The organism is Streptomyces sp. Q2 (assembly GCF_056820935.1).
Map to the genome: position 1 here is coordinate 178235 of NZ_JBXEJE010000005.1, position 57671 is coordinate 235905.

Consider the following 57671-nt stretch of genomic DNA (forward strand, 5'->3'; position numbering starts at 1 on the left):
AACCGCTTTCCGCACCGGCTCAGACGGAGACCGCGACGGCGTTGTACGTCGTCTCGGGCGTCGGCGTCGTCGTGAAGCGCGCGTTGACCAGATAGAGACGGTCGCCGAAGCGGGCGGCCGTGGTGGGCACGTCGAAGCGCGGGTCGGTGACCGTCTTGCGCAGGGTGGCGGTGGTGGCCCTGGCGTCGAGGTCCCAGACGCTGATCAGGTTCAGGCGGTTCTGTACGACGTACAGCGTGTGGCCGATCCGCCACAGGCCGTCGCCGTTGACGACGTCCGCCTGCCCGACCAGCGTGATCCTGGTGGCGGCGCCGGTCCTGACGTTCACGTTGTACAGCTCGCCCGGCGAGCTCTTGACCACGATCAGGCCACGGCCGTCGGGGGTCTCGACGATGCCGTTGGCGTTGTTGACGCCCGGCACCTGCGTCCAGTCGCCGGTGAGCGGCAGGGCACGGATGCCGCCCTCCCTGCCGCCGCGCGGAACGCCGTGGAGGACCGCGTCGCGCGAGTCGGTGAACCAGGCACGGTCGCCGAGCAGGGTGACGTCGTTGATGAAGTGGCCGGCGGCCTCGGTGAGCCGGTGCGTGGCGAGGAGTTCGCCGGTGCGCGTGTCGTGGACCCGGGCGACGCCCGTGTTCCCGGCGACGTACAGCAGCCCGTCACGGTCGGCCTTGAGGCCGACGGAGACCAGGCCGGTGGCGCCCGCGAAGAGGACCTTGCCCTCACCGGTGCGCAGGTCGGTGCGGTAGATCGCGCCGTTGGCGCGGGAACCCAGGTACGCGTACGGCTTGCTTCCGATGGCGATTCCCTCGGGGAGCCAGCCGTTCGGTAGGGGGAACTCCGTCGGCCAGGCCGCGTTCGGGCCGGCGCTCGCCGTACCGGCGCCGGCCGTCACGGCCAGGGCGGCCAGGGCGGCGCCGCCGAGTACGGCGCGCCGGGTCGGGCGGGGGTGGGTCGGGGTCATCGTGGGCGCCTCCAGGGCGTGGTTTCGTCGACAACTGCGGCAACAACTACGTTGACGATCCCGCGAGTTGGCAACGCTCCCGCGCGCGTGGGAGTTCCCTGGGGCCCCGACCGCCGCGGGCGTCACACCGTGCGGCCCGCCACCAGCCACCGCGACGGAAGGGCGATCCGGGTGCCGTCGGGCCGGTACTCGGTGGTGGTGAGCGGCAGTTCACCGCTCGCCAGGACGCTCAGCCCGGCCACGTTCAGATAGAGGGGGATCGCGTCGTCGGCGACCTCGCCGGGCGCGATGCCGTGCCGGAAGACGGGCGCCAGCTTGGGCGGCGGGCCCTCGGGGCGCTGCGCCAGGTCCATGAGGACGGGCTTGGCGGACTCGGAGAGCTCGACGAGGAAGGCCCGGCCGCGCTGCCCGAGGAGCGCGGCGACCCCGTCCACGAGCGCCTGCCGGTCGTCGGGGTCGGCCTGGTGGAGGACGCCCCGCATATAGACGTTGGCGTCGCCGAGTTCCGCGTGCAGGGTCTCCGCCTCGCCCTTGCCGGCCGCGTCCAGTACCCGGTACGTCGCCTGCCCCGCCGGGTCGCCGCGCCGGGCGTGGTCGAGGGCGGCGACGGACAGGTCGGCGCCGAGGACGTGCGGGAAACGGTCGGCGAGGAACCGCGTCTGGGTGCCGTTGCCGCAGCCGAGGTCCACCAGGGGCAGACCGGGGTCGGTCAGATGGGGTTCGAAGAGGGCGAGATGGGCGCCGGCCGTGAGGATCGGCTCCGCGTCCCAGAACACGGCCCCCGGTTCACCGGAAGCCTCACGCCAGAAGCCCTCCCAGGACTCTTGGTACCGACTCGACACGCTCATGACCGACTCCCCGGGGTGCGAAGGCCGCCCGCCCCCAAGTGACGGGTCAGTACGGTGTATCGCGCCCAGGTCACGCCCACAAGCGCGCGGCGCATTCCTTCACGGGTCGTTCGTGACGGGTACTCCGTCGCGCGCCCCTTCTCCCGACGACGGATCAGCGGCCCGAGGACGGATCAGCGGCGCGGCAGCGTCAGCTCGAACCAGACGGTCTTGCCGGACGTGGTCCGGCTGGTCCCCCACTCGCGCGCGAGGGTGCTCACCACCCGCAGACCGCGCCCCACCTCGTCGCCGGGCCCCGCGCTCAGCAGGGTCGGCAGCTCGTGGTCGTCGTCGTCGACTTCGCACAGCAGGGTGTCGCCGCGTACCAGCCGCAGGTCGACGGGACGGCTGTGGGAGTGCCGTACCGCGTTGGTGACCAGTTCGCTGACCATGAGCTCGGTGGGACCGGCGAGCTTCGTGAGCCCCCAGTCGTGGAGCTGTTCGCGGATTACCGCGCGGGCCCGGCCCACCTCGACCGGGTCGAGGGGGAACCGCCACTCGGCGACGTCGTCGGGCTCGATGCCGTTGAGGCGGGCCATCAGCAGGGCCACGTCGTCCTTGCGGCCGCCGCGGGTGTTGAGGGAACGGATGATCGTGTCGCAGGCGTCGTCCATGGAGGCGGCCGGGTGCGCGGCGGACTCGCACAGGGTGGCGAGGCCGACGCCGATGTCCTCGCCGCGCACCTCCACCAGGCCGTCGGTGCACATCACGAGCCGGTCGCCGGGCCGCACGCGCACGCGTACCGCTTCGAACGGCACGCCGCCGACGCCGATCGGCGCCCCCGTCGGCAGGTCGAGCAGCTCGCTGGCGCCGTCCCGGGCCCGGACCACGACGGGCGGGATGTGACCGGCGTTGGCGATGTGCAGTTCGCTCGCGATCGGGTCGTAGACCGCGTACAGGCAGGTCGCGAGGTAGGTGTCGCCGAGGCGCTGGGCGAGGTCGTCGAGGTTGCGCAGGAGTTGGGCGGGCGGCAGGTCGAGGGCGGCCATGGTCTGTACGGCCGTCCGCAACTGGCCCATCATGGCGGCCGAGTTGAGGCCGTGGCCCATGACGTCGCCGACGACCAGGGCGGTGCGGGCACCGGGCAGCTTCACGGAGTCGAACCAGTCGCCGCCGACGCGCCCGAGGAGGGTGCCGGGCAGATAGCGGGTGGCGATGTCGCAGCCGGCCATGCGTGGCGGGATGTGCGGCAGCATGCTGTCCTGGAGGGTCTCGGCGACGCTCTCCTGGAAGGTGTACATACGCGCGTTGTCCAGTACGAGTCCCGCGCGGGCGGCGAGTTCGGCGCCGGTGACCCGGTCCATGTCGTTGAACTCGACGCGCTCGGGGTGCCGCAGCAGGATCATGAAGCCGAGGACCACGTTGCGTGCCTTGAGGGGCACGACCAGCATGGAGCGGCCCGTGATGAGGGGCCGGATGTCCCGCTTTTCGAACTGGGAGGCGATGGCGTGGCCCATCGGCTCGCTGATGCGCGGCACGAGGACGGGTTCGCCGGTGGTCATGCACTGGAAGAACGGGGTGTGCGCGGGGAACGGCATGGCCTCGCCGACCGGCACCACGTCGTCCCAGCGGCCGGGCTCGTCGGTGTGCTCCAGGGCGACCCGGTGCCACATGGTGGTGGTGTCCGGCACGCCCTCGGAGAACTCCTCACCGGCGACGACCTGTTCGCGCAGGTAGGTGCCGGCGACGTCGGTGAAGCGGGGCACGACGGCCTTGCTGACCTCGATGATGGTCTTCGCCAGGTCCAGGGAGGTGCCGATCCGGCCGCTGACCTCGTTCAGGAACTCCAGACGCTCGCGCACGGCGGTGTACTCGAGGTCTTCGGCCTCGTCGGTGGCGTCCTGCGGGACTTGACGCCCCTCGGCCAGGGCCCGGGCCGCGCGTTCGCGGCGGGCCTTGCGCTCGGCGCGCCGGGGCACGCCCCAGTCGGGGGTGACGGGCACCCGGTCGTTCTGGCTGAACTCCAGGACGGGATAGCCCAGTTCGAGGATCTGACCGACGATGCGCGCGCCCTCGTCGACGCCCATGCTGGGCAGGATCTCGGGGAGCCGGCGGGCCAGTTCGTCGGCGCCCGGGAAGTCGGTGTGCAGCGCGAAGCCGGGCGCGATCCGCTCGAACGCCAGGTCCTGGGTGTCCTCGTCGGCCTGGTCCGGCCGCAGACCGCCCGCGTCGGCGGCGAGGACCAGCAGGCGCTCCGGCCCGGGGCCGATCAGCGGGTAGGCCCACCACAGGACGTCGACCCGGTCGAGGTCCGCCGCGGTGAGGCGGGCGCGGCCGGCGGCCGGGTAGGACAGCCTGCCGTCGAGGGAGGTCTCCAGGCCGGGTCCGAGGCCGTCGTAGGCCGCGTACGCCCCGTAGGGCGCGACCTCGTCCTCCTCGGGCAGCGCTCCGGAGACGGGCAGCAGGTCGACCGCGGACCGGCCGATCGCCTCGTCCTTGGTGGCGCCGAACAGGCGGCGCGCGCCCGTGCTCCAGTGGGAGACCAGGCCGTCGCGGTCCACCACAACCACGGCCAGCGGGATGCGGCCGGACGGCGCGTGCTCCGCCGCGCCGCTCCCAGCTCCGGGGCTGGGGGGTGCGCCCCTCTCGGTGCCACGGTTCATGGCCCAGGCCCTCTCTCCCCGCGGCTCCGCGAGATCTGTGCCGCCTCGACCACCGTACGGCGCCGGTCGCTCACGATGTGCGGCAATGCCGGAATCGGGTCGCCCGATCACACCGGCGCACGCCCCCGCGCCCCACTCTGAGCTGGGACTACGGTCCGACAGAGCCAGGTTACTGACAGGTTGTCAGTCCTCGTGCCCCAGCCGCAGATCCCGTTCCGTGCTGCCCCCTGGGGACACGTGGAGCGCGGTGGCGACCGGCGGGTAACCAGTGGCGATGACGGTGTACTCGCCACAGGGCACGTCGACGAACCCGAAGGTGCCGTCGGGGCCGGTGGTGAGGGTGTCCACGACGTTGCCGGCCGCGTCCAGCAGGGTCACGCGCGCGTCCTCCACGGGCCTCCCCCACCCTCCGGGCGGGGGGACCCCCATCTCGCTTCGCCCGCCGCCGGCCCGCACGGTGCCCCGCAGCACGGCCCCGCCGGCGAGTTCGACGTCCTGGCGGGTCTCCCTGGCGGCCCGGACGGTGACGGGGAGCGCGGCCGGACGGAACGCGGGCGCGCCGACCGCGAGGGTGTACTCGCCGGCCACCAGCTCGGTGATGGCATAACCGCCCCCGCGTCCGCTGCGCGTGGTCGCCACGACCTCGCCCTGCGCGTCGGTCAGGGTGACGGCGGCGTCCCGGACGGGGCTGCCGTCCGCGGTGACCACGCTTCCCGTGAGGCGTCCCGCGCCGCCGAGGACGACGTCCAGCTCGACGGGGCGGTCCCCGACGGTCACGGAGACCGCCTGCGGCTGGTGGCCGCCCGCCGCGGCGATCAGGACGTAAGCCCCCGGGCCCGGCGTCGACAGCGCGTACCGCCCGTCCTCGCCGCTCGCGCCCCGACCGGTCTGCAGTCCGGCGACGTCGATCAGGGTGAGTGCCGCGCCGGACACGACCGTCCCGTCCGGGTGCCGCACGGTGCCGTACACAGGGGTTTGTGCGGTGTACGGCGAGATGGGGGTCCCCCCGCCCGGAGGGTGGGGGAACGCCTGCGGGACCGGGGCGTCCACCTGCGCGGTCCGGGGCTCCGCGGCCGGCGCGTCGTGGGCCACCAGGGGTTTCTCCTTGAGGAAGAAGGCGAGGAGCAGGCCGAGCACGAGCACCGGCACGAGGTAGAGGAAGATCCGCGGCATGGCGTCGGCGTAGGCCCGGATGTAGTCGTCGCGCAGTGCCGGGGGCAGCGCGTGGACGAGCTGCGGGGTGATGGACTCGGGGTCGGGGAGCGAGGCGGTCGCGCGCGGGGGGAGGCGTTCTTCCAGTGAGTCGGCGAGCCGGTCGGCGAAGAGGGTGCCGAAGATCGCGGCGCCGACGCTGCCGCCGATCTGCCGGAAGTAGTTGGTGGCGCTGGTGGCGGTGCCGAGGTCGGCGGGGCGCACGGAGTTCTGCACGGCGAGGATCAGCACCGGCATCACCATGCCGATACCGGCGCCGAGCACGGCCATCCAGATGCTGTAGTGCAGGCGGGGCGTGTCGGCGTCGAGGTGGGAGAGCAGCCACATGCCGGCCACCGAGAGCGCCCCGCACGACGATCGGGTGAATCTTGTAGCGCCCGGTGCGGCTGATGAGCTGCCCGGAGACGATCGAGGCGCCGACGATGCCGCCCGTCATCGGCAGCATCAACAGGCCCGACTCGGTGGCGGAGGCCCCGTCGACCATCTGCAGGAAGGTCGGCAGGTAGCTGGCCGCGCCGAACAGGGCGACGCCGATCACGAGGCCCACCAGGCCGGTGACGTTGAAGACGGAGTCCTTGAACAGCCGGAGCGGGATGAGGGGTTCGGCCGCGAAGTGCTCGGCGAGGAGGAAGAGCAGGCTCGCGGCCGCCGCGCCGGCGCCGAGTCCGAGGATGACCCGCGAGTCCCACGCGTACTCGGTGCCGCCCCAACTGGTCAGCAGCACCAGGCAGGTGGAGGCGGTGGCGAGCAGCAGCGCGCCGAGGATGTCGAGCCGGGGCTTGGCCGTCGGCTTGGGGAGTTTCAGTACGACGGTGACGACGGCGAGGGTGAGCAGGCCGAAGGGGACGTTGACGTAGAAGCACCAGCGCCAGGAGTGGTGGTCGGTGAAGTAGCCGCCCAGCAGGGGCCCGGCGACGGAGGCGAGACCGAACGCGGCGCCGATGAGGCCCAGGAACCGGCCGCGGTTTCGGGCCGGCACGATGTCCGCGATGATCGCCTGCACGCCGATCATAAGGCCGCCGGCGCCGACGCCCTGGACCGCCCGGAAGGCGATCAGCCGGTCCATGGTCTGCGCGCGGCCGGCGAGCGCGGATCCGACGACGAAGACGACGATCGCGAACTGGAAGACGCCCTTGCGGCCGAGGAGGTCACCGAGCTTGCCGTAGACCGGGAGGCCGATGGTGGCGGTGAGGAGGTAGGCGGTGATCGCCCAGGACATCCTGTCCAGGCCGTGCAGTTCGCCGACGATCTTCGGCAGCGCGGTGGCGACGATCATCTGCTCCAGCGCCGCCAGCAGCAGCGCGAGCATCAGGGCGACGAAGACCAGCCGGACCCGGCGTGGGCTCAGTCCGGTGCCGTTGGCCGAGACCTGAGGCGGGCCCTGCGAGGAGGGTGACGGGGCCGGTTCGTCCTGTACCAGAGTGACGCCGCCCACGTATCGCTCCCCTCGTCGCGCTGCCGCACAATTCCCGCGTAAAGCGACAACTGCGAGCAAGCGCGACGAGTTACGGCGTATCGCCGGGGCGCACGGAGATCCACTCGAACCGGTGAGGGGGCCAACGGCCGGTCACCGGTGTCCCGTTGGGGCTACTTCTCGACCTCGGCGGCGAGCTTGTCGAGCAGGGCGTCGTAGATCCGGCCGAGCCCCTTGGGCGCGAAGGTCTTCTCGAAGAAGCCGCCGACACCGCCGGCGCCCTGCCAGACGGTGGTGACGACGACCCGGGACTTGCCCTCGCCGGCCGGGGTGACCCGCCAGGTGGTGACCATCGAGGAGTTGCGGTCCTTCTCGACGAGCTCGCCGTCGGTGGGCTCGCTGACCTCCAGGAGGCAGTCGCGCACGCGCTTGCTGGTGGCCTGGAGCTTCCAGTGGACGAGGGTGCCCTCGCCGTCGCCGCCCTCGCGCACCTCGTACTCGCTGAAGTGCTCGGGCATCACCTTCGCGCGCGTGCCGCTGTAGTCGGCGAGGGCGTCGAACACCTTCTCCGCGTCCGCCGCGACGATCCGCTCCGTAGTGGCCTCGACCTGCGCCATTGACTTCCTCCAGGACCTGGGTTCTCGGGGTGGAGGCAAGCCAACCACCCCGGGTCCCGGGCGCCCAAATCGGGGGTCGCACGATCAAGGGAACACATGTTCTATTCTTGGGGTCAGTGCTACCGAGGAGGCCTCATGCGCTGGGAGAACCTCACAGAGTCCGGCGATCACGGCCGGGCCGACGCCGCCCTGTTCGACGCGGACGCCGTGACCAGCCGTACGTTCGACACGCCCGAGTTCGCCGGGATCACCTTCCACGAGATCCGGGCCCGGTCGATCATCAACCGCGTGCCGGGCGCCTCCCGCATGCCGTTCGAATGGACGGTCAACCCCTACCGTGGCTGCTCGCACGCGTGCGTGTACTGCTTCGCCCGCAAGACGCACAGCTACCTGGACCTGGACACGGGCGTCGACTTCGACTCCCAGATCGTGGTCAAGACCAACGCGCCGGAGCTGCTGCGCCGCCAGCTGGGCTCGCGCCGCTGGCAGGGCGAGCACATCGCGATGGGCACCAACGTCGACTGCTACCAGCGCGCCGAGGGCCGCTACCGCCTGATGCCGGGCATCATCACCGCCCTGAGCGACCACGCCAACCCCTTCTCGATCCTGACGAAGGGCACGCTGATCCTGCGCGACCTCGACCTGCTGAAGCGGGCGGCCGAGGTGACGGACGTCGGCATCTCGGTCTCGGTCGGCTTCACCGAGCCCGAGCTGTGGCGCACCGTCGAGCCGGGCACGCCCGCGCCGGAGCGGCGCCTGGACGTCGTACGGACCCTGGGCGAGCACGGCATCGGATGCGGTGTCCTGATGGCGCCGGTCATCCCGTTCCTGAGCGATCATCCGGCCCAACTGCGGGACACCGTACGGGCGATCGCGGAGTCCGGGGCCACCTCGGTCACCCCGCTGGTGCTGCATCTGCGCCCCGGCGCACGGGAGTGGTTCATGGCCTGGCTGGCCCGCCACCACCCGCATCTGACGGGCCGTTACGAGCGGCTGTACGCGGACGGCGCCTACGCCCCGAAGTGGTATCAGCGCCGGATCACCCGTCAGGTCCACGAGCTGGCCCAGGAGTACGGGATCGGCCCCACGCGCGCGGGGATGCCGCGGCGCGTCCCTGAGCCGGAGCCCGAGCGGCCCGATCTGTCCGAACCGACTCAACTCACGCTCATCTGAGAGCATTCGAGCGCATATCGCGATCCAATTGGGTCAAGTATTGCCAGAACCCGTTCTTCCGGCCGGGCTTTCCGGGACGATGCGGCGGGGACCGTGACCTTCGCGGTCCGAAACCCTCCGTCCTGGGAGGACTCCATGAGAAAACGCGCAGCCGCGCTGTGCGGTGCCGCTGTCGTCGTGGCCGGGAGCTTCACGGCCGTCCCCGCCGGCGCGAGCACTCCACCGACCGCACCGACCGCGCAGACCGCTCAAGCCGCGAAACCCGCCTGGAAGAAGTGCGGCACCACCGACTATCCGACGCTTCAGTGCGCGTCGCTCAAGGTGCCGCTCGACCACGCGAAGCCGCACGGCAGGCAGATCACCCTCGCGCTGTCCCGCGTGCCGCACACCGCGAAGAAGTACCAGGGTCCCCTGCTGGTCAACCCCGGCGGCCCCGGCGGCAGCGGTCTGACGCTCGCCGGGTTCGTCGCCTCCACGCTGCCCAAGGCGGTCGCGGCCCAGTACGACGTCATCGGCTTCGACCCGCGCGGGGTGGGCGCGAGCAAGCCCGCCCTCGACTGCAGGCCGGGTCACTTCGACCCGGTGCGCCCGGACTCCGTGCCGAGCACACCCGCCATCGAGAAGGCCAACCTCACCCGCGCCAAGTCCTTCGCCGCCGCCTGCGGCAAGAAGTACGCGAGCGTGCTGCCGTACATCAACACGGTCAGCGCCGTGCGGGACATGGACGCGATCCGCAAGGCGCTGGGCGCCAAGAAGATCAACTACTTCGGTTACTCGTACGGCACCTATCTCGGCGCGGTCTACGGCAAGCTCTATCCGGAGCGGGTGCGGCGCCTGGTCCTGGACTCGATCGTCGACCCCACCGGCGTGTGGTACGACGCCAACCTCGCCCAGGACCACGCCTTCGACGGCCGCCACCGGGCGCTGATGACCTGGATCGCGAAGTACGACGCCACGTACAAGCTCGGCACCGATCCGGAGAGGATCGAGGCCAAGTGGTACGCGATGCGGGCGGCCCTCGCCGAGAAGCCGGCCGGCGGGACGGTGGGCGCCTCCGAACTGGAGGACACCTTCGTCCCGGGCGGTTACTACAACGGCTACTGGCCCTACCTCGCCGAGGCGTTCGCGGCGTACGTGAACGACAAGAACGCCGACCCGCTGGTCGAGGCGTACGAGAACTTCGCCGCGGTGGACGCCTCGGGTGACAACGGCTACAGCATCTACACCTCGGTGCAGTGCCGTGACGCGTCCTGGCCGCGCGACTGGAACCAGTGGCGCAAGGACAACTGGGCAGTGTACGAGAAGGCGCCGTTCATGGCATGGAACAACGCCTGGTACAACGCGCCCTGCGCGTTCTGGCCGACGGACTCGCTGCAGCCGAAGAACGTCGCCACCGGCAAGCTCCCGCCGGCGCTGCTCTTCCAGGCGACGGACGACGCGGCCACCCCGTACCAGGGCGGCGTGACGGTCCACCAGCTGCTCGCCCACTCCAGTCTGGTGGTCGAGGAAGGCGGCGGGAACCACGGCATCTCGCTGAGCGGCAACGCCTGCCTGGACAAGTACCTGGCGGCGTACCTGACCGACGGCACGGTGCCACGCGGTCACGGCGAGGCCGACGCGGTGTGCAAGGCACTGCCCGATCCGGAGCCGCTCAGCTCGAAGGCGGCGTCCACGTCGTCCCGCGGCTCGACCCTGCACGGTCTGCTCGGCTTCCGCGGCTGAGTACGGCCTGACGGCCCGTCGGGGGCGTTGTCAGACCCATGGTCCACCATGGACGCATGAGTGAGCTGACGAGGATTCCCGCCCCCGACGGTGTCGCCCCCGCCGCCGCGTACACCCACGTCGTGACGGGCACCGGCCGTTTCGTCGCCGTCTCCGGCCAGCTCGCCCTGGACGAGGACGGCCGGCTCGTCGGTGCGGGCGACCCCGCGGCGCAGGCCCGTCAGGTCTTCGAGAACCTCCGCCGCTGCCTGGCCGCCGCGGGCGCGGCCTTCGACGACGTCGTCAAACTCACCTTCTTCGTCACGGACATGGCCCACCTGCCCGCGATCCGTGCGGCCCGCGCCGCCCACATACCCGACGACCGCCTGCCGGCCGCCTCCGCCGTGCAGGTCGCGGCGCTGGTCGGGCCCGAGTTCCTGATGGAGATCGAGGCGTTCGCGGTGGTCGGCGAGTGACTCACGTGCGGGTGCGGGAGATGAGGCTCGCCGACTGCGACCGCGTCTCCGAGATCCGTGTGCGCGGCTGGCAGAGCGCCTACCGGGGCCTCATGCCGCGGTCCTTCCTCGACGCCCTCAGCGTGACGAAGGACGCCGAGCGACGGCGCTCCCTCTTCTCCGCGCGCGCGAGCGACGGTGTGGTGAACCTGGTCGCCGAGCGGGACGGCGAGATCGTCGGCTGGGCGGCGCACGGCCCGTACCGCGACGGCGACACCCGCACCGCGGACGCGGAGCTGTACGCGATCTACGTCGACTCCGCGCACCTGGGGTGCGGGGTCGGAAGGGCGCTGCTGGAGGAGTCGGCGGGCCAGTGCCGCGCCCGGGCGCGCCTGTTCCTGTGGGTACTGGAGGGGAACACGCGCGCCCGTCGTTTCTACGAACGGGCGGGTTTTCGCCCGGACGGCGCCGAGGAGCCGTTCGAGGTCGACGGAGTGCTGGTCCCGGAGGTCCGGTACGTACGGGAGTCGGCGCCGCCCGACTGACGGAGCATCGGCGCCTGACGGAGCATCGCCGTCTGACGGGTCGCCTCCGCCTGACGGGTCACCGCCGTTGTCTCGGGATCCGCGCCAGGGCCCGCACCGCCGCTTCGGCGAGCACCGGGTGCGCGAGTGCCTCGTTCAGGACGGGCCTGGCCCGGGTGTCGCCGAGCGTGCCGAGCCCCTCCACACAGGCCAGGGCCACGCGCCGGTAGGGATCGTGCGGGCGCAGCCGCCGCCCCAGGGTGGTGATCAGCGCCGGTACGGCCTCGGGGGCGCGCAACTGCACCAGGAGCCGGACGGGATGCAGGGCGTAGGCGACACGGAGTTCGTTGGTGGCGAGCGCGGCGGCCGCACGGGCGGTGCGCGGGTCGCCGAGGCGGGCCAGGGCGTGGGCGGCGGAGGCGCAGCGCTGCGGGTCGCGGTGGTTGAGCAGCAGGACGAGCGATTCGAAGGCACGCCGGTCGCCCGCGAGTCCGAGCCGGAACGCGGCCAGCTCCCTGGCCCACAGCGGATGTCCCGCCTCGGTGAGTACCGCCGCCAGGTCGTCGGTGTCCTCAGTCCTGATGAGACGCTCGTAGAGGGGCGGGTCCCCCGACTCCTGCCGTAAGCGTTCCGTGAGTGATCGCAACTCTTCGTCCATGAAACCGAGATTAGGCGGGCTGCCGGGGAGCCAGGACCCACATCACCATTTCAGGGGCTGGCGCGCTCGTTACTCACGGGTTAAGCTCAGACGAGCGAGTTACCCACTCGTGGATCTGCTCGTGGTGGCCTGGTGACGCAGCTGCTACGAGAGCAGTCGGTTCGGTACCTCGTGTACCCGAGTACGACCCGGCCCCGGGACAGGGCCGGTCGGTTCCGCCGTTTTCCGGGCGTGTGCACGCCCCTCATGACGGCACCGGGCGTGTGCGCCTGCAGCCCGGCAACACCCGCACTCCTTTTCGCACCCCGGTGCGCCCGTGGCTCGGCCCCGTTCGGGCCGTGCCCGGCGCACCCGGGCGCCCTTCCAGTCGTCACCCTCATTCCTGGAGTCCGCGATGGCCGCTCCCCTGTCCGACACCCCTCTGTCCCAGTTCAAGACCGTCGCCGTCGTCGGCCTCGGCACGATGGGCACCGGCATCACCGAGGTGCTCGCCAAGGCCGGCCGCGAGGTCGTCGGCATCGACATCAGCGAGGCCGCCGCCGCCCAGTCGATGGCCGTTCTGGAGGCCGCGACCGCCCGTGCCGTCGAACGTGGCCGGCTCACCGGGCAGGAACGCACCGACCTGCTCTCCCGCGTCCGCACCTCCACCGATCTGCGGGCCGCGGCCGACGCCGACCTGGTCATCGAGGTGGCTCCGGAGTCGTATGAGATCAAGCACCAGATCTTCCGTGAACTCGACGGGATCGTGCGGCCGGAGACGATCCTGGCGACCGGCACGAACGCCCTGTCCGTCACCCGGCTCGCCGCCGACTCGGCCCGCCCGGAGCGGGTGCTGGGTCTGCACTTCTTCAACCCGGCGCCGGCCATGCGGCTGGTCGAGGTCGTCTCCTCGGTGCTGACCGCGCCCCAGGCGGTCGCCGCGGTCACGGACCTCGCGATCGAGCTGGGCAAGGAGCCCGTCGCGGTCGGTGACCGGCCCGGATTCGTCGCCGACGGACTGCTGTTCGGCTACCTCAACCAGGCCGCCGCGATGTACGAGGCGAAGTACGCCTCCCGGGAGGACATCGACGCCGCGATGCGGCTCGGCTGCGGGCTGCCCATGGGCCCGCTGGCCCTGCTCGACCTGATCGGCGTCGACACCGCTCGTACGGTCCTGGAGGCCATGTACACCGAGTCCCGGGACCGGCTGCACGCCCCCGCGCCGATCCTCAAGCAGCTCAGCGAGGCGGGCCTGACCGGCCGCAAGTCGGGCCGCGGCTTCTACACGTACGAGGCACCGGGCAGCGCCACGGTCGTGCCGGACGCCCTGACACCCCACTCCGGTGGTCTCGACGTCCCCGGCCGCGCGGTGCGGTCCGTCGGCGTCGCGGGCTCGGGCACCATGGCGTCCGGGATCGCCGAGGTCTTCGCCAAGGCGGGGTACGAGGTCGTCCTCGCCGCCCGCAGCGAGGAGAAGGCGCAGACCGCCAAGTCCCGTATAGGCAAGTCGCTTTCACGCTCCGTCGACAAGGGGCGGATGACCGCCGAGGCCGCCGCGCAGACCCTGGAGCGGATCACCCCGGCGGGTTCCTACGATGCCTTCGCCGACGTCGACCTGGCCCTGGAGGCCGTCGCCGAGGACCTGGAGGTCAAGCAGCAGCTGTTCGCGACGCTGGACAAGGTCTGCAAGCCGGGCGCGGTCCTGGCCACCACGACCTCGTCCCTGCCCGTCGTCGCCTGCGCCCGCGCCACCTCGCGCCCGCAGGACGTGATCGGCATGCACTTCTTCAACCCGGCGCCGGCGATGAAGCTGGTCGAGGTCGTCCGTACGGTGCTGACGACCGACGACGTGCACTCGACGGTCCGCGAGGTCTGCGTCAAGATCAAGAAGCATGCGGTCGACTGCGGGGACCGGGCCGGATTCATCGTGAACGCCCTGCTCTTCCCGTACCTCAACAACGCGATCAAGATGGTGCAGGAGCACTATGCGTCGCTTGACGACATCGACGCGGCGATGAAGCTCGGCGGCGGTTACCCGATGGGCCCGTTCGAGCTCCTGGACGTCGTCGGGCTCGACGTCTCGCTGGCCATCGAGAAGGTCCTGCACCGCGAGTTCCGCGACCCGGGCCTGGCCCCGGCACCGCTCCTGGAGCACCTGGTGGCCGCGGGCTGCCTCGGCCGCAAGACCGGCCGCGGCTTCCGCGAATATGCCCGCCGCTGAGCGTCCCGGCGACTGGTTGGCACAGGATGCGGACTGGGGCGGGCTGCTCGAACCGGGCGGGTTCACGCCGCCCGCCCCGCACGGCTCGCCCCCGCCCGTCACTCCCCCGCCCGCACCAGTTGGGGGAAAGCGGGGACCTGCGCGACGAGCTGCGCACATGCAGTACGTTCGGGGCATGCCCCAGCCCGCCAAGTCCTCACGTACACCAGCCACGCCCGACGCGCCGGAAAGTGCCGCAGGCAGTCGCGCCGCGGCCCAGCGGCTCAAGATGCGCCGGGAACTGGCGGCCGCCGCGATGGAGCTGTTCGCGACCAAGGGGTACGAGGCGACCACGGTCGACGAGATCGCGGCCGCGGCCGGGGTCGCGCGTCGCACCTTCTTCCGGCACTTCCGCTCCAAGGAAGAGGCGATCTTCCCCGACCACGACGACACGCTGATCCGGGCGGAGGCGGTCCTCAACGCCGCCCCCGCGCACGAGCATCCGCTCGACACCGTGTGCCGGGGCATCAAGGAAGTCATGCGGATGTACGCGGCCCGGCCGGAGATCTCGGTCGCCCGCTACAAGCTCACGCGCGAGGTACCCACCCTGCGCGAGGCGGAGATCGCGTCGGTGGCCCGCTACGAGCGGCTCTTCACCCGCTACCTGCTCGGCCACTTCGACGAGCACGCGCACGACGACGACGCCAACGACGACCCGCTGCTGGCCGAGGTCGCCGCGTCCGCCGTGGTCACCGCCCACAACCACGTCCTGCGGCGCTGGTTGCGGGCCGGCGCCCAGGGGGACGTCGAGGCCCAGCTGGACCACGCCTTCGCGATCGTGCGCAAGACGTTCGGGTCGGGCATCGGGGCCGGGCGCACCACGACCCCGAGGCCGCCCGCGGCGACGGTCTCCACCCACGGCGAGGTACTGGTGACGGTGGCCCGTACGGACGCCCCGCTCGACCAGGTCATGCGGACCATCGAAGAGGCACTCAAGGACCGCTGAGCCCTTCTCCCCACTGTGACGACGGCCACCCCTCGGGGTGGCCGTTTTGGCATGTCAGGGCAGCTTTTCAGGCACCTTTCGCCCCCCGTTCGATCGATCATCGCTCATGTGTTACGTAAAGATTTCACCTGAGAGCAAGTTCTGGCACTCAGTGCCTTGCGAGGTGACACGCGGTGTCATACGTTGAAGGTGTCCGGGCGGCCGGCGTGCAGAGACCTTTCGTACGTCGGCTGTCCCAGCAAACCATCGGTCTGCCCGCCCGGACGCCTGCGTCACAGGCAACCTCCCGCGCCACAAAGCGCTGCCGAACAGCACAACCGCCGAACCGACGGCACTTCCCACCCACCCTCAGCAGCACCGACGTAACCCTCAGCGTCTCCCTCAAGACGCCATTCGCCGGAGGCAAACCGTGACCATGAAGGACATCCTGGACGCGATCCAGTCGCCGGACTCGACGCCGGACGACTTCGCCGCTCTGCCGCTCCCCGAGTCCTACCGCGCGATCACCGTCCACAAGGACGAGACGGAGATGTTCGCGGGCATGCAGACCCGCGAGAAGGACCCCCGCAAGTCCCTGCACCTGGACGACGTGCCCCTGCCCGAGCTGGGCCCGGGCGAGGCCCTGGTGGCCGTCATGGCCTCCTCGGTGAACTACAACTCCGTGTGGACCTCGATCTTCGAGCCGCTGTCGACCTTCGGCTTCCTGGAGCGCTACGGCAAGGTCTCGGAGCTCACCAAGCGCCACGACCTGCCGTACCACATCATCGGCTCCGACCTCGCGGGCGTCGTCCTGCGCACCGGCCCCGGCGTCAACGCCTGGAAGCCCGGTGACGAGGTCGTCGCGCACTGTCTGTCGGTCGAGCTGGAGTCGTCCGACGGCCACAACGACACGATGCTCGACCCCGAGCAGCGCATCTGGGGCTTCGAGACCAACTTCGGCGGCCTCGCCGAGATCGCGCTGGTCAAGTCCAACCAGCTGATGCCCAAGCCGGACCACCTCAGCTGGGAGGAGGCCGCCGCGCCCGGTCTGGTCAACTCCACCGCCTACCGGCAGCTGGTCTCCCGCAACGGCGCCGGCATGAAGCAGGGCGACAACGTGCTCATCTGGGGCGCGAGCGGCGGACTGGGCTCGTACGCCACACAGTTCGCGCTGGCCGGCGGCGCCAACCCCATCTGTGTCGTCAGCAGCGAGCAGAAGGCGGACATCTGCCGGGCCATGGGCGCCGAGGCGATCATCGACCGCACCGCCGAGGACTACAAGTTCTGGAAGGACGAGCACCACCAGGACCCCAAGGAGTGGAAGCGCTTCGGCAAGCGCATCCGTGAACTCACCGGCGGCGAGGACGTCGACATCGTCTTCGAGCACCCCGGCCGCGAGACCTTCGGCGCCTCCGTCTACGTCACGCGCAAGGGCGGCACGATCGTCACCTGCGCGTCGACCTCGGGCTACAACCACGAGTACGACAACCGCTACCTGTGGATGTCCCTGAAGCGGATCATCGGCTCGCACTTCGCCAACTACCGCGAGGCCTGGGAGGCCAACCGGCTCATCGCGAAGGGCAAGATCCACCCGACCCTGTCCAAGGTGTACTCCATGGAGGACACCGGGCAGGCCGCCTACGACGTGCACCGCAACCTCCACCAGGGCAAGGTCGGCGTGCTGTGCCTGGCGCCCGAGGAGGGCCTCGGCGTGCGGAACGCGGACAAGCGCGCCCAGCACGTCGACGCCATCAACCGCTTCCGGAACATCTGAGGTCACAGATGACTGAGCGTCAGAAGGACCGGCCGTGGTTGATGCGGACCTACGCCGGCCACTCCACGGCCGAGGCGTCCAACGAGCTGTACCGGCGCAACCTCGCCAAGGGTCAGACGGGTCTGTCGGTGGCGTTCGACCTGCCGACGCAGACCGGCTACGACTCCGACCACGTCCTCGCCCGCGGCGAGGTGGGCCGGGTCGGCGTGCCGATCGCGCACCTCGGTGACATGCGCAGGCTGTTCCAGGACATCCCCCTGGAGCAGATGAACACCTCGATGACCATCAACGCCACCGCCATGTGGCTGCTGGCGCTCTATCAGGTCGTCGCGGAGGAGCAGGGTGCGGACATCACCAAGCTCCAGGGGACGACCCAGAACGACATCGTCAAGGAGTACCTGTCGCGGGGCACGCACGTGTTCCCGCCGGTGCCCTCGCTCCGCCTGACGACGGACATGATCGCGTACACGGTCTCCCACATGCCGAAGTGGAACCCGATCAACATCTGCAGCTACCACCTGCAGGAGGCGGGCGCCACGCCGGTCCAGGAGATCGCGTACGCGATGTCCACGGCGATCGCGGTGCTGGACGCCGTGCGGGACTCCGGCCAGGTGCCGCAGGAACGCATGGGTGACGTCGTCGGCCGGATCTCCTTCTTCGTGAACGCGGGCGTCCGCTTCGTCGAGGAGATGTGCAAGATGCGGGCGTTCGGCCGCATCTGGGACCAGGTCACCCGCGAGCGGTACGGCATCGAGGACCCCAAGCACCGCCGCTTCCGCTACGGCGTCCAGGTCAACTCCCTCGGTCTGACGGAGGCGCAGCCGGAGAACAACGTCCAGCGGATCGTCCTCGAGATGCTGGCCGTGACCCTCTCCAAGGACGCACGCGCGCGTGCCGTCCAGCTGCCCGCCTGGAACGAGGCGCTCGGCCTGCCCCGCCCCTGGGACCAGCAGTGGTCGCTGCGCATGCAGCAGGTGCTCGCGTACGAGAGCGACCTGCTGGAGTACGCCGACATCTTCGAGGGCTCGAAGGTGATCGAGGCCAAGGTGGGCGAGCTGGTCGAGGAGTCGCTCGCGGAGATGGAGCGGATCCAGGAGATGGGCGGCGCGATGGCCGCCGTCGAGTCGGGCTACCTCAAGTCGCAGCTGGTGGCCTCCCACGCCGAGCGGCGGGCCCGTATCGAGTCCGGTCAAGAGAAGATCATCGGTGTCAACATCTTCGAGACGACCGAGCCGAACCCCCTGACCGCCGACCTCGACACGGCCATCCAGACGGTCGACCCGGCCGTCGAGGCCCGGGTCATCGCCTCGCTGCAGAACTGGCGCGACACCCGCTACCAGCCGCCCTTCAACCACCCGCGCCCCTGCAAGGCGCTGGAGAAGCTGAAGGAGGCCGCCAAGGGCACCGCCAACCTCATGGAGGCCACCTTGGAGTGCGCCCGCGCCGGCGTCACGACCGGCGAGTGGGCCGGGGCCCTGCGCGAGGTGTTCGGCGAGTTCCGGGCGCCGACGGGCGTGTCGTCCGCGCCGGTCGCCGTGGCCGCCGCGGAGGGCAGCGCGCTGGCCGACGTGCGCCGCAAGGTGAACCTGACGGCGGCGGACCTCGGCGTCGGCAAGCTCCGCTTCCTGGTCGGCAAGCCCGGCCTGGACGGGCACTCCAACGGCGCGGAGCAGATCGCCGTGCGGGCCCGCGACGCCGGGTTCGAGGTGGTCTACCAGGGCATCCGGCTCACCCCGGAGCAGATCGTGGACGCGGCCCTCGCGGAGGACGTGCACGCGGTCGGTCTCTCGATCCTCTCCGGCTCGCACGCCCAGCTGGTGCCGGACGTGCTGGATCGGCTCCGTGTGGCCGGTGCCACAGACATTCCGGTGATCGCTGGTGGCATCATCCCGAACAACGACGCCGCACAGCTCAGGGCCGCCGGAGTGGCCGCGGTCTTCACCCCGAAGGACTTCGACATCACCGGAATCATCGGCCGCATCGTCGACGAGATCCGGAAAGCGAACAAGCTCGACCCCCTGGAGGTCCCCGCATGACCACGCCCGTCAACCGTCTGCGTCCGCGACGCTCCTGTCTCGCGGTCCCCGGGAGCAACCCCCGCTTCCTGGAGAAGGCGCAGGGCCTCCCCGCCGACCAGGTCTTCCTGGACCTGGAGGACGCGTGCGCGCCGCTCGCGAAGCCCGAGGCACGGCACACCATCGTCAAGTTCCTCAACGAGGGCGACTGGACGGGCAAGACGCGCGTCGTGCGCGTCAACGACTGGACGACCGAGTGGACGTACCGGGACGTCGTCACGGTCGTCGAGGGCGCCGGCCCCAACCTCGACTGCATCATGCTGCCGAAGGTCCAGGACGCCCAGCAGGTCGTCGCGCTGGACCTGCTGCTGACGCAGATCGAGAAGACCATGGGCTTCGAGGTCGGCAAGATCGGCATCGAGGCGCAGATCGAGAACGCCCAGGGCCTCAACAACGTCAACGAGATCGCGCAGGCCTCCCCGCGCGTCGAGACGATCATCTTCGGCCCGGCCGACTTCATGGCGTCGATCAACATGAAGTCGCTGGTCGTGGGCGAGCAGCCGCCCGGCTACCCGGCGGACGCCTACCACTACATCCTGATGAAGATCCTGATGGCGGCCCGCGCCAACAACCTCCAGGCGATCGACGGCCCCTACCTGCAGATCCGCAACGTCGAGGGCTACCGCGAGGTCGCCCAGCGCGCCGCGGCCCTCGGTTTCGACGGCAAGTGGGTGCTGCACCCGGGCCAGGTCGAGGCGTCCAACGAGATCTTCTCGCCGTCCCAGGAGGACTACGACCACGCCGAGCTGATCCTGGACGCGTACGAGTACTACACGTCCGAGGCGGGCGGCAAGAAGGGCTCGGCGATGCTCGGCGACGAGATGATCGACGAGGCCAGCCGCAAGATGGCGCTGGTCGTCTCCGGCAAGGGCCGCGCCGCCGGCATGCAGCGCACCAGCACGTTCGAGATCCCGGAGGCGTGACGGCCATGCAGTTCGGACGTACGTACGAGGAGTTCGAGGTCGGGGCGGTCTACAAGCACTGGCCCGGGAAGACGGTCACGGAGTACGACGACCACCTCTTCTGTCTCCTCACCATGAACCACCACCCGCTCCACATGGACACCAATTATGCGGAGAAGACGACCGACTTCGGCAAGAACGTCGTCGTCGGGAACTACATCTACTCGCTGCTGCTCGGCATGTCCGTCCCGGACGTCTCCGGCAAGGCGATCGCCAACCTGGAGATCGAGTCGCTCAAGCACGTGGCGCCGACCTTCCACGGCGACACGGTCTACGGCCAGACGACCGTGCTCGACAAGTGGCCGTCCAAGTCGAAGGACGACCGCGGCATCGTCTACGTCGAGACCAAGGGCTACAAGCAGGACGGCACGCTGGTCTGCGTGTTCCGCCGCAAGGTGATGGTGCCGACCGAGACGTACATCAAGGAGCGCGGCGGCGAGCAGCCTGGCCGCCCCGAGCTCAGGGAGCAGGAGAAGTAGCCATGGCGCGACTCGCCCAGACCGCCGGTCTGACCGACATCCAGCAGGAGATCCTGTCCACGGTCCGCGACTTCGTGGACAAGGAGATCATCCCGGTCGCGACCGAGCTGGAGCACCGCGACGAGTACCCGCAAGCGATCGTCGACGGTCTCAAGGAGTTGGGCCTGTTCGGCCTGATGATCCCCGAGGAGTACGGCGGCCTCGGCGAGTCCCTCCTCACGTACGCCCTGTGCGTGGAGGAGATCGCTCGCGGCTGGATGTCGGTGTCCGGCATCATCAACACCCACTTCATCGTGGCGTACATGCTCAAGCAGCACGGCACCCAGGAGCAGAAGGACCACTTCCTGCCGAGGATGGCCGCCGGCGACGTTCGCGGCGCGTTCTCGATGTCCGAGCCGGGTCTCGGCTCCGACGTGTCGGCCATCACCTCGAAGGCGGTCAAGGACGGCGACGAGTACGTCCTCAACGGCCAGAAGATGTGGCTGACGAACGGTGGGACGTCAAGCCTGGTGGCCGTACTCGTCCGAAGTGACGAAGGACACTCCCCGGCGGAGGCAGCCGCCAAACCCCACAAGTCGATGACCACCTTCCTGATCGAGAAGGAGCCCGGCTTCGGAGAGGTCCGCCCCGGCCTCACCATCCCCGGGAAGATCGACAAGATGGGCTACAAGGGCGTCGACACCACCGAGATGATCATGGATGGCCTGCGGCTTTCCGCCGATCGGGTGCTCGGCGGCGTCACCGGCCGAGGTTTTTACCAAATGATGGACGGCGTGGAAGTCGGCCGCGTCAACGTGGCGGCGCGTGGTTGCGGCGTCGCCCAGCGTGCGTTCGAGCTCGGCGTGTCGTACGCCCAGCAGCGCCACACCTTCGGCAAGCCGATCGCCCAGCACCAGGCCATCCAGTTCAAGCTGGCGGAGATGGCTACCAAGGTCGAGGCCGCCCATGCGATGATGGTGAACGCGGCTCGCAAAAAGGACTCCGGAGAACGAAACGACCTTGAGGCTGGGATGGCGAAGTACCTCGCCTCCGAGTACTGCAAGGAGGTCGTGGAGGACGCCTTCCGGATCCACGGCGGCTACGGCTTCTCCAAGGAGTACGAGATCGAGCGCCTCTACCGTGAGGCTCCGATGCTGCTGATCGGTGAAGGTACCGCCGAGATCCAGAAAATGATCATCGGTCGCAGGCTGCTCGAAGAGTATCGACTCCAGGGTTAGATGTCCGGGTTCGGGGTGTTTTCCTCGAGAAGAAGATCACACCCCGTCAACACCCTTCAGCGGCCGACTCGGCTTCCTGGCTTGCCCAGTTGTGGCCCGCGACCGGTACGATCCCGGTAAGCCGCCGTCCCCCTCCCGCAGCGCGGCATCATCCGCTACGAAGGTCATCCATGCCCCACAGCCAAACCTCTGCACATCGCGACAGCCTGGCAGGCGTACGCCTCGCGCGCGGAGCATCGCCGTGGCTCCTGCCGACCGTCGCCACCGCAGCCCTCAGCCTGGTACGCGCGCGCAAGTCCGGCGCCGCCAAGGCCGTCGCCGTGCCCGCCACCGCGCTCGCGGCGGGCATGCTGTGGTTCTTCCGCGACCCCGAGCGCGAGATCGCCCAGGGCCGGGTCATCTCGCCCGCCGACGGTGTGGTGCAGAGCATCATGCCGTGGAAGGACGGTCGCACCCGCGTCGCGATCTTCATGAGCCCGCTCAACGTCCACGTCAACCGCGCGCCGCTGTCCGGCACGGTGGCGTCGGTCGAGCACATCCCGGGTGGGTTCGTTCCGGCGTTCAACAAGGAGAGCGAGAACAACGAGCGCGTAGTCTGGCATTTCGACACCGAACTCGGCGACATCGAAATGATCCAGATCGCCGGTGCGGTCGCTCGCCGCATCGTCCCCTACGTGCCCCAGGGCACCAAGGTCGAGCAGGGTGACCGGATCGGTCTGATCCGCTTCGGCTCGCGCGTCGACATCTACCTGCCCGAGGGCGTGGAGGTCGCGGTCGAGGTCGGACAGAAGACCGTGGCTGGGGTGACTCGCATTGACCGTGATTGATCCGGAAACCCAGACGGGCTGGGTGCCCGAGGCAGACGAGGTGGACGAAGAGGAGGAGATGCCCCTTTCTCTCCGTCTCTCAATAGCGGACACCCTCACCCTCGGCAACGCCACGTGCGGGTTCATGGCGGTGTACTTCACCACCACCGGCATCCTGATCCCGCACCTCACCGGCAGCCAGGAGACGGGCATGGCCCGTCACAGCGCGGCCACCGCGGTCATCCTGATGCTGTGCGCGGCGGTCTTCGACCTGTTCGACGGCCTGGTGGCGCGCAAGCTGCGTTCCTCCCCCATGGGCGCCGAGCTGGACAACCTGTCGGACCTCATCAGCTTCGGCCTGGCACCGGCGTACTTCGTCCTGGTGTACGGCATGGTCGCGAACGACGCGCACCAGCGGGTGGCGGCGGTCGGCGCGATCGTGGTGCTGCTGGCGGTGGTGCTGCGGCTGGCGAGATTCTCCTGCGTGACGGTGAAGGACGGCACCTTCCAGGGCATGCCGTCCCCGTTCGGCGCGCTGACGGTGGTCTCGATCGTGCTCCTCGAGCTGCCCTTCGAGGCGACGCTCCTCGCGATCATCGGCACGGCCTGGCTGATGGTGAGCCGGGTCGAGTACCCGAAGCCGCGGGGCCGCCTCGCGCTGGCGGTGCTCGTCTGGATCGTCCTGTCGATGGGTCTCCTGGCCGCCTGGGCGTTCGACGCCCCCGGTGGTCAGCTGCTCCTCCAGATGGGCTGCGCGCTCCAACTGGTCATGGGCGCGGTGATCCCGCTGTTCGCCACGGCCCGCCGGGTGAACAACTTCCGGGGCAACCGGCGTGAGGCACGCGCGGCACAGCTGCCGTAGCGGTCGTACGACAGACAAGCGGAAGGGCCCCGAGCCGACCGGCTCGGGGCCCTTCCGCGTTCATGGCGCTTGTCTTCGCTCAGGTCAGGAAGTCCCGGGCGATCCCCTCCGCCACCCGCTCCAGGATCGGGCCGGCCTCGGCGATGCACTTGGCCACGTCCGGCTCGGCCTCCGTCAGCGGATAGGCACGGCGGATGCCGGCCAGGCCCAGTGCCTGCGGGGGAAGGGCGAGCCGTCCGCAGACCGCGACGACCTCCTTGCCGGCCGCGCGGGCCGCTGCCGCCACGCCCGCCGGAGCCTTGCCGTGGAGTGTCTGCTCGTCGAGGGAGCCCTCGCCGGTGATGACCAGCGTGGCCTTCTCCAGCGCGGGCGCGAAGCCCAGCACGTCGAGCATGACCTCTATGCCGGCGCGGAAGCGGGCGCCGACGAGCAGGGCGCCGTATCCGATGCCGCCCGCCGCGCCCGCCCCTGGCGAGGCGGCGTACTCGGCGGCCTTCGCCCCGACCGTCTCCTCCAGCACCTTGGCGTAGTGGGCCAGGGCCGCGTCCAGGGCCTCCACGTCGTCCGGCGAGGCGCCCTTCTGCGGGCCGTACACCGCCGGTGCGCCCTTCGGGCCGGTCAGCGGGTTGTCGACGTCGCTGGCCAGGACGAACTCGACGGACGCGAGCCGCGGATCCAGTTCCGACAGGTCGGCCGAGGCCAGGTCGGCGAGACCGCCGCCGCCCGGGGCGATCGGCTCCCCCTCCGCGTCCAGGAACCGGGCGCCCAGCGCGGACAGCATTCCGGCGCCCCCGTCCGTGGTGGCGCTGCCGCCGACCCCGAACACGATCGTCCGCGCGCCCGCGTCCAGCGCGGCCCGCAGCAGCTCTCCGGAGCCGTACGTGGACGCCGAGAGCGGTGCGAAGACGCCCGCGGGCAGCCGCTGCAGCCCGCTCGCCTCCGCCATCTCCACGACCGCCGTGCCGTCGCGCAGCGCGAACGCGGCCGTCACCTCGTGGCCGAGGGGGCCCGCGACCCGTACCTCGCGGCGCTCGAATCCGGCCGCGACCGCCGCGTCCACCGTCCCGTCACCGCCGTCGGCCACGGGCAGCGACTCCACCTCTAGACCCGGTACGACCCGGCGCAGCCCAGCCGTCACCCGCTCGGCGACCTGTACGGCCGTCAGCGAGCCCTTGAACTTGTCCGCGGCGATGAGCACCCTGTGGGTGTCGTTCCGCGCAGCGTCCGCCACCTTGTAATCCCCTTGCTCTCCGGGCCCCACACACGTCAAGGCCAGTCGCGCCGCTGCGACCTTAACCGCAGGACGCCTTGGTCGTCATGCCCGAACCGGCCCGTGGGACAACCTGTGCGACCACTCGGAGGACGCATGTGGTACGCCGTTGGGACGTCTGTGGGGCGGCCGAACCCCGCGCGGTCGTCGCCGGAATTGGGTAAACCGGAGCTATGACCCCTGTGGGCACTGAGCACGAGCTCGCCGACCGCATCCTCGGGGGCTGGCTGGGCCGGATCGCGGGCAACATGCTCGGCAAGCCGGTCGAGCAGGGCGACCTGTGGACGCGGGACCGGATCGACCGCTATCTGCGGCAGGCCGGCGCGCTGCCGCTCACCGACTACCTGCCCGAGCCCGTCAGCGAGAGCGACGGCTTCGAGCTGCGCCCCGAGTGGCGCCAGTGCGTGCGCGGCCGGATCCACGGCAGCTGCCGCGACGACGACGTCGACTACGCCATCCTCGGTCTCGACCTCCTGGAGACCCACGGCTTCGCCTTCAGCACGGAACAGGTGGGTGACCTGTGGCTGCTGCGGCTGCCCTATCTGCAGACGTTCACGGCGGAGCGGGCCGCGTACCGCAACCTCGCCAACGGGCTGAAGCCGCCGCTGACGGCGACGTACGACAATCCGTACCAGGAGTGGATCGGGGCCCTCATCCGTGCCGACATCTACGGCTGGACCCGCCCCGGCGCCCCCCGTCGCGCCGCCCTGCTCGCCCGCCGGGACGCGGCGCTGTCCCACTCCGGCAACGGGGTGTACGGCGCGATGTGGGCGGCGGCGCTGGTCTCGGCGGCGTTCACGGCCGGCACGGTGCGCGGGGCCGTGGACGAGGCGCTGGCCGTCATCCCGGCGAGCAGCCGCCTCGCCCGTACCGTGCGGCGGGTCGTCTCGCTCCACGACACGCGGATGACCTGGGAGGACACGCTCGCCACGGTGGCCGAGGAGACCGTCGGGCTCGGCTGGATCCACACCGTCCCGAACGCTGCGGTCCTCACCGCCGGGCTCCTGTACGGCGACGGCGACTTCACCCGCACCATCACGCTCACCGTCCGCGGCGGCCTGGACACCGACTCCAACGGCGCCACCGCGGGCTCGGTGGCCGGCGTGCTGACCGGCGCGGACGCCATCCCGGCCCGGTGGAAGGACCCGCTGGAGGACACGGTGCGCAGCGCGGTGTTCGGCTTCGACGGGGTACGGATCACCGAGCTGGCGGAGCGGACGCTGCGGCTGGCGGAGATGGCGGAGCCCTGACGGGCCGTGCAGTCCCGGCGACCTCGCCCTCCGGGGCGCCTGGCCGGGCCGTGAGCCGGGGCGGGGTTGCGTCGGCTGGTTACCCTTCCTTGATGACCACCAGTGAAGACTTCGCCACGTACATCGCGGGTCTCCCCCGTGTTCTCGCCGGCGCCGCCGCCCTCTTCCGCGACGCCGAGGGACGGGTGCTTCTCGTGGAGCCCAACTACCGTGAGGGCTGGGCGCTTCCGGGCGGCACGATCGAGTCCGACGAGGGCGAGACACCGCGGCAGGGCGCGCGCCGGGAGACGTTCGAGGAGATCGGCCTGGACCGTGAGCTCGGCCGGCTGCTCGCCGTGGACTGGGTGCACAGCACCGCCCGCCCGCCGCTCGTGGCGTATCTGTACGACGGCGGGGTCCTCGGCGAGGACGACTTCAAGGCGATCCGCCTCCAGGAGGAGGAGCTGCTGTCCTGGCGGATGGTCCCGCGCGAGGAACTCGCCGAGCATCTGCCCGGCTCCCTGGGCCACCGTGTCCTGACCGCGCTGGACGTCCTCAGGGACGGGTCGGGGACGGCGGAGCTGGAGAACGGGCACCGGGTGGGCTGACGCCGGCCTGGGCGGGCCCACGCGCGGCGGCGGTGCGGCGGTCCCTTCGCGCAGCTTCCCCACAGGTGTACCGGGCCGGACAGCGGCTCGGCCGACGTGACGGCACGGTCCGATATCCGTTCGCCGCACCCGGATCCTCCGGCCTACCCTCGGGGACATGACCAAGCCCCTCGTGGCCGTCCTCAGCGGCGCCGGCATCTCGACCGACTCCGGCATCCCGGACTACCGCGGGCCGAACGGGCTGTGGCGGAAGGATCCCGAGGCCGAGAAGCTCGTGACGTACGAGTTCTACATGGGCGATCCGGAGATCCGGCGCCGGTCCTGGCAGATGCGGCGCGAGAACCGGACGCTTCAGGCCGAGCCGAACGCCGCGCACCGGGCGGTGGCCGAGCTGGAGCGGTCCGGGGTGCCGGTGCGGGTGATCACGCAGAACGTGGACGGCCTGCACCAGCTCGCCGGGATGCCGGCCCGCAAGGTGCTGGAGCTGCACGGCAGCGCGCGGAGCGTGGTGTGCACGAAGTGCCACGCCCGGGCGCCGATGGAGGACGCGCTGGCGCGGGTCGAGGCCGGGGAGAAGGACCCGGCGTGTCCGGAGTGCGGCGGGATCCTGAAGTCGGCGACGGTGATGTTCGGCGAACGCCTCGACCCCGTGGTGCTGGGTGAGGCGGTCGCCATCACCAAGGCGTGTCAGGTCTTCGTCGCGGTCGGGTCCAGTTTGCAGGTGCAGCCCGCGGCGGGCCTCGCGGGTGTCGCCGCCGACCACGGGGCACGGCTGATCATCGTGAATGCGGAGCCGACACCGTACGACGAGCGGGCCGACGAGGTGATCCGGGAGCCGATCGGCACGGCGCTTCCCGCCCTGCTGCGGCGGCTGGAGGGCGAAGCGTGAGTAACGCGACGGGGAGATCACGGGCGTCCGGCGCGGGCTGCCGAAACGGCTGCGCGAGACCGCCGCGTAGATCAGACTCGACGTCATGACCTCCGCGATACGCCATGTGACGATCGACTGTGCCGACGCCTACCGCCTCGCCGGCTTCTGGGCCGAGGTTCTGGGGCAGCCCCTGCACGAGGACGACGGGCCGGGCGACCCGGAGGCGTTGATCGAGGGTGCCGGGTTGCTGTTCGTCACCGTCGCGGAGCCCAAGACGGTCAAGAACCGGGTGCATCTCGACCTCCGGCCGCAGGACCGTACCCGCGACGCGGAGGTCGAGCGCCTCCTCGCCGTCGGGGCCACGCTCGTCGACGACCGCCGCAACCCGGACGGCACGGGCTGGGTGGTCCTCGCCGACCCGGAGGGCAACGAGTTCTGCGTGGAGCGCAGTACGGCTGAGCGGGCCGGCTGACGCGCGAGTTCTAGAACAGCGCCGGTCCGCTCTCGAAGTCCAGGAGGCGCTGCTTGCGGTCCAGGCCGCCGCCGTACCCGGTGAGGCCGCCGTTCGCGCCGACGACGCGGTGGCACGGCACGATGATGCCGACCGGGTTCCTGCCGTTGGCGAGACCGACCGCGCGGGAGGCGGTGGGGTTGCCGAGGGTGTCGGCGAGTTCGCCGTACGAGCGGGTCTCGCCGTACGGGATCTTGCGGAGCTGTTCCCAGACACTGCGCTGGAACGGGGTCCCGTGCAGGCGCAGTTCGAGGGTGAAGTCCTTCAGCTCACCGGCGAAGTACGCCTTCAGCTGCTCGGCGGCCGCACCGAAGGCCGGCAGGTCGTCACGGTCGCCGAAGCTCTCCTGCGGTGGACGGTGGCGCTGGCCGGTCATGTAGAGGCCGCAGAGGACGCCGTCGTCGGCGACCAGGGTGAGGGGGCCGTACGGGCTGTCGATCACGGTGTGCTGCTTCATCCAGAGATCCCTACGTCCTATACCGGAAGGAAATTGATCGGGTGGCTGTCCGTCGCCCACAGGTACTGGACCGCGTACGCCCGCCAGGGCCGCCAGGCCGCCGCGCGGGCCGTGAGCGCCGCCGGCGTCGAGGGCAGGCCCAACTCGTGGGCGGCACGCCGGATTCCGAGGTCGGTGGGGAGGAAGGCGTCCGGGTCGCCGAGGGCGCGCATCGCGATGACGTCGACCGTCCAGGGGCCGAAGCCGGGCAGGGCCAGCAGTCGGGCGCGGGTTTGCGACCAGTCGGTCTCCACCCCCAAGTTCAGTGTTCCGTCGGCGAGTCGGGCCACCAGCGTGGTGAAGGTGGTGCGGCGCGTGCGGGGCATCGCCAGCGCCGCGGGGTCCACCGCGGCGAGCGCCTCGGGTGCCGGGAAGAGGTGGGTGAGGCCGCCCTCGGGGTCGTCCACCGGGTCGCCGTGGGCGGTCACCAGGCGGGCCGCGTGCGTGCGGGCCGCCGCGGTGGAGACCTGTTGGCCCAGTACCGCGCGCACGGCGAACTCCGCCTCGTCGACCGTGCGCGGCACGCGCCGGCCGGGGGCCTTGTCGACCAGCGGGGCGAGGAGCGGATCCGTGCGCAGCTGGTCGTCCACGGCGACCGGGTCGGCGTCCAGGTCGAGGAGGCGGCGGCAGCGGCTGATGGCGACGGTCAGGTCGCGCAGGTCCCCGAGGGTGAGGCGGCAGGCGATGTGGTCCGGCCGCGGGGTGAGGGCCACGATGCCGTGGCCGTACGGCAGCCGGAGCGTGCGCCGGTAGGCGCCGTCCCGCCACTCCTCGACGCCCGGGACGGCGGTCGCGGCGAGGTGGCCGAAGAGGTTGTCCGGGTTGAGGGGCGTGCGGAAGGGGAGGCGGAGGGTGAGGGCCCCCGGTGTACCTCCGGCGTGCGCCCCGGCACCCTGGGTGGTCGTCTTGGCGTCGGTCTTCGGCAGCCGGGCGCGCAGTTCGCTGGGCGACAGGGCGAAGACCTCGCGCACGGTGTCGTTGAAGGTGCGGATGGAGGCGAAACCGGCGGCGAAGGCGATCTCCGCCATCGGGAGCGGCGTGGTCTCGATGAGGATCCTGGCCGTCTGGGCGCGCTGGGCGCGGGCGAGGGCGAGGGGGCCCGCGCCCAGTTCGGCGAACAGCTGGCGTTCGACCTGCCGGGTGCTGTAGCCCAACCGGGTGGCGAGCCCGGGCACGCCCTCGCGGTCCACGACACCGTCGGCGACCAGGCGCATGGCACGGGCCACGAGGTCGGCGCGCTGGTTCCACTCCGGGGAGCCCGGGCTGGTGTCGGGCCGGCAGCGCTTGCAGGCCCGGAAGCCCGCCTGCTGGCAGGCCGCCGCACTCGGGTGGAAGGTCATGTTCTCGGGCTTGGGCGGCACCACCGGGCAGCTCGGCCGGCAGTAGATCCGGGTCGTGAGGACGGCCGTGAAGAACCAGCCGTCGAAGCGGGCGTCCTTGGACTGCACGGCGCGTACGCAGCGCTCGGTGTCGGTGTGCATCCCCATCTGCATGGGTCCAGCATCGTCCAGTGACGGGACCAGAGCTGGCGAGAATCCGACATCGACCTCAGCCGCCCTGCGCCGGGCCGGATCACGCGCGGCCGAGGACACATGAAGAACCATTCATCCCATCATGTGCGATGAGTAGGATACGGCCATGGGTCATGGAGCCGTCACCGCCGCGCAGGACGCCGCCGAGCGCGTACGCCTGGACGCGGGCAATGTCGCCAAGGTGGCCACCACGCTCCAGGCCCTGTCGACACCCTCCCGGCTGCTGATCCTGGCGCGGCTGCGCGAAGGTCCGCTGCCGGCCACGGAGTTGGCGGCGGCGGTGGGCATGGAGCAGTCGGCGTGCTCGCACCAGCTGCGGCTGCTGCGCAACCTCGGTCTGGTGGTGGGCGAACGCCGCGGCCGGTCGGTGGTGTACGCGCTGCACGACCACCATGTCGCCGAGCTGCTCGACCAGGCCGTCTTCCACGTGGAGCATCTGCGCCTTGGCCTCAGTGACGCCTCCGAGTGACCCGCCGGCGCACCGGTTGTGGCCGCAGTACGCGGCCGGCTTCACCACCGCCTTCGGGGCGCACGGCATCGCCGCGAACCTCGGCGGCGGCTCCGAGTACGCGGTCACCTCGCTGCTCGTCCTCGGCGGGCTCGCGCCGCGGGTTGCCGCAGCCCTGACGCTGACGTAGGGGTACGGGGCACTGGCGGTGCTGCTGGCGTGCGGCCCGTTCTTGTGCTTGCGCTTGCGCTTGCGCTTGCTGCGGGCGTACGGCGCGGAGGTCCGGCCAGGGTGCGGTGAGGGGACCGGCGTGCCGGTGACCGCCCTGGGGGCTCCGCCCCCAGACCCCCGGCCTATGCCCACCCACCACCCGACTCGGCCAGCCGAAAAGCGAAGCACCAAAGACTGGCCGCGCCCACCGACCCACGCCACCCACCACCCACCACCCATCACCCCACCCGGTCAGCCGAAAAGTGAAGCACCACGGACTGGCCGCGCCCGCGTACGGCGGGAAGGGGACGTGTCGGGGGGTGTCCGCCCGCAGCGGATGGCGCGTCAACCCCGGTGAGTCGGTGAGACACCGATTCCGCGCCAGACCGAGGACGGACACCCCCCGGCGCGGCCCCGACCCACCACCAGACCGAGGGTGCTACCCACAGGCCCCCGGCCCGGTCAGCCAGAGACCTCCGTTCCCGTCGGCCGCCGCGAGGCAGCCATCGCCTTGTCGACGTCGGTCAGTGGACGCAGCCGGTACGTGTACGCGTAGTCGCGGTTGGCGAACAGTTTGTACTCGTCGTGCGTGTGCGCGCCCCAGCTGTTGTCGCCGCCCACGCCCATCTGCCGGTGGTTCAGGCGGAGTACGACCTCCTCGCGCGGCGTGAGCTGATAGTCGTGGCGGGCCCCGACCGACAGGTCCTCCGGGGTGAGGTGCGAGGCGTTGACCTCCAGGAGCGGTTCGCCGCTGACGAGCAGCCCGACCCCGTCACGGCCGGTCAGTGCTGCCCAGCGGACGTCGGTCTTGTTGCCGTTCTCCTGCGGGCGCAGGTAGGACGTCCACTGCCCGGCGACGGTGCCGGAGTACAGGCCCACGTCGGTGCCGTTGTTGCGGTCCCACATGTTCTCCTCGGGGCCGCGGCCGTAGTAGTGCAGGCGGTCCAGGCGCTTCGGCAGGAACAGCAGGGTGCCGACCTCGGGGATGTAGGGCAGGCTCGCCGCACCCGGGTGCAGGGTGTTGTCGACCTTGATCTCGCCGTTGCCGAAGACCGTGTACGTGGTGGTGTACGTCGACTCGACGGCCGTCGGCAGTGTGCCGCTGACCTTGATCTCGACGGCCCGGTCGCGCAGCGCCCGCACGCGGACGTCGGTGACCGTGCGCCGGGCGCCGGCGTCGCGCCAGGTCTGGTTGCGGGTGTGCTGGCCGTTGCCGCGGTCGTTGTCGGTGGGCGCCCGCCAGAAGTTGGGCACAGGTCCAGAGGTGATCAGACGGACACCGCGGGCCTCGTACGACGTGATGGTGCCGCTGGTCTTGTCGACGGTGACGGAGAATCCGCTGCCCCGGACGGTGACGGCCTTCTCGCCGTCCACGTGGCGCAGTGCCGGCACGCTCCCCAGCGCCACGGGCGTCACGGCCGGGCTGCCGGCGTCGACCGCGAGTTGCTGCTTGGCCACCTCGAAGCCGGCCTTCGCCCACTTCGTGGGCTCCTTGGTGGTGAACGAGAGGTGGAGGAAGTACTCCGTGCCGGGCGCCGGGTCCGCCGGGACCTTCACGGGAACCGTGATGTCCTTGCCGGTCAGCGGCGGGACGTCCAGCTGGTCGCGGCTCAGCCTGCCGCGTTGTACGACCTCGCCGTCGGCGACGAGGGACCAACGGCCGTCGAACTCGCGGACGTTGGTGAACAGGTACTCGTTGGTGAGGGTCACCCGGCCCGAGGTGACGGTGTCGCCGGAGGCGGGCGCGGCGTTGATCGCCTGGTAGACCTGCTTGACCTCGACGGCCTTGCCGGTGCTGCCGCGGTCGGCGGTGATGATGCCGTCCCCGGCGAAGGCGCCGTCGTTGGGGTTGTCGCCCCAGTCGCCTCCGTAGGCGTAGAACGTCTTGTCGCGGGGCCGCTTCTCGGTGAGGCCGACGGTGGCGGCGTCGAACCAGAACCGCACGCCGTCGTCGCCGGGGCCGCGGCCGCCGGAAGCGACGTCCGCGGCGCTCAGCGCCCGGGCGTACACGCGCGCCCGGCGGATGGTGCCGCTGAACTCGCGGGTCGGGTTGTCCACGTCCGTGGCCAGGGCCAGGGGCGCGGTGTTGACTGCGGGACGCCGGGTGGTCGTGCGGGTGGCCCGGACCGAGCCGTCGACGTGGAGGGTCAGCGTGCCGGCGTCTGCGTCGAAGACGCCCGCGACGTGGTGCTCGCGGCCGGTCCAGTCGTCGGGCAGCGCCCAGCTCGCGGTGACCCACTGGCCGCCGCCGTGGATGAAGAACTCCAGGGTCCTGTCGGTCTGCTTCAGGGCGTACTGGGTGTCGCCCTTGGCGATGATCGGCTGGTGGCCGCCGGTGAAGTGCGGGGTGAACCATGCCTCCAGGGTCAGCGAGCCGGTGAGGTCGAGGCTCGCGTCGCGGGCGAAGACGGTGCCGCCGCTGACACCTTCGTCGCGGGTGAAGGTGCCGCTGGGGGCGATGACCTCGCCGTTCAGGGCGGCGGGCCCGGACTCGGTGAGCAGCTTGCGCGTCGGGGTGGGCCAGCTCAGGGCCTGGTCGACGAAGTCCCAGATCCAGCCGCCCTGGAGCACGTCGTAGCGGCGGACGATGTCCCAGTACTTCTTGAAGTTGCCGCTGGAGTTCCCCATCGCGTGGGAGTACTCGATCATCACGTACGGCCGGGTGTCGCTCGTGTCCTTGGCCCGGGCCTCGACGCGGGAGGGGCTGTCGTACATCTCGGAGCGGATGTCGCTCATGCCCGGGCGGTCGTCGCCCTCGTACTGGATGACGCGGGTGGGGTCGTAGGAGCGTATCCAGTCGTACATGGCGTTGAAGGTGCTGCCGCCGCCCGCCTCGTTGCCGAGTGACCAGATGACGACCGAGGCGTGGTTCTTGTCGCGGTGGACCATGTTCTGGGCGCGGGCCACGCAGGCCTCGGTCCAGTCGGCGTGGTTGCCCGGGTACTCGCCGCGGATGCCGTGGGTCTCCAGGTTGGTCTCGTCGACGAGGTACAGGCCGTACTCGTCGGCGAGTTCCAGCCACAGCGGGTTGTTGGGGTAGTGCGAGGTGCGGACGCTGTTGATGTTCAGCCGCTTGATGATGCCGATGTCCTCGACGAGCTCCGCCCGGGTGAGCGCCGAGCCGCGGGTGGGGTGCATCTCGTGGCGGTTGGTGCCCCGGAAGGAGACCGGCTTGCCGTTGATGCGCATCAGCCCGTCCTTCAGCGCGAACTCGCGCAGGCCGACCCGGTGGGAGAGGGTCTCGACCACCTTGCCGGCCGGGTCGCGCAGGCGGAGCACGGCGGTGTAGAGGTACGGGTGTTCGGCCGACCACAGGCGCGGCGCGGGCACGGCCTTCGCGGCCTGTACGGTCGCCTCCTCGCCGGAGCCGAGCGTGACGGTCTGCCGCAACGGCCGGGACCACACCGGGTGCCGGTCGGCGTCGTACAGCTGGGTCTCGACGGAGTACTGACCGCCGCCCTTCCCGCCGTAGTCCCGGACCTCGGCCGTCACCGACAGCTCGGCCGACTTGTGGTCGTCGCTCAGCGGGGTGTCCAGCTTGAAGTCGCGCAGGTGCACGGCGGGCGTGGAGTACAGGTAGACCGAGCGGAAGATGCCGCTCAGCCGGATCATGTCCTGGTCCTCCAGCCAGTCGCCGTCGGAGTAGCGGTAGACCTCGACGGCGATCTGGTTGGTGCCGGGCTTGAGGTGCTGGGTGATGTCGTACTCGGCGGGGTCGTAGGAGTCCTCGTGGTAGCCGACCAGCTCCCCGTTGATCCAGACGTAGTGGGCTGACTTGACCCCTTCGAAGTGCAGGAACGTTCGCCGTCCGTCCCAGTCGCGCGGCACGGTGAAGGTGCGCCGGTACTGGCCGACGGGGTTGTAGCGGGTGGGGGCGGCCGGCGGCTGCGCCTCCTCACCCTGGCCGTTGGGGCCCCACCAGGGGTACGTGATGTTGACGTAGATCGGGAAGTCGTGGCCGTGCAGCTGCCACGCGGAGGGGACTGGGATCGTGTCCCAGTCGCTGTCGTCGAGGTCGTTGCGGTGGAAGTCGGCGCCCCGGTCGTCGGGGCGGTCGGCGTAGGCGAACTTCCACGTGCCGTCGAGGCTCAGCCGGTACGGGGAGCGCGTGCGGTCGCCGGCCAGGGCCTGTCTGACGTCGGCGTACGGCATGAGGGTGGTGTGCGGCGGCTCGGTGCCCAGCCGGAAGACGGCGATGTTGCCGTTCCACTCGGGTAAGGCGTCGGCCGCCGCCGTGCGCCGGCCGGCCGCCCAAGAGGTGGCGGGTGACGCGGACAGGGCGAACGCGCCGAGAACGGCGGCTCCTCCCTCCAGCAGACGGCGGCGGCTGAACACATGCGCGTTCGGGTGCGGGTGCGGGTGCGGGTGCGGCATGACCGTGGCCTTCCTCGGTGCGACTGGGGGTGCGCGGACTGAGGGTGCGTCAGGTGGGTCAGAACAGGGCTGCTGACAACAGGGGCAACTACTGAGCCAGGGGAACCCTAAAACTCGCACACAATCGAAGCAATGATCCTGTCGGACTTTGTGCGGTCCTGTTGAGCCATCGGACCTGCCACCCGCGACCGGAGGGGCGGTGGCCGTCATGACAGCTCCCATCACGTCGCCCGATGAAAGCTATGTCGACATAACTATAAATTCGTCGTGAATATGTCCTCATAACTACTGGGCGCCAACCCCGTACCCTGGAGCCGTGACGGAGGAACAAGCGGAGGATCAAGCACACGAGACGGGCACGGCGGCCGGACCGGAGGACGAGCGGCGGTGGGCCGAACTGGCCGACCTGGTGCTGATCATCAGCCGGGAGGTGCAGTTCCGCGGATACGCCGACGAGCAGGCCGTTCCCCTGTCACCGTCCGAGGGCATGGTGATGCGCCACCTGCAGCACGACCACGCCGCTCCGCCGAGCCGGATCGCCACGGCGACCGGGCTGCAGCGCACCAACCTCTCCACCGTCCTGCGGGGCCTCGAACAGAAGGGGCTCATCGAGCGACGCGCCGACCCGGGCGACGGACGCGGGGTCACCGTCCACACCACCGACCACGGCCGCGCCAACTACGCCCTGGTCCGCCGCGAATGGGCCACGGCCGTGGCCGCGGCCGCCGGCCACGACGCCACCCACCTCGACGCGGCCCTCGCCCTGCTCACCGCCGTGGAGTCCGGACTGGCCCGGTCACGGCCGCGAACCCGCGCCGCGCGTCCGGCGACCGGGTCCTGACCGCCGCGCCGTCGAAGGCGGCGACGGCGGCGACGGCGGCGGGGCAGCGGGGGTGCGGGTGGACAGGTCGGCGCTCAGCAGCGCAACAGCTCAGCGCACGTACCCTGCGAACGCCTCGTACGCCCGCTCGTCGAAGAGGACGAACCTGACCTCCTCGACCGCCGTGTCCGTCGCCCGTACCGTCTCCACCGCGATCCGGGCGGCGTCGTCCATCGGCCAGCCGTAGATGCCCGCGGAGACGGCGGGGAAGGCCACCGTACGGGCGCCCAGCTCGTCGGCGATCCTGAGCGACTCCCGGTAGCAGGAGGCCAGCAGCTCCGAGCGGTCCTCCTCGGTGGAGTAGCGCGGGCCGACCGTGTGGATCACCCAGCGGGCATCCAGTTCGCCGGCGGTCGTGGCGACCGCCCGGCCGGTCGGCAGGCCCTTGCCGTAGTGAGAAGCCCGGAGTCTGCGGCAGTCCTCGAGGATCGCGGGGCCGCCGCGGCGGTGGATGGCGCCGTCGACGCCCGAGCCGCCGAGCAGGGAGGAGTTCGCCGCGTTGACGATCGCGTCGGCGCTCTGCCGGGTGATGTCGCCCTGGACGAGCGTGATCGTGGTCATGTCCGGCGCAGCCTCCTCCACACGGCCTTGGCCGCGTTGTGACCCGACATGCCGTGCACGCCCGGGCCCGGCGGGGTGGCCGAGGAGCAGATGAAGACGGCCGGGTGCGGGGTGCCGTACGGGAACAGGGACAGCTTGGGCCGGAGCATGATCTGGAGTCCGGTGACCGCGCCGGAGGCGATGTCACCACCGATGTAGTTGGCGTTGCGGGCCATGAGTTCGGCCGGTCCGGCGGTCGCGCGGGCGAGGACGCGGTCGCGGAACCCGGGGGCGAACCGCTCCAGTTGGCGTTCCATGGCGTCGGTGAGGTCCCCGGTCCAGCCGCTGGGGACATGGCCGTACGCCCAGAAGACGTGCTGGCCGGCCGGGGCCCGGGTGGGGTCGACGAGGCTGGGCTGCACGGTGATCATGAAGGGCCGGTCGGGTGCGCGGCCCTCCCGCGACGCCGCGCGCAGGGCGGCGCCGACCTCCGCGCTGTCCGCGCCGATCTGCACGGTGGTGGCCCTGCGCGCCGGCTCCGCGGTCCAGGGCACGGGGCCGTCCAGGGCGTAGTCGATCTTGAAGACTCCGGGGCCGTACCGGTAGCCCTCGTAGTAGCGGCCGAAGCCTGCGATGCGGGCCAGCGCGGTGGGCGAGGTGTCGAAGACGTACGCCCGCGCCGGCGGCAGGTCGTCGAGGCGCTTGACCTCGAAGTCCGTGTGGATGGTGCCCCCGAGGTCCCGCAGATACGCGGCCAGGGCGTCGGAGATGGACTGGGAGCCTCCGCGGGCCACGGGCCAGCCGCGGGCGTGCGCGGCGAGGGCGAAGACCAGGCCGACGGCGCCGGTGGCGAAGCCGCCGAGCGGGGCCATCACATGCGCGACGAGGCCGGCGAACAGGGTCTTCGCCCGCTCGTCGCGGAAGCGGCGCATCAGCCAGGTCGAGGGGGGCAGGCCGGCCAGGCCGAAGCGGGCGAGGGTGACCGGGTCCCGGGGCAGCGCGGTGAGCGGCAGCGACATGAAGTCCCGGGCCAGGGTGTCCCACTTGGGCAGGAAGGGCTCGACGAGCCTGCGGTACGTCCCCGCGTCTCGCGGTCCGAAGGAGGCGGCCGTCTCACCGACCGACCGCGCGAGCACGGCCGCGGTGCCGTCGGGGAGCGGGTTCGCCATGGGCAGGTCGGCGTGCAGCCACTCCAGGCCGTAGCGCTCCAGGGGCAGTGCGCGGAACGCGGGTGAGTTGATACCGAGGGGGTGGGCCGCGGAGCACGGGTCGTGCCGGAAGCCGGGGAGGGTGAGCTCCTCGGTGCGCGCTCCCCCGCCGACGGTGTCGCGGGCCTCGAAGAGGGCCACGGAAAAGCCCCGGCGGGCCAATTCAACGGCAGCGGTCAGCCCGTTCGGTCCCGCACCCACCACGACCACATCGAGCATCGACGGCACCTTCGGACCCCTTCGTCAGCCGATGGCCTGTACGGATCAGGATATGACGGAGGACCGCCGGCACCGGCCCGCGGGGCGCCCTCCCCCGGCCGACGGGCGCCCTCGGGTGCTACCCCGGTGTCAGCAGCCCCAGCACCCGGCGGGCCGTGGCCGCGTCCCGGGCCGCGGTGAACGGGAGCGTGTTGTGGCCCGTGATGCGGAACGGCTCGCCCGTGAGGGTCAGGTGCGCGCCGCCCGCCTCCTCGACCAGGAGCAGGCCTGCGGCGTGGTCCCAGGCCGCCTCCCACGAGAAGGCCGTGGCGTCCAACTCGCCGCGGGCGACGGCGAGATATTCCAGGCCGGCCGAGCCGCACGCGCGCGGTGCCACGCCCTCGGTCCACAGCCCGAGCAGCGCGTGCTTCTGCTCGTCGGTCGTGTAGTCGGGGTGGGAGGTGGCTATGCGCAGGTCACGGCCGGTTTCCGGGGTGCCGGAGCGCAGTCGCGCGCCGTCGAGGAACGCGCCCTGTCCGCGCACGGCCGTGGCGAGCTGGTCGCGGGCCGGCGCATACGTCCACGAGGCGCGCAGGACTCCGCCCTGTGCGAGCGCCACGAGGGTGCAGAACCCGGGGTCGCCGTGCACGAACTGTCGTGTCCCGTCGACCGGATCGACGATCCAGACCGGGGTGTCGCCCTGGATCGCCTCGTACGACGCCGGGTTGGCGTGCACCGCCTCCTCGCCGACCACGACCGAGCCGGGCAGCAGGGCACCGAGCACCTCGGTGAGGTACTGCTCCGCCTTGCGGTCGGCGTCCGTCACAAGATCGTGCGGACCGTTCTTCTGGTCGACCTCGTGCGCGGCGAGCCGACGAAAGCGCGGCATGATCTCGGCCGCGGCCGCCTTGCGCACCGCTTCCTCCACGTCGGCCGCGTGCCGGGTGAGAAACTCGTCGATGGTTTCCGTCTCTTCGATCATGACTCCATGAGAGCACGCGTGACTGACAATCCCCACCCAGCCCGTGCACGGCGGGTGGAATCACCGTGAACACCGGGGTTCACGCGGCGCCGGGGCCCCGGTGGCCCGGCGGCCGTCTTCAGCGGCCCACCGCGTACCCCTGCATGCCCCGTGGGTTGGCCGCCGCCGACAGGATCCCGGTCTCCGGGTCCCGTGCGACGGCGCACAGCCGGCCCTCCGACCAGGGCTCGCCGACGGTCACGTCGTGCCCGCGCCGCCGCAGCTGGGCCACCACGTCCTTCGCCGTGCGGGACTCCACGGTGACGCTGCCCGGGCGCATGCCGCGCGGGTAGAAGGAGCCGGGGAAGCTGTCGTTGTGCCAGTTCGGGGCGTCGATCGCGCCCTGCAGGTCGAGTCCGCCCCGGACCGGGGCACGCAGCGCGAGGGCGAGGAAGAAGTGCAGCTGCCACTGGTCCTGCTGGTCCCCGCCGGGCGTCCCGAACGCCATGACCGGCATCCCGTCAAGCAGTGCGATCGAGGGCGTGAGCGTGGTGCGGGGGCGGCGGCCCGGGGTGAGGGAGTTCGGCAGGCCCTCCTCCAGCCAGGTCATCTGGAGCCGGGTACCGAGCGGGAAGCCCAGCTCGGGCACGACGGGGTTGGACTGCAGCCAGCCTCCGCTGGGCGTGGCGGCGACCATGTTGCCCCAACGGTCGACGACGTCGAGGTGGCAGGTGTCGCCCCGGGTGAGCCCGTCGGCACCGACCTCGGGCTCGCCGGGCACCGGGGACGTGGAGTGTTTGGCGACGGTGGGCTCACCGACGCCGACCGCGTCGAACCCGGCCTCGTCGCCGACGACCACGCGCGCGTGAGCGCTCAGCCGCGGAGCGCGCCCGCCCGGACTGCCGGGCCGCAGCTCGTGGCAGGCCCTGTCACCGACGAGCTCCCGCCGCCCCGCGTTGTACTCGTCCGACAGCAGTGCGCCGAGCGGTACCCCGGTCGCGTCGCCGTACCAGGCCTCCCGGTCGGCCATGGCGAGCTTGCAGCCCTCGATCAGCAGGTGCACGTAGTCGGCGGAACCGTACCGGGGCAGCTCGGGCGGGAGCAGTGCGAGCTGCTGGAGGAGGACCGGTCCCTGACTCCAGGGGCCGGCCTTGCACACGGTCCAGCCGTTCCAGTCGTACGTCGCCGGCGACTCGTACGTGGCGGACCAGCCGGCGAGATCGGCGGCCGTGAGCATACCGGTGTGCCGCTCGCCGCTGGTGTCCATGGTGGGCCGCCGCGCCTGGCGCACCAGTGCCTCGGCGACGAATCCGCTCCGCCACACCTCCCGCGCGGCCTCGATCCGCGCGTCCCGGCCACCGGCGCCGTCGACCTCCGCGAGCAGCCGCTTCCAGGTGGCGGCGAGGGCCGGATTGCGGAACAGCTCACCTGGCCGCGGTGCCTTCCCGCCCGGCAGGTAGACCTCCGCCGACGAGGTCCATTGCGTCTCGAACAACTCCCGTACGGAATCGACGGTCGCCCCGACGTTCTCCACGGGCGCGTGCCCGTGTTCGGCGTACCCGATGGCGTACTTCAGCACGTCGGCAAGGGACTTGGTGCCGTAGTCCCGCAGCAGGAGCATCCAGGCGTCGAAGGCACCGGGGACGGCGGCGGCGAGCGGCCCGGTACCGGGGACGAGGTCCAGCCCGAGCCCCCGGTAGTGGGCGACGGTCGCCCCGCCCGGCGCGACACCCTGCCCGCACAGGACCCGCACCTCGCCGCCCGCCGGGGCGAGCAGAATCGGCACCTCGCCGGCGGGCCCGTTCAGGTGCGGTTCGACGACGTGCAGGACGAACGCCCCCGCGACGGCGGCGTCGTACGCGTTCCCGCCGTCCTCCAGTACCGCCATCGCCGACTGCGAGGCCAGCCAGTGGGTGGAGGACACCATGCCGAAGGTGCCCTGGAGAGTGGGGCGGGTGGTGAACATACGACCTCTCACCTCGCTGTTCGCGCGCATCGGCCGGCCCGGTGCTCCCCCGGCAGGCTATCGGCCGCCCTCCCGGCGTGGCCGGCCCGGTACGCGGCGGCGCGCGCTCGGCGTCTCGCTCACCCGCAGGGGCGGCCCGGATAGTCGGCGGTCTCGGGGACGCCCGCCTCGCGCATCCTGCGCAGCACCTCGGGCAGGAGCGCGTCGTCGCCCGTGTCCGCCGGGCAGTTGGTCTCCCGGTCGAAGACCAGGGTCTTTCCGGCGGAGTGCCAGATGACCCAGCGGTACCGGGACCTGCCGTCGTCCCAGAGATGCGCGTAGCTGTCCACAGTCGTCGTCTTCCGGCTCACGCGGCCGCCTTTCCGGTGTGGCGGCCGTCGACGTACGTCGCCACGACCTCGATGTCCGCGATGCGCGACGGATCGACGCGCCGGGGGTCGTCGCCGAGTACGACCAGGTCGGCGAGCTTGCCCGGGGTGAGGCTTCCGAGTCGGTCGTCCCAGTGGCAGGCGAAGGCGCCGGCGACGGTGTAGGCGCGCAGGGCCTCGTCGACGGTGAGGGCCTCGTCCGGGCCGATCACCTGGCCGGACTCGGAGGCGCGCTCGACCATGAACTGGACGGCTCGCAGCGGGGATCCGTCCGTGACGGGGCGGTCGGAACTGCCGACGAGCGTGATGCCCCGGTCCAGGAACGCCCTGCCGCGGTAGAGCCATGGGGCCCGCTCCTCCCCCATGATCGCCGCGTAGTCGTCGCCGAAGTAGCGCAGGAAGTTGGGCTGGACGACCGCGCTGACACCGAGCCGTGCGAAGCGCGGGAGCTGGTCGGGGCGGATCAGGCCGGCGTGTTCGATGCGGTGCCGGGCGCCGGGGCGCGGCCGCAGGCGCTGGGCGCGTTCCAGGGCGTCCAGGGCGATGTCGGCGGCGCGGTCGCCGATGGCGTGGACGGCGAGCTGCCATCCGGCGAGGTGGCCGTCCACGATCGTGTCCGCGAGGACGTCCGGGTCGTCCTGCAACTGGCCCGCGTGGGCGAGCCCTTCGTAGGGGCTGCTGAGCGCGGCGGTGCGGGCCATCATGCCGCCGTCGGTGAAGATCTTCAGCGCGCCCACGGACAGGCGGTCGTCGCCGAACCCGGTGCGCAGGCCCAGGTCGAGGGACCGGGGAATGCCGTCGGCCTCGTGTGCCGCGACCGGGTGCAGCCGGTCGGCGGACACCATGAGCTGCACGCGCAGCGGCAGCAGGCCTTCCTCGCGGGCGAGTTGGTAGGCGCCCAGCTCGACCGGGCTGTGGCCCACAAGGGTGCCGCCGATGCCCGCCTCGGCGCAGGCGGTGACGCCCTCGGCCAGGCAGGTCCGGGCGGCGCGCCCGATCGCCTCGGCCAACTCCCGCTGGGAGTACGGCAGGCGCAGGACGCGGGCGGCGCCCATGGCTCCCTCGGCGAGGAAGCCGCCGTCGCGGGACAGGTCGGCGGGGAGCAGGTCGAGCACGGCGGAGTTGACGACGCAGCCGTGCCCGGAGTCGTGCAGCAGGAACAGCTTGTGTCCGTGGCTGACCGTGTCGAGTTCGGCGGCGGTCAGGTGGCGCCCCAGGGCCCGCTGGTCGTATCCGGCGATGCTCACCCAGGCGCCGGGTGTGCCCTTGCGGATGACGGCCTCCTCCACGACGGCCAGCACGTCGTCGACGCGCGTGCGCCCCGCGATGCTCGGGGTGTTCTCCTTGAACCCGGTCCAGGCCAGGTGCACGTGGGCGTCGATGAACCCGGGGAGCACGGTGGCGCCCTGCAGGTCGATCACCTCGCGTGCGGGCAGGGAGGTCACGGCCTCGTCCAGGCCGGCGATCCGGCCCTGCCAGATGCCCAGGTCGTGGGCGACGGGGTGGCCGGGGTCCATGGTGAGGAAGCGGGCGTTCGTCAGTCTGGTGCAGAGCACCATGAAGGTCAGGCGTCCATGGACGTCGCGAGGGACCGGGGGCGCAGATCGGTCCAGTTCGCCTCGATGTGGTCCAGGCACGCCTGACGGGTGTTCTCGTCGAAGACGACCGTCCATCCGCCGGGCACCTGCGCGAAGGACGGCCAGAGCGAGTGCTGGCCCTCGTCGTTCACCAGGACGAGGAAACGGCCGTCGGCGTCGTCGAAGGGATTGGTGCTCATGTGCGGGGCCTCCTGAAAGAATAAGGTTAGGCTCGCCTAATCAAACGAGAGCTTAGCCTTCTCGCTTTCCGCTCCACAAGGAGACGTTCATGAGGTTGGTGCGTTCATGAGGTTGGCGGGGGACGACACCTTCGCCGCGTTCGGACTGCCGGGCGCGCCCGGCACCGACGCGTTCTGGGCGAGCGCGAGGACACCCGCGGCGATACCCGACGGCGAGGGCTGGGTGACCCTGTTCCTGCGGCGCGGGCCGGAACCGGCGAGCGTCGGCTTCGAGAGCTGGTCGGAGCCGGTTCCCCTGCGCCGGTGGGGTGACACGGACTGCTGGTACGCCGAGGTGCGCATGCCCGCGCGGCTGCGGGTGACCTACCAGTTCCTCGCCGGGGACGCGGCGTACGCCGACCCGCTCAACCCGGTCGGTGCGGGCGGTGACCGGTCCGTCGCCGCCACCCCGGACGCCCCCGCCCAGCCGCACTGGCCCGACCTCGGCGCCGATGACGTCCTGCCCGTCCCGCGCACCCGGATCCGCTGGAACAGCGCACAGCTCGGCGGGCGGCGCACCGTGCGGGTCCACCCGGCGGGCGGCGGCGGGCCGGTGGTCCTGCTGCTGGACGGGGACGACTGGCTGTACCTGCACCCGGCCATGACCGCGTTCGACTCGGCCGTCGCCCACGGCGAGATGCCGCCGGTCACGCTCGTCTTCCTTCCGGCCGCGGACAGGGGGGCCGAGTTCGGGTGCCGGCCCGAGCTGTGGGAGGCGGTCCGGGACGAACTGCTGCCGCTGGTGGCGGAAACCGGCGTACCCGCGGACCGGGACCGGCTGGTGGTCGCCGGGCAGAGCCTCGGCGGGCTGAGCGCGCTGTACGCGGCACTGGAGTTCCCGGACCTGGTGTCCCGCGTCGCCTGCCAGTCGGGGTCGTTCTGGTGGACACCCCACGCGCCCGGTCTCGCCGACCCGCTGGGCGGCCCGGTCGGCGGCACCGTCGCCGCGCGCCTGCGGGAGCGCCCGGACCTCTCCGGTCTGCGGGTCGCGTTCGACGTGGGGGAACACGAGACGCGGATGCTGCCCCACTGCGAACTGACCGAGACGCTGGCACAACAGGCCGGAGCGACCGTACGGGTCTCCCGGTCACCGTCGGGCCACGACCGGGCGGGCTGGCGGCACGCCCTGCTCAGGGACGTCGCCTGGGCGCTCGCCTAGCGCGTGCCGGCCGCCGAGCGGGACGCCGGGCTCGGCGGTGCGGCCCTTCTGCCCACGGCCCTCGTCACCCCCGCTGCCGCGGGATCAACGCCGCTGCCGGGGCCAGTGCCCGGCCGTCGTCCTGGCCGTCGGGGAGCACCGCGTCGTGCACCGGCATGTCGTCCTGTATCAGGTTCTCGCTGATGAGGACGGCGGCCGTGGCGCCTCCGCTCGCCGAGGAGCGCAGTTCGACGCTCAGGCCCTGCCGGGCGGCGATGCGGTTGACCACGAACAGTCCGATCTGCTTGGCGTCGAGCAGATCGACGTTCTCGGACTGGATCTTGCGGTTGGCCTCGGCCAACGCCTCCTCGTTCATGCCGAAGCCGCTGTCCTCGATCTCGATGAGGAGGCCCTCGCGCAGCCGGCCGGCCCGCAGCTGGACATGGGCGCTGGGCGGTGAGAAGGAGGCCGCGTTCTCGACGAGTTCGGCGAGCAGGTGGATGACGTCGGCGACGGCGCCGCCGTGGAGGGAGACGCGCGGTACGGCCCAGATCTGGACCCGGCCCGGCTGCTCGATCTCCGCGACCGCGGCCCGCAGGACGTCCGCCAGCGGGATGGGGTCGCGCCAGCCGCGTCCGGGCGCGACGCCGGACAGGATGAGCAGGCTCTCGGAGTGGCGGCGCATCCGGGTGGCGAGGTGGTCGACCTGGTACAGGTCCTGCGTCTCGGCCGGGTCGCGCGGGCGCTGCTCCAGCTGGTGGAGCAGGTCGAGCTGGCGGTGCAGCAGCACCTGGCTGCGGCGGGCGAGGCTGACGTACACCCCGGAGATGCCGCTGAGCAGTTCGGCGCGCTCGGAGGCCGCCTTGAGCGCGGCCCGCTGCACGGCGGTGAGCGCGGTGCCCACCTGGGCGAGTTCGTCACCGACGAGGCGGCGCATCGGGGCCTCCGCGTCGATGTCCACGCCCTGTCCGGCGTGCAGTCTGCGCATGGCCCGCGGCAGCCGGCGCCCGGCGACCTCCAGGGCGGAGTCGCGCAGGTCGAGCAGTTCGACGATGAGCCCGCGGCCGACGCCCACGGACACCAGCAGCGACAGCAGCACCCCCACCAGACCGAGGATGACGGCGACGCCGGAAGCGCCCAGCGTGTCCCAGCCGAACGGGTCGGCCTTGGCCGTGGCGCCCGTGCCGGCGCCCGACTGGGCCTCGGCGAGACCCTCCAGCACGGCGTCGGCGCCGTTGTCCCAGTCCCTCAGGAAGCCCGCGGAGACGACCGGGGTACCGGGCCCGGCACCGCGCACCCGGTCCTCACCGGCCGCGAGCGCGTCGTAACTCCCGCTGTGCAGGACCGCGTTGAACGCCTCCCGGTGCGCCGGCTTCAGGTCGGCGACCGCGGGCTTGAGCAGCTCCCGCTGGGTGGCGACGGCCCCGGCGAACAGCGCGTACTGCTCCGTGGTGAGCTTGCCTGCCCCGCTCCCCGCGGCGAGGAGGGCCTGTTCCTGGGCCACGGCCTCGCGGGCGCGGGCGAGTTCGAGGACGACCCGTGCCTCGGATGCCGCGTGGATGCCGTTCTCGCCGGTGAGCGCGCCGGTGACGGCGAAGGCGTCCTCGATGACCGTCGAGTACCCCGTGAACGCCGCCTGGGCGGCGCCCTTGGCGTCGGTCCGCGCGCGCAGCGCCGTGAGTCCGCGCACGTCGGCCTCCAGGCGGTCGATGCGGGCGGGCAGCCCCGCGTCGAGGAGTTCGGCGTCAGCGGTGGCGGCGTCGGCGCCGTCTCGGAAGGCGTTGGCGGCCTTGTCGGTGGCGTTCCGGGCTTCCTCGATCGTGTCGAGGCCGGCCGGGTCCGGCGCGGCGGCGTGGCGGGGGGCGGCGGTGCGCTCGTTCTGCAGGGCGCTGACGAACCCGTCGAGGGGGGTGAGGAGTTCGGCGTTGACGTCCTTGACCCGCTGGGTTTCGCCGATGCTGGAGGCCGTGGTCACCGCGGCGAAGCCCCACAGTGCCATGAGGGACACGATGGGCAGCATGAGCAGGGCGACGATCTTGGCCCGGACCGATCTGGGGCGCAGCCGTTCCGTTGCACGGGTGACAGACATGGGGATACCTCTTCGAGGGTGTGCGGTGCGGCTTCGCGGACGTGCGGCTCAGGCGGTCGCGGTGGTGGCGGGAGCGGGCGTGGCGGCGGTCGCGGTGGAGAGCTCGACCTCGCGCAGCAGTTCGGCGGCGACGGACTCGGCGCGCTTGCCGGTCGGGGAGAGCGCCACGTACGCGGAGGTGAGGAAGAGGAACGAGCCGAGCACGACGGCGAGCGGGAAGAGGAACTCGGTGGCGGTGGCCCCGGGCAGCTCGGCGCTGCTGGGCGCGAGGCGGACGTCGACGGCGTACATGGCGGTGTAGTGCATGCTGCTGACCGCGAGCCCCATGACGAGCGCGGCGACGGCCGCGAGGACGGGGCCGCGCACGATGAGGGTGAGGGTGAGCGCGGCGGTCGCGGCGACGACGGCGATCACGACGGAGGTGACGACGAGGAACGGGTCGTATCCGACCGTGCCGTGCAGGTTGAGCGCGGCCATGCCGGCGTAGTGCATGGCGGCGACACCCAGTCCGGTGCCGAGCCCGCCGAGCGCCACCGAGACGATGCGCGAACGCCCGTATCCGGCGGTGAAGACGCCGGCGCTGACGACGGCGATGGCCATGACGAGGCTGAGGACGGTGAGCGGGACGTCGTAGCGGATGGGGGTGCCCTCGACGCTGAAGCCCATCATCGCGACGAAGTGCATGGTCCAGATGCCTGAGCCGATCGCGAACGAGGCCAGCGTCAGCCAGTTCCGTTTCGAGGCGCCGTCGGCCTCCAGGGCCCTGACCGTGCACCGCAGGCCGAGCGCCGAGCCGACACAGGCCATGACGTAGGAGAGGACGGGAGTGACCCATCCGGCGCTGAAATGGTCCATGTGTCCCACGGGGACCCCTCTCGCCCGCCGGGCGGAGAGCTCAGCGCGCACGTAGGTACCGCCGGTAACAGAGACCCGGGGGAACGAGATCGCGCCACTGCTTGCCGAAGGTCGGTGAGGGTTAAAGTACTGCGGTGTGGGTTACGGACCCGTTTGCGCGCAAGTGCTTCACATACCCCTTACGGTGCCTGTACTTTCACCGCCGGCGCGGCTCGCCCGCGCCACGGGCCGCGAAAAATGGTCGCCGATCCGGGCGGCGGAACGTCCAGGACGGCGGCGTTCCGTACGCTCCGGGCATGGCCGAAAAGCGTCCAAGAAACGGTCACCGAGGCCCCGTTGCCCTCGACGACCGTCCGCTGCGGCGGGTCACCGGGCCACCGCCAGGCAGTAGGCCGCGTCCGTGGCCAGGAGGTTGCGGTGGGTGTCCTCGGCCGTGATGACACCGTCGTCCAGGACGAGGACACGGTCGGCGGCGTCCAGGAGGGCGGGACTGCTGGTGATCACGACGGTGGTGCGCCCTCGGCGCAGGTTCGCGACGTTGCGCGCGATGAGCTGTTCGGTGACCGCGTCGACGGCTGTGGTCGGGTTGTGCAGGACGAGGACGTCGGAGTCGGCGGCGAGGGCGCGGGCCAGGGACAGCCGTTGGCGCTGCCCCCCGGAGAGGTTCGCGCCGCGGTCGCGGACGGGGTGGTCGAGGCCTTCGCGGTGCAGGGCGACGACGTCGGTCAGCATGGACGCCTCGACGGCCTCGGGGATCATCCGGCTGGTGCCCGACGGGTCGATGTTCGTGCGGAGCGTGCCGGCGAAGATCTCCCCGTCGTACGGGTTCACCAGCATGTGCTCACGGACCGCCTCGACCGACAGGTCCGCGAGCTCCTGCCCGCCGACCCGCACCACTCCCTCGTACGCGTCCGGCGGCACGCTCACGGCCAGGACCGACGCGAGGTCGGCCGCCGCGCGCGGCTGGTAGACGGCGATCGCCACGAACTCGCCGGGGGCCACCTGGAACTTGAGTCTGCGCAGGGACCCGTGGCGGACGCAGTCGATCTCCAGGCCTTTGCCCGGGGCCGGGCGCCGCGACCCGGGGGTCGTCACCGGCGGCGCGGTCAGCACCAGCGCCATCCGCTCGGCCGACGCGCGCGCCATCATCACGTACTTCGGCATCTCCGAGAACAGTTTGAGCGGTTCCATGATGAACTGCGCCAGACCCACGGCCATGACGAGTTCCCCGATGGTGATCCGGCCCTCGAACGCCAGCCAGCCCGCCGTCAGGGTCACGGCGGCGGCGAGGACCGCGTTGAGGGCCAGCGCGGTGCCCGCGTACACGCCGTTCACCCGGGCGACGGTGATCGCCTGGTGCTTGGCCTCCGTGCTGACGTTCCGGTAGGACCGGAACGCGGCGTGGTTGCCGCCGAAGCCGTGCAGCGGGCGCAAGCCGATGATTAGGTCGGCGACCTTGGCGCCCGCCCGTGCCACCCGGGCCTGCTGTTCGCGGGTACTGGCGCCGATCCGCTTGGACATCACGCTCAGGATCGACAGGATCGCGACGGTTCCCACGATCACCAGCAGGCCGAGCCGGACGTCGGCCAGGCCCAGCGCGAGCGCCGCGATCACGACCGCGACCAGCGAACTGATCAGCAGCGGCACCACCTCGATGATGTCGGCGGTCTGGTCGGCGTCCTCGGTGGCGATGGTCAGCACCTCACCGGACTTGAGGTCGACGTCCCTGGCCACCGGCTGGAGTCCGCAGGACGCGACCCGCACCCGCCAGCGGTGCGCCTCGGTGGTGTTGGCCTTCTGCAGGACGCGCATCCCGAACCGCCACGACAGCGACACGGTCGTGATGATCACGGCCAGCGCGGCGATCGACAGGCCGAGCGAGCCGAGGTTCCGGTCCCCCTTCATCGTGTGTTCGACGATCAGGCCGAGCGCGATGGGGAAGGCGGTCTCCCCCGCCTGGTACAGGCCCATGAGGACGGTGCCCCAGACCATGGCGCCGACGTTGCGGCGCAGTGCGGTCCGGAGGATGTGGGACCCCGCGTGGGGCCGCTGCGTGTCAGGAGTTGTCATCGAGTCAGGAGTTGTCATCGAGGTGGCGGCTGATCGCTTCCGGGGTTCGCAGGGTGAACAGATCGCGGATCGTGATCACAGGTCCGTACTCCCGGCGGAGCAGCCCGATCAGCCGCACCGCCAGCATGGAGTGCCCTCCGAGGGACACGAAGTCGCTCACCGCGCTCACCTCGTCGTCGTCCAGGTCCAGTGCCTCGGCGAAGAACTCGCACACCGCCGTCTCGGTTTCGGTCTCCGGGCCGCGCTCGGCCGCCGTGGTCAGCGCGCCCAGCGGCTTGGCCTCCGGCAGCGCCTTGGTGTCAGCCTTCCCGTTCACCGTGAGCGGGATGCTGTCGACCTGGGCGTAGTGCGTCGGGCGCAGGAAGTCCGGCAGCCCGGCGCCGACTTCGGCGGCGACCGCCGCGAGATCGGAGCCGTCGAGGACGAGGTAGGCGGCCAGCCGGTACGCGCCGTCGACCTGCGGGTCGGGCTGGGCGACCGCGGCGACGAACCGCACCGCCGGGTGCGCCGCGAACGAGGCCTCCACCTCCCCGAGTTCCACCCGGTGTCCGCGGATCTTGACCTGCTGGTCGGTGCGGCCCAGGTACATCAGGTTCCCGTCGGGCCGCCGGATCACCAGGTCTCCGGTGCGGTACATGCGCTCGCCGGGTTCGCCGAACGGGCAGGCGACGAAGCGGTGCGCGGTCTGGGCGGACTGCCCGAGGTAGCCGCGCGCGATGCCGATGCCCGACACGTACAGCTCCCCGGGCACGCCGTCCGGCAGGGGCCGTAGCCACGGATCCAGCACGTACACGTCCGTATTGTCGATCGCCACTCCCACCACCGGGTCCTGGCATTCGAAGGTGCCGACGCCGAGGGTGTTGATGGTGTACTCGGTGGGCCCGTACAGGTTGTAGCCGACCGTGCCCTCGGTCTCGGCGAGCCGCTGCCACAGCGTCGGGGTGACGGCCTCGCCGCCCAGCAGCACCAGCGCCGGGCGCCGCGCCGGGTTGTCCAACAGTCCCTCGGCGACGAGCTGTTGGGCGTAGGTCGGGGTGACGTTGATGACGTCGATGCCGTGTTCGAGGCAGTACTCGACCAACCGGGGTGCGTCACGTCGCAGTTCCTCGTCGCAGATGTGCACCTCATGGCCGTCGGCGAGCCACAGCAGCTCCTCCCACGACATGTCGAACGCGAAGGACACCGTGTGCGCGATCCGGAAGACCCGGTTGCCGTGCCGCGCCAGTACCGGCTCGAAGATCCGGCGCTGATGGTTGATCAGCATGTTGGTGAGTCCGGCGTACTCGGTCACCACGCCCTTGGGCTTCCCGGTCGATCCGGAGGTGTAGATCGTGTACGCGGGGTGGCGCAGGCGGTCCGGGTCGTCCGGCGCGAACGTCGGATACGGCTCGGCCTCGGGCAGGGGACGGTCCAGCTCGATCAGGTCCACCGGATTGCCGGTCAGCCGGGGCGACACGGCGCTCACGGTGAGGACGACCTCCGGGCGGGCGTCCGCGACGATCGCGGCGATCCGCTCGTCCGGGTGGTCCAGCTCCAGCGGTACGTACGCGGCGCCGACCCGCAGCACGGCGAACAGCGCCACGATCGAGTCGAGGGAGCGTGGGATCGCCAGGCCCACGGTCGTCTCGGGGCCGATGCCGCGCCCGGCGAGCGCACCCGCCACGGCGCGGCTGCGGTCCCTCAGCTCCGCGAAGGTCATGGTCGAGCCGTGGGCGACGAGCGCCACTCGCCGCGGGTCGCGGTCCGCCGCCTGGTCGAACCGGTCGACGACGGTGTCGGTGCCGACGTCCGTGCGTGCTCCCGGCGAGGGCCGCGGCCCCGGTCCCCGCAGCGCGCCGACCGGTCCGGTCGAGCGAGCCAGGTCTTCGAGCACCCGCAGGTAGTTCTCGAGGAGGCGACGAGCGTTCTCGGTGTCGTCGTCGCGGTGCTCCAGCTTCACCGTGAGCCGGTCGCCGGGGGTGACGACCCACGTGAACGGATAGTGGGTGGAGTCGTCGGCCTTCACCGAGGTGATGCCGTGCCTGGCGTTCATCTCGGCGAACGCGTCCACGTCCAGGAAGTTCTGGAGCACGAACAGGTTGTCGAACAGGGTGTCGTGCCCACTGGCCCGCTGGATCTCGCCGAGCCCCAGGTGCTCGTGTTCCATCGCCTCCACCCGGGCCGCCTGTACTGCCGTCAGGTACTCCCGGACGGTGTCGTGCGGCCGTGCTCGCGTCCACATGGGCACGGTGTTGAGCAGCACGCCGACGACATCGCCCAGGCCCTCGCCCTCCCGGCCGGAGACGGTCACGCCGAAGACGGCGTCACCACGTCCGGTGTGCGCGCCGAGCAGGAGGCCGAACGCGCCGGTCAGCACCGAGTTCAGCGTGACGCCGTGCACCCTGGCCGCTTCCCGCAGCAGTTCCGACTGTTCGCCGGACAGGGTGCGCACGAGCGCGCGCGGCAGGTCGTCGGAGAGGGAGGGCGCCGGACCGGCGAGCAGCGTCGGGCCGGGGAGGCCGGCCAGGTGCTCCGCCCAGAAGCGTTCCGATACGGCGGGGTCCTTGGCGTCGAGCGCCCGGGCGTAGTCCTCGAAGCTCGGCGTGGCCGGGGCCGCGTCCAGGGGCTCGCCCGCGACGACGGCCCGATAGGCGTCGAACAGGTCCCGCAGCACGATCTCGCGGGACCAGCCGTCCCACAGCAGCAGGTGGTAGCTCAGCAGCAGGCCGTCGCGGTCGTCGGGCAGACGCACCACGGTCAGCCGGATCAGCGGTGGCTCACCCGGGTCGAAGCCGGTGTCGCGGTCCCTGGCGCGCAGGGCTTCGACCTCCGCCTCCGTCGCCAACTCGACCGTGCGGACGGTGACTTGCCGCCCGGCGCTGAGGACCTGGACCGGGTTTCCGTCGTCGTCGGTGGTGAAGCCGGCGCCCACGACCGGGTGCCGGGCGATCACGTACGCCATCGCGTCGGCCAGCGCGTCGGTGTCCAGGCGCCGGTCGAAGGTGAACCAGCTCTGCGCGACGTAGTGTCCGGCCGTGCCGGCCATCTGGGCCTGGAAGTACAGGCCCCGCTGGAGCGGGGTGACCGGTGCCGTGCGCTCGGCCGTCGCGGAGGCGTCCGCGATGTGGCGCAGTGCGCTCAGCCAGTGCTCGGTGATCTCGTCGGGGACGCCCTCGGCGAGCGTGAAGGCCGCGTGCAGGCTTCCGGTGGCCACGTCGGTCCACGCGTTGACCTCGACGGCGTACGGGCTGCCCTGCTCGCCGCACGTGATGCGCGGGGCCTGGGATTCGCCGCCCCGGCCGAGGTAGTTGAACAGCACCTGCGGGCGGGCGTCGAGCAGTGGGGCCGTCTGCGGGTTGAGGTACCGGAGTTGGCCGTAGGCGACGTGCCCGGGCTCGTCCGGCTGGCGTTCGGCGACCTCCCGCGCGGCAGCGACGGGGTCGGTGTGCGCGGTGAGCCGTACGGGGGCGATGGAGGTGAACCAGCCGACCGTACGGGTGTAGTCGTGGTGTTCCAGCGCCGGCACCCGGCCGTGCCGCTCCAGTTCGACGGCGAGGTCGGTGGGCGACGGCTGGATGTGCGTCAGCGCGGTGCGCAGCGCGCCGCACAGCAACTCGGTGAGACCGACGCCGAACGCGGCCGGGGCGGTGCGCGTCACGCGGTCGCTCGTTTCGGGCGCGAGCACGACCGTGGTCTCGCGCGGCGCCTCGGCCGCGGGCAGCCCCGCCTCGGACAGCAGCGGGGGAGCCTGGAGCGTGGTGACCCAGCGGCCGAGGTCGTCGATGGCCTGGGTGGAGCGGGAGTTCAGGGCTTCGGCGTACTCGGCGTAGGAGGTGGTCGGCGCTGCCAGGGCCTCCCCGCGCAGGGCGGCGGCCAGGTCGTCCAGCAGGACCAGCCAGGACACGGAGTCGACGGCGAGATGGTGCACGGTGACCACCAGGGTCCGGCTCGCCTCCAGCCAGGAGAACGCGATGACCTCCCCGGACTCGGGGTCGAGCCGTCCGGCGGCCTCGTTCGCCGCCGCCGTCGCGTCGGCCGTGTCGGGTCGTACGACGGTGACCTCGCGGGCGGGTTCGGTGCGCAGGGCCCACACCCCCTGCTCGACGCGCAGCCGCAACCGGAGGACCGGGTGCGCGGCCACCACGGCGTTCGCGGCGCGCTGGGCGTCGGCGAACCCGGTTCCCTCGGGCGTCACCAGCGTCCTGGCCTGGGCGAACCGGGCGAGCGATCCCCCCAGTTCCCGCTGACGCAGGATGATCGGCGTAGGTGGCAGTGGGCCGTCCTCGCGGCGGGCGGGCGCGGACGCGCCGGCCCGCTGAGGTGTGCGCGTTCGCGTTCCCACCTGTTCGGCGAGCGCGCGCGGTGTCCTGAACAGGAACACGTCCCGGGGCGCGATCTGGAGGCCGAGCGCCCTGGCCCGGTTGATCACGGTGATGGCGACGATGCTGTCGCCTCCGGCCTTGAAGAAGTCGGTGTCGGCGTCCACGGAGGTGCCGGGCAGTGTGTCGGCGAAGATGTCGACCAGGGCAGCGAGTGCGGAGTCCGGTGACGGATCCGCGGGCCGGTGGGGGCTGGTCGCGCCGTTCCCCGCGCCCCTGAGGGGCGCGGCCGCTCGCTCGGCCAGAGCCTTCCGGTCCAGCTTGCCGTTGACCGTCAACGGCAGCGCGTCGACCGTCAGCACCCGGCCCGGCACCATGTGCACGGGCAGCTTCGTGGACAGCCGCTCGACGACGTCACCCGGCACCCGCCCCACCACGTGCGCGACCAGGTGATCGCCGCTGTCCGCCACGGTCACGGCCACGTCGACCACGCCGTCGAGTTCCCTGACCGCGGACTCGACCTCGCCCAACTCGATGCGGAATCCCTTGAGTTGGACCTGGTCGTCGGCGCGTCCGGCGAACTCCAGCTCGCCGTCGAGCGTACGGCGGGCGAGGTCGCCCGTGTGGTACATGCGGGAGCCGTCACCGGCGAACGGGTTCGCCACGAACCGGCCCGCGGTGAGCCCCGGCCTGCCCAGGTAGCCGAGGGACACCTGGTCGCCGGCGACGTAGATGGCGCCCACCCGGCCCGGCGGCACCGGCCGGAGCCGGTCGTCGAGCAGGTAGGTGCGCAGGCCGGGAATCGGACCGCCGATCGGGCTGACGCCGTCGCCGCGGTCGAAGTCCTCGTCGGTCAGCACCCGGTGTGTGACGTGGACGGTGGTCTCGGTGATGCCGTACATGTTCACCAGCTCCGGCGAGGCGGTGCCGTGCCGCCCGACCCAGCCGCGCAGCCGCCCGAGATCCAGCGCCTCGCCGCCGAAGATGATCCGGCGCAGTGTGGTGACCGGTTCGCCGGCATGCCGGTCGGCCTCGATGAACTGGTAGAACGCCGACGGCGTCTGGTTGAGCACGGTAACGGCGCGCTCGCGGACCAGCCGGTGGAAGTCGACCGGGGAACGGGTCAGCCCGTACTCCGGCACGAGCAGTTCACCGCCGTGCGCCAGCGCGCCCCACAGCTCCCAGACCGCGAAGTCGAAGGAGAAGGAGTGGAACTGGACCCACACGTCGTGCGGACCGAAGTCCATGTCGGGCCGGGTGTTCGCGAGCAGGGTCACCACGCTGGAGTGCGGGACGACGACCCCCTTGGGCCGGCCGGTCGATCCGGAGGTGTAGATCACGTAGGCGGGGTCGTACGGGCCTGCCTCGGGCCCGGGCTCCGCGGTGGCCGGCGCCGGCTCGTCCCCCCGCACGAGTACGCGGGCCGGCACGCCCGCCCGGGCCAGCAGTCGTGTGAAGCGGTCCCGCTGCTCACGCTCCACGAGGACGACCTGCGGAGCGGCGTCGGCGAGGATGTACTCCAGCCGTTCGTCCGGGTACGCCAGGTCCAGCGGTACGTACGCGCCGCCCGCGGTGACGATCGCGACCAGGGCGACGACCTGCTCGACGGAGCGCGGGACGGCGACGGCGACCCGCCTGCCCGGCCCGACACCGGCCTCGCGCAGGACGGAGGCCAACTGGTTCTTCGCGTCGGCCAGTTCGCCGTACGTCAGTGACCGGGTGCCGCCGTCGAGACCGCACTGGGTGACGGCGGTGGCTGCCGGGTCACGGCGCGCGGCGGCGTCGAACAGGGCGCCCAGGGTCGTCGGTGTGGTCCGCGCGGGGATCCGGGTGTTCTCGGGCGTCGGTGCTCCCTGACGGGGTGGCAGGTCGTCGATCCGCGCGTCCGGCCGGGTGATCAGGCCGGTAAGGACCGAGGTGAACGTCCGCAGGATCGCCCGGGCGCTCGCCTCCCGCAGCAGCTCACCGTCGTAGATCAGGTTGAAGCGCGGACGGCCGTCGGGCGTGCGCTCCACCACCAGCGTCAACGGGTAGTGCGGGGCGCCCTCGTTCACGATGCCGGTGATGACCAGGGTGTCGTCGGGCCCTCGCAGCGCGTCCACGTCGGTCGCCACGTCGAACACCACCAGGGTGTCGAACAGCGAGCCGGCGCCGGCCTGGCGGCCGATCCTCGCCAGCGAGACGTGCTGGTGCGGCAGCACCTGGCTCTGGTGTTCCCGCACGGAGGCGAGCAGGTCGCTGGAGGTGGTCGTGCCGGTCCAACGGGCGCGTACGGGGATCGTGTTGATGAACAGGCCCACCATGTTCTCGATGCCGGGCACATCGGCGTCGCGCCCGGACACCGTGGAGCCGAACACCACGTCCGTGCCGTGCAGGAGGCCGCCCAGCGTCACCGCCCATGCGCTGTGCACGGCCACGCTCAGCGGCACCCCGGCCGACCGGACGGCCGTGTCGATGTCGTCCTCCGGCTCCAGGGCGGTGTCGGCGAACCGGTCGGACGGGGTGTGTCCCTCGGCGATCAGCGACGGCCCGGGCAGCTCGGCGAGCTGCTCGCGCCACACGCGGTCGCTCTCGTCCTCGTCGTGCCCGGCGAGCCAGTGCACGTAGTCGGGGAAGCCGCCGAGCGGGTACCGGGTGCCCGGGGCGTGGTACTCGGCCAGCAGCGCGCGCAGCATCGGCGGCACCGACCAGCCGTCGGCGATGATGTGGTGCACCGTCTGCACCAGGACGTTCCTACCGGAGCCGGCGCGGATGAGCGTGTACCGCATCAGGGGGCCGGTGGCCAGGTCGAACCCGGCGCGGCGGTCCCGTTCGGCCAGGTCACGGATCTCGGCGTCGGTGACGCCGGGGCGGTCCAGCGTGGTGAAGGGCGCCTGCACGCCGCTCTCCAGTACGGAGACCACACGGCCGTCGGCGAGGGCCACGAACCGCGCGGCCAGGTTCGGGTACAGGGTGAGCAGCCGGGTGGCCGACGCCGCGAGCCGGTCGGCGTCCACCTCGCCGTCCAGGCTGAGCAGTTGCTGCTCGACGTAGGCGCCCGCCGAGTCGTCGTCGAAGACCGAGTGGAAGTAGAGGCCCTCCTGCAGCGGGGTCAACGGCAGGATGTCCCGCAGCGCCGGTCCGTCCAGGGTGTCGACATCGGCCTGCGTCAACGGCACCAGGCCGAAGTCGCTGGGAGAGTGGCCGCCCTGGTCGAGCGCGGCCAGCCCGGACAGAGCCTCCCGGAAGTACGCGCCGAGGGTGGTGATGTCCTCGTCGGTGAACATCCCCTGGGGCCAGGAGATGGTGGTGACCAGCTCGTACTCGCCGCCGTTCGGGGCGGGTTCGGCGATCGCGTTGAACTCCAGGGCGCGCGGCAGGCGCATCCTCGGGTCGCGCTTCTCCCCCAACTGGCCTGTAGTAGCCGTCAGTTGCCAGTCGCCGGGCGCGCCCGCGTCGAAGCGGCCCAGGTAGTTGAACAGCACCTGCGGTGCGGGCGCGTCGAACTCGGTGTGCGTCAGGTACCGCAGGGCGCCGTAGGAGACGCCGTTGTCCGGCACCCGGGCGAGGTCTTCCTTGACCGCCTTGAGCGCGGCGGACAGGTACTCGGGTGCGGTGAGGTCGGCCGCCGCGCGGGGGTCCACGGTCACCGGGAACAGGGTGGTGAACCAGCCGACGGTCCGCGACAGCTCCGGCTCGAAGCCGGCGGTGCCCGCCACGAACTGTCCTTCACGGCCGTGGCCCTCGAGCTCGATGTGCGCGAACGTCTGGTCCTGCCCGAGATCGCGGCGCCAGCGGGCGAGGGCGACGGCGAGCGCGGTCAGCAGCACGTCGTTGACGCCCGCGTGGAACCTCGCGGGGATCTCGCCCAGCAGCGCGGCCGTGGCCTCGGGTCCGACCGAGACGGTCCGCACCCGTTCCCGCGCGACGGTGTCGGCGTCGGACAGCGCGCGCCGGCCGACCGGCCCGTCCGGTCCCGGCAGGGGACGCCAGTAGGAGGAGCTGTCCGCGTCGAAGGCCGCGCGCTCCAGCAGCTGCGTCCAGCGCCGGAACGAGGTGCCCACCGGGGGCAGTTCGATCGGCGCGCCCGAGGCGAACTGGCGCCACGCCGTGGCCAGGTCCTCCATCAGGACCCGCCAGGACACGCCGTCGATCACCACGTGGTGGGCGACCAGGACCAGCTGCCGTGCCTCGCGGCGCCAGACGGCA

Annotated in this window: 41 protein-coding genes and 1 pseudogene (1 of these 42 cut by a window edge); 21 read left to right on the forward strand and 21 right to left on the reverse strand. The window is 71.5% G+C overall.

Annotated elements, in window-relative coordinates; all coding sequences use genetic code 11:
- Positions 1–19: 19 nt before the first annotated feature.
- The 5 genes and pseudogenes from ACWBNA_RS07885 to ACWBNA_RS07905 all read right to left on the reverse strand — a co-directional run bounded on the left by ACWBNA_RS07885 (position 20) and on the right by ACWBNA_RS07905 (position 7697).
- Entirely contained in the window at positions 20–964 is a 945-nt protein-coding gene (locus ACWBNA_RS07885; RefSeq protein ID WP_482703493.1) for an SMP-30/gluconolactonase/LRE family protein, read from the reverse strand.
- 122 nt (positions 965–1086) lie between these two features.
- Entirely contained in the window at positions 1087–1812 is a 726-nt protein-coding gene (locus ACWBNA_RS07890) for a class I SAM-dependent methyltransferase (protein WP_482703494.1), read from the reverse strand.
- A 173-nt stretch (positions 1813–1985) separates the two neighbouring features.
- A complete protein-coding gene (locus ACWBNA_RS07895) occupies positions 1986–4454 on the reverse strand; it encodes a SpoIIE family protein phosphatase (protein WP_482703495.1) in 2469 nt (822 codons plus the stop codon).
- 183 nt (positions 4455–4637) lie between these two features.
- Positions 4638–7101: pseudogene (locus ACWBNA_RS07900) on the reverse strand (MFS transporter).
- Between the two features lie 152 nt (positions 7102–7253).
- Positions 7254–7697, reverse strand: a complete 444-nt coding sequence (locus tag ACWBNA_RS07905; RefSeq protein WP_482703496.1) for an SRPBCC family protein — start codon at positions 7695–7697, stop codon at positions 7254–7256.
- 135 nt (positions 7698–7832) lie between these two features.
- Between ACWBNA_RS07905 and ACWBNA_RS07910 the strand changes: the two genes are divergently transcribed.
- From ACWBNA_RS07910 to ACWBNA_RS07925, 4 genes are all read left to right on the forward strand, one after another.
- On the forward strand, positions 7833–8870 hold the full coding sequence (locus ACWBNA_RS07910; protein ID WP_482703497.1) for an Rv2578c family radical SAM protein: 1038 nt from the start codon (positions 7833–7835) through the stop codon (positions 8868–8870).
- Positions 8871–9005: 135 nt separating this feature from the next.
- Positions 9006–10592: an alpha/beta hydrolase gene (locus ACWBNA_RS07915; protein WP_482703498.1), complete on the forward strand. Its 1587-nt coding sequence runs from the start codon at positions 9006–9008 to the stop codon at positions 10590–10592.
- A 56-nt stretch (positions 10593–10648) separates the two neighbouring features.
- Positions 10649–11047 (forward strand): RidA family protein, encoded by a 399-nt coding sequence (locus tag ACWBNA_RS07920; protein ID WP_482703499.1) that lies wholly within the window; start codon positions 10649–10651, stop codon positions 11045–11047.
- A gap of 20 nt (positions 11048–11067) precedes the next feature.
- Positions 11068–11571: a GNAT family N-acetyltransferase gene (locus ACWBNA_RS07925; protein ID WP_482703500.1), complete on the forward strand. Its 504-nt coding sequence runs from the start codon at positions 11068–11070 to the stop codon at positions 11569–11571.
- 58 nt (positions 11572–11629) lie between these two features.
- Here ACWBNA_RS07925 and ACWBNA_RS07930 read toward each other — a convergent pair whose 3' ends face one another.
- Positions 11630–12208: an adenylosuccinate lyase gene (locus tag ACWBNA_RS07930; RefSeq protein WP_482703501.1), complete on the reverse strand. Its 579-nt coding sequence runs from the start codon at positions 12206–12208 to the stop codon at positions 11630–11632.
- Positions 12209–12602: 394 nt separating this feature from the next.
- On the opposite strand from ACWBNA_RS07930, the gene ACWBNA_RS07935 reads away from it, so the two are divergent.
- The 9 genes from ACWBNA_RS07935 (at position 12603) to pssA (ending at position 23547) form a co-directional block, all read left to right on the forward strand.
- On the forward strand, positions 12603–14408 hold the full coding sequence (locus ACWBNA_RS07935; RefSeq protein ID WP_482703502.1) for a 3-hydroxyacyl-CoA dehydrogenase family protein: 1806 nt from the start codon (positions 12603–12605) through the stop codon (positions 14406–14408).
- Positions 14409–14583: 175 nt separating this feature from the next.
- Positions 14584–15393, forward strand: coding sequence for a TetR family transcriptional regulator (locus ACWBNA_RS07940; protein WP_482703503.1), 810 nt, complete (start codon positions 14584–14586; stop codon positions 15391–15393).
- 415 nt (positions 15394–15808) lie between these two features.
- On the forward strand, positions 15809–17146 hold the full coding sequence (gene ccrA / locus ACWBNA_RS07945; protein ID WP_482703560.1) for a crotonyl-CoA carboxylase/reductase: 1338 nt from the start codon (positions 15809–15811) through the stop codon (positions 17144–17146).
- Between the two features lie 8 nt (positions 17147–17154).
- Positions 17155–19182, forward strand: a complete 2028-nt coding sequence (locus tag ACWBNA_RS07950; RefSeq protein WP_482703504.1) for a protein meaA — start codon at positions 17155–17157, stop codon at positions 19180–19182.
- Positions 19179–20144 carry an HpcH/HpaI aldolase/citrate lyase family protein gene (locus tag ACWBNA_RS07955; protein WP_482703505.1) on the forward strand — a complete coding sequence of 322 codons (966 nt, stop codon included), beginning with the start codon at positions 19179–19181 and terminating at the stop codon, positions 20142–20144. Before ACWBNA_RS07950 ends, ACWBNA_RS07955 begins: the two co-directional genes overlap by 4 nt.
- 5 nt (positions 20145–20149) lie before the next feature.
- Positions 20150–20662 carry a MaoC family dehydratase gene (locus tag ACWBNA_RS07960; RefSeq protein ID WP_482703506.1) on the forward strand — a complete coding sequence of 171 codons (513 nt, stop codon included), beginning with the start codon at positions 20150–20152 and terminating at the stop codon, positions 20660–20662.
- 2 nt (positions 20663–20664) lie between these two features.
- Positions 20665–21879 carry an acyl-CoA dehydrogenase family protein gene (locus ACWBNA_RS07965; RefSeq protein WP_482703507.1) on the forward strand — a complete coding sequence of 405 codons (1215 nt, stop codon included), beginning with the start codon at positions 20665–20667 and terminating at the stop codon, positions 21877–21879.
- A 170-nt stretch (positions 21880–22049) separates the two neighbouring features.
- Complete coding sequence (locus ACWBNA_RS07970) at positions 22050–22706, forward strand: phosphatidylserine decarboxylase (protein ID WP_482703508.1); 657 nt, start codon at positions 22050–22052, stop codon at positions 22704–22706.
- A 22-nt stretch (positions 22707–22728) separates the two neighbouring features.
- Positions 22729–23547, forward strand: coding sequence for a CDP-diacylglycerol--serine O-phosphatidyltransferase (gene pssA / locus ACWBNA_RS07975; RefSeq protein ID WP_482703561.1), 819 nt, complete (start codon positions 22729–22731; stop codon positions 23545–23547).
- A 79-nt stretch (positions 23548–23626) separates the two neighbouring features.
- On the opposite strand, the gene ACWBNA_RS07980 is transcribed toward pssA, so the two are convergent.
- A complete protein-coding gene (locus ACWBNA_RS07980) occupies positions 23627–24745 on the reverse strand; it encodes a glycerate kinase (protein WP_482703562.1) in 1119 nt (372 codons plus the stop codon).
- Between the two features lie 245 nt (positions 24746–24990).
- Here ACWBNA_RS07980 and ACWBNA_RS07985 point away from each other — a divergent pair, with 245 nt between their 5' ends.
- The 4 genes from ACWBNA_RS07985 to ACWBNA_RS08000 all read left to right on the forward strand — a co-directional run bounded on the left by ACWBNA_RS07985 (position 24991) and on the right by ACWBNA_RS08000 (position 27997).
- Complete coding sequence (locus ACWBNA_RS07985; RefSeq protein WP_482703509.1) at positions 24991–26067, forward strand: ADP-ribosylglycohydrolase family protein; 1077 nt, start codon at positions 24991–24993, stop codon at positions 26065–26067.
- Between the two features lie 92 nt (positions 26068–26159).
- The gene (locus tag ACWBNA_RS07990) at positions 26160–26654 is read left to right on the forward strand and encodes an NUDIX domain-containing protein (RefSeq protein ID WP_482703510.1); all 495 of its coding nucleotides are present in this window, start codon (positions 26160–26162) and stop codon (positions 26652–26654) included.
- Positions 26655–26811: 157 nt separating this feature from the next.
- On the forward strand, positions 26812–27543 hold the full coding sequence (locus tag ACWBNA_RS07995) for an SIR2 family NAD-dependent protein deacylase (protein ID WP_482703511.1): 732 nt from the start codon (positions 26812–26814) through the stop codon (positions 27541–27543).
- A gap of 85 nt (positions 27544–27628) precedes the next feature.
- A complete protein-coding gene (locus tag ACWBNA_RS08000) occupies positions 27629–27997 on the forward strand; it encodes a VOC family protein (protein ID WP_482703512.1) in 369 nt (122 codons plus the stop codon).
- 10 nt (positions 27998–28007) lie between these two features.
- On the opposite strand, the gene ACWBNA_RS08005 is transcribed toward ACWBNA_RS08000, so the two are convergent.
- Positions 28008–28493 carry a methylated-DNA--[protein]-cysteine S-methyltransferase gene (locus tag ACWBNA_RS08005; RefSeq protein WP_482703513.1) on the reverse strand — a complete coding sequence of 162 codons (486 nt, stop codon included), beginning with the start codon at positions 28491–28493 and terminating at the stop codon, positions 28008–28010.
- Positions 28494–28510: 17 nt separating this feature from the next.
- Positions 28511–30025: an AlkA N-terminal domain-containing protein gene (locus ACWBNA_RS08010; RefSeq protein WP_482703514.1), complete on the reverse strand. Its 1515-nt coding sequence runs from the start codon at positions 30023–30025 to the stop codon at positions 28511–28513.
- Between the two features lie 145 nt (positions 30026–30170).
- Between ACWBNA_RS08010 and ACWBNA_RS08015 the strand changes: the two genes are divergently transcribed.
- Both ACWBNA_RS08015 and ACWBNA_RS08020 read left to right on the forward strand, forming a co-directional pair.
- Entirely contained in the window at positions 30171–30533 is a 363-nt protein-coding gene (locus ACWBNA_RS08015) for an ArsR/SmtB family transcription factor (protein ID WP_482703515.1), read from the forward strand.
- Positions 30517–30702, forward strand: a complete 186-nt coding sequence (locus tag ACWBNA_RS08020; protein WP_482703516.1) for a hypothetical protein — start codon at positions 30517–30519, stop codon at positions 30700–30702. The genes ACWBNA_RS08015 and ACWBNA_RS08020 overlap by 17 nt, the downstream gene beginning before the upstream one ends.
- A gap of 482 nt (positions 30703–31184) precedes the next feature.
- On the opposite strand, the gene ACWBNA_RS08025 is transcribed toward ACWBNA_RS08020, so the two are convergent.
- Positions 31185–35096, reverse strand: coding sequence for a glycoside hydrolase family 2 TIM barrel-domain containing protein (locus tag ACWBNA_RS08025; RefSeq protein ID WP_482703517.1), 3912 nt, complete (start codon positions 35094–35096; stop codon positions 31185–31187).
- A gap of 316 nt (positions 35097–35412) precedes the next feature.
- Between ACWBNA_RS08025 and ACWBNA_RS08030 the strand changes: the two genes are divergently transcribed.
- Positions 35413–35937 (forward strand): MarR family winged helix-turn-helix transcriptional regulator, encoded by a 525-nt coding sequence (locus ACWBNA_RS08030; RefSeq protein WP_482703518.1) that lies wholly within the window; start codon positions 35413–35415, stop codon positions 35935–35937.
- Between the two features lie 90 nt (positions 35938–36027).
- On the opposite strand, the gene ACWBNA_RS08035 is transcribed toward ACWBNA_RS08030, so the two are convergent.
- The 7 genes from ACWBNA_RS08035 to ACWBNA_RS08065 form a co-directional block, all read right to left on the reverse strand.
- A complete protein-coding gene (locus ACWBNA_RS08035; RefSeq protein ID WP_482703519.1) occupies positions 36028–36537 on the reverse strand; it encodes an O-acetyl-ADP-ribose deacetylase in 510 nt (169 codons plus the stop codon).
- A complete protein-coding gene (locus ACWBNA_RS08040) occupies positions 36534–37943 on the reverse strand; it encodes a phytoene desaturase family protein (RefSeq protein WP_482703520.1) in 1410 nt (469 codons plus the stop codon). The genes ACWBNA_RS08035 and ACWBNA_RS08040 overlap by 4 nt, the downstream gene beginning before the upstream one ends.
- 118 nt (positions 37944–38061) lie before the next feature.
- The gene (locus tag ACWBNA_RS08045; RefSeq protein ID WP_482703521.1) at positions 38062–38904 is read right to left on the reverse strand and encodes an inositol monophosphatase family protein; all 843 of its coding nucleotides are present in this window, start codon (positions 38902–38904) and stop codon (positions 38062–38064) included.
- A 118-nt stretch (positions 38905–39022) separates the two neighbouring features.
- Complete coding sequence (locus ACWBNA_RS08050) at positions 39023–40849, reverse strand: gamma-glutamyltransferase family protein (protein WP_482703522.1); 1827 nt, start codon at positions 40847–40849, stop codon at positions 39023–39025.
- Positions 40850–40968: 119 nt separating this feature from the next.
- Entirely contained in the window at positions 40969–41199 is a 231-nt protein-coding gene (locus tag ACWBNA_RS08055; protein ID WP_482703523.1) for a hypothetical protein, read from the reverse strand.
- Positions 41196–42773, reverse strand: coding sequence for an amidohydrolase (locus ACWBNA_RS08060; RefSeq protein ID WP_482703563.1), 1578 nt, complete (start codon positions 42771–42773; stop codon positions 41196–41198). The genes ACWBNA_RS08055 and ACWBNA_RS08060 overlap by 4 nt, the downstream gene beginning before the upstream one ends.
- A gap of 8 nt (positions 42774–42781) precedes the next feature.
- Positions 42782–42994 (reverse strand): MbtH family protein, encoded by a 213-nt coding sequence (locus ACWBNA_RS08065; RefSeq protein WP_482703524.1) that lies wholly within the window; start codon positions 42992–42994, stop codon positions 42782–42784.
- A gap of 106 nt (positions 42995–43100) precedes the next feature.
- Between ACWBNA_RS08065 and ACWBNA_RS08070 the strand changes: the two genes are divergently transcribed.
- Positions 43101–44192 (forward strand): alpha/beta hydrolase-fold protein, encoded by a 1092-nt coding sequence (locus tag ACWBNA_RS08070; RefSeq protein ID WP_482703525.1) that lies wholly within the window; start codon positions 43101–43103, stop codon positions 44190–44192.
- 64 nt (positions 44193–44256) lie between these two features.
- On the opposite strand, the gene ACWBNA_RS08075 is transcribed toward ACWBNA_RS08070, so the two are convergent.
- The 4 genes from ACWBNA_RS08075 to ACWBNA_RS08090 all read right to left on the reverse strand — a co-directional run.
- Entirely contained in the window at positions 44257–46260 is a 2004-nt protein-coding gene (locus ACWBNA_RS08075) for a sensor histidine kinase (protein WP_482703526.1), read from the reverse strand.
- A 48-nt stretch (positions 46261–46308) separates the two neighbouring features.
- Entirely contained in the window at positions 46309–47124 is an 816-nt protein-coding gene (locus ACWBNA_RS08080; RefSeq protein WP_482703527.1) for an MHYT domain-containing protein, read from the reverse strand.
- Between the two features lie 357 nt (positions 47125–47481).
- On the reverse strand, positions 47482–49185 hold the full coding sequence (locus ACWBNA_RS08085) for an ABC transporter ATP-binding protein (protein WP_482703528.1): 1704 nt from the start codon (positions 49183–49185) through the stop codon (positions 47482–47484).
- Between the two features lie 4 nt (positions 49186–49189).
- Positions 49190–57671, reverse strand: partial view of a non-ribosomal peptide synthetase gene (locus tag ACWBNA_RS08090; RefSeq protein WP_482703529.1) — the 3' portion only. Its footprint extends 2522 nt past the window's final position; only the last 8482 of its 11004 coding nucleotides appear in the window; its start codon lies beyond the right edge, outside the window; its stop codon occupies positions 49190–49192.

Bases quoted from the DNA above. Each gene is read 5' to 3' on its own strand.
- ACWBNA_RS07885 (WP_482703493.1), bottom strand. From the start codon at position 964: ATGACCCCGACCCACCCCCGCCCGACCCGGCGCGCCGTACTCGGCGGC.
- ACWBNA_RS07890 (WP_482703494.1), bottom strand. From the start codon at position 1,812: ATGAGCGTGTCGAGTCGGTACCAAGAGTCCTGGGAGGGCTTCTGGCGT.
- ACWBNA_RS07895 (WP_482703495.1), bottom strand. From the start codon at position 4,454: ATGAACCGTGGCACCGAGAGGGGCGCACCCCCCAGCCCCGGAGCTGGG.
- ACWBNA_RS07905 (WP_482703496.1), bottom strand. From the start codon at position 7,697: ATGGCGCAGGTCGAGGCCACTACGGAGCGGATCGTCGCGGCGGACGCG.
- ACWBNA_RS07910 (WP_482703497.1), top strand. From the start codon at position 7,833: ATGCGCTGGGAGAACCTCACAGAGTCCGGCGATCACGGCCGGGCCGAC.
- ACWBNA_RS07915 (WP_482703498.1), top strand. From the start codon at position 9,006: ATGAGAAAACGCGCAGCCGCGCTGTGCGGTGCCGCTGTCGTCGTGGCC.
- ACWBNA_RS07920 (WP_482703499.1), top strand. From the start codon at position 10,649: ATGAGTGAGCTGACGAGGATTCCCGCCCCCGACGGTGTCGCCCCCGCC.
- ACWBNA_RS07925 (WP_482703500.1), top strand. From the start codon at position 11,068: ATGAGGCTCGCCGACTGCGACCGCGTCTCCGAGATCCGTGTGCGCGGC.
- ACWBNA_RS07930 (WP_482703501.1), bottom strand. From the start codon at position 12,208: ATGGACGAAGAGTTGCGATCACTCACGGAACGCTTACGGCAGGAGTCG.
- ACWBNA_RS07935 (WP_482703502.1), top strand. From the start codon at position 12,603: ATGGCCGCTCCCCTGTCCGACACCCCTCTGTCCCAGTTCAAGACCGTC.
- ACWBNA_RS07940 (WP_482703503.1), top strand. From the start codon at position 14,584: ATGCCCCAGCCCGCCAAGTCCTCACGTACACCAGCCACGCCCGACGCG.
- ccrA (WP_482703560.1), top strand. From the start codon at position 15,809: ATGAAGGACATCCTGGACGCGATCCAGTCGCCGGACTCGACGCCGGAC.
- ACWBNA_RS07950 (WP_482703504.1), top strand. From the start codon at position 17,155: ATGACTGAGCGTCAGAAGGACCGGCCGTGGTTGATGCGGACCTACGCC.
- ACWBNA_RS07955 (WP_482703505.1), top strand. From the start codon at position 19,179: ATGACCACGCCCGTCAACCGTCTGCGTCCGCGACGCTCCTGTCTCGCG.
- ACWBNA_RS07960 (WP_482703506.1), top strand. From the start codon at position 20,150: ATGCAGTTCGGACGTACGTACGAGGAGTTCGAGGTCGGGGCGGTCTAC.
- ACWBNA_RS07965 (WP_482703507.1), top strand. From the start codon at position 20,665: ATGGCGCGACTCGCCCAGACCGCCGGTCTGACCGACATCCAGCAGGAG.
- ACWBNA_RS07970 (WP_482703508.1), top strand. From the start codon at position 22,050: ATGCCCCACAGCCAAACCTCTGCACATCGCGACAGCCTGGCAGGCGTA.
- ACWBNA_RS07985 (WP_482703509.1), top strand. From the start codon at position 24,991: ATGACCCCTGTGGGCACTGAGCACGAGCTCGCCGACCGCATCCTCGGG.
- ACWBNA_RS07990 (WP_482703510.1), top strand. From the start codon at position 26,160: ATGACCACCAGTGAAGACTTCGCCACGTACATCGCGGGTCTCCCCCGT.
- ACWBNA_RS07995 (WP_482703511.1), top strand. From the start codon at position 26,812: ATGACCAAGCCCCTCGTGGCCGTCCTCAGCGGCGCCGGCATCTCGACC.
- ACWBNA_RS08000 (WP_482703512.1), top strand. From the start codon at position 27,629: ATGACCTCCGCGATACGCCATGTGACGATCGACTGTGCCGACGCCTAC.
- ACWBNA_RS08005 (WP_482703513.1), bottom strand. From the start codon at position 28,493: ATGAAGCAGCACACCGTGATCGACAGCCCGTACGGCCCCCTCACCCTG.
- ACWBNA_RS08010 (WP_482703514.1), bottom strand. From the start codon at position 30,025: ATGCAGATGGGGATGCACACCGACACCGAGCGCTGCGTACGCGCCGTG.
- ACWBNA_RS08015 (WP_482703515.1), top strand. From the start codon at position 30,171: ATGGGTCATGGAGCCGTCACCGCCGCGCAGGACGCCGCCGAGCGCGTA.
- ACWBNA_RS08025 (WP_482703517.1), bottom strand. From the start codon at position 35,096: ATGCCGCACCCGCACCCGCACCCGCACCCGAACGCGCATGTGTTCAGC.
- ACWBNA_RS08035 (WP_482703519.1), bottom strand. From the start codon at position 36,537: ATGACCACGATCACGCTCGTCCAGGGCGACATCACCCGGCAGAGCGCC.
- ACWBNA_RS08040 (WP_482703520.1), bottom strand. From the start codon at position 37,943: ATGCTCGATGTGGTCGTGGTGGGTGCGGGACCGAACGGGCTGACCGCT.
- ACWBNA_RS08045 (WP_482703521.1), bottom strand. From the start codon at position 38,904: ATGATCGAAGAGACGGAAACCATCGACGAGTTTCTCACCCGGCACGCG.
- ACWBNA_RS08050 (WP_482703522.1), bottom strand. From the start codon at position 40,849: ATGTTCACCACCCGCCCCACTCTCCAGGGCACCTTCGGCATGGTGTCC.
- ACWBNA_RS08065 (WP_482703524.1), bottom strand. From the start codon at position 42,994: ATGAGCACCAATCCCTTCGACGACGCCGACGGCCGTTTCCTCGTCCTG.
- ACWBNA_RS08070 (WP_482703525.1), top strand. From the start codon at position 43,101: ATGAGGTTGGCGGGGGACGACACCTTCGCCGCGTTCGGACTGCCGGGC.
- ACWBNA_RS08075 (WP_482703526.1), bottom strand. From the start codon at position 46,260: ATGTCTGTCACCCGTGCAACGGAACGGCTGCGCCCCAGATCGGTCCGG.
- ACWBNA_RS08085 (WP_482703528.1), bottom strand. From the start codon at position 49,185: ATGACAACTCCTGACACGCAGCGGCCCCACGCGGGGTCCCACATCCTC.